Origin of the sequence: Kumtagia ephedrae, from assembly GCF_003012745.1 — a bacterium.
GTDB classification, from domain to species: domain Bacteria; phylum Pseudomonadota; class Alphaproteobacteria; order Rhizobiales; family Rhizobiaceae; genus Kumtagia; species Kumtagia ephedrae.
Map to the genome: position 1 here is coordinate 1 of NZ_PXYK01000039.1, position 45836 is coordinate 45836.

Consider the following 45836-nt stretch of genomic DNA (forward strand, 5'->3'; position numbering starts at 1 on the left):
AGAAACGATCGATCGAGGACACATGGCGACATATCGGCCACCTCGTCGCCACCATCGACCCCGGCGAATGCGACAACTACTTCGCAAACGCAGGCTACGCTTCCGTCAAATCATGAAAGAGTCTAGACAACCCGCACTGAGACACTACCCAGCGGCGCAAGCCCGACCCTGACCTCGCAGCGCTTTGGAAGGGCATGGCCGGGCAGATGCGCGCCGGTGAGCACCACCATGCCGGCCTCCAGCCGCCGCCCGTCGCGGGCGAGGCGGCCTGCGAGCCAGGCAATGGCATCGATCGGGTCCTGCGGCGCCGCACCCGTCGCTTCGCCGAGGCGGGTGCCGTCGACGTCGAGGCTCGCCGTGACGACTGAGGGGTCGGGGGAGCCGATCGGCGATTCCAGACCCAGGACCGCGCCCTGGCTGTAGATGCGCTGGGCGACCGCGGCGGCGGCACTTGGATCGTGGGCGAAGGCGCCGCGCACGTCCATCAGCTCGATGGCCGGCAGACAGGCGGCGATGGCTGCGGCCACGGCGGCGCGCTCCTCGTGTCCGTCGAGCGGGGCGGCGAGCCGCACCGCGATCTCCGGCTCGATGACCAGCTCGCGGAAGGCGGCGAGCGGCAGCTCGATGCCCGATGGATGGATCTGGTCGGAGAACAGCGGCGCGAAGCACGGCTCGGCCAGCGTGTAGTAGTCGAGCGAGTTCGGCCGGTTGAAGGCGATCTTGTAGCCGGCGATCTTTCGGCCCGGCCGGTCGCCGAGCAAGGCGTCGGTCACCTCGTCCTGGATGCGATAGGCGTTGGCGAGGTCGCCGATCTCGTCCTCGCGCGGCTCGAATGGTGCGAGCCGCCGGATATCGTCGAGGATCCTGCCGGCGACGGGGGGCTCAAGCGGCGAGGCCGAGGTTGCGCCGCAGCGTGCTGCCTTCATAGGCCGTGCGGAAGAGCCCCCGGCGCTGCAGCTCCGGGATGACCAGGTCGACGAAATTGTCGAGCTCGCCGGGGAAATAGGCCGGCATGACGTTGAAGCCGTCGGCCGCGCCGCCCCTGAACCATTCCTCCAGCTGATCGGCGACGTCGTCGGCGGTGCCGACCAGCCGCCAGTGCCCGCGCGCGCCGGCGAAATGCTGCGCCACCTGGCGGATGCTGAGGCCGTCGCGGCGCGACTGCTCCACCACCAGCGCCTGGCGGCTCTGCATGCCCTCGGTCGACTTCAGCTCGGGCAGCGGCCCGTCGAGCGGCAGCCCGTTCAGCGCATCGGTGGCGAGATAGCTGGCCAGCAGCGCCAGCCCGACATCGTCGGGGATCAGCGCCTGCAACTCGTCGAACTTCGCCTGCGCCTCGGCGCGGCTGTCGGCGACGACCGGCGAGACGCCGGGCATGATCTTGACGTGGTCGGGATCGCGGCCGGCGCGTGCCGCGCGCGCCTTCACGTCGTCGTAGAATTCCTTGGCGACGGACAAGGTCTGGGTGGCCACGAACACCACGTCGGCGGTGCGCGCGGCGAGGTCACGGCCGACATCGGAGGAGCCGGCCTGCACCATGACCGGCCGGCCCTGCGGCGAGGCCGGAATGCCCAACCCCTGGCGGACGGCGAAACTCTCGCCGTCGTGGCCGAGCGTGCCGGTGCGGGTGGCCGGATCCCACAGGCCGAGCACGATGTCGGCGAACTCGCCGGCTCGCGCATAGCGGTCGCGATGGGCGCGCAGGCCCTGCGCGCCGAAATTCGCCGCCTCGATCTCGCTGGCCGAGGTGACGAGGTTCCAGCCGGCGCGACCGCCGCTGACCAGGTCGAGCGTGGCGAAGGCGCGCGCCAGCGCGAAGGGCTCGTTGTAGGACGTCGAGGCGGTGGCCACGAGGCCGACATGCGACGTGTGGGCGGCGAGTGCGGCGAGCAGGCTGACCGGCTCGAAGCCGATGGAGCGCGACGTCTGCGCGGCGAGCTCGGCCCGCGCCTCGCGCACGCCGGCGGCGTCCTCGAAGAAGACGAGGTCGAACAGCCCGCGCTCGGCGGCTCGCGCCAGCCCGATCATATGCTGGACGTCGATGCCGGCATCGGCGGCGGCGGCCGGATGGCGCCAGCCGGCGATGTGGTGGCCGGTCGGCATCAGGAAGGCGCCGAGCTTCATCTGCCTCATGGCGCGCTCCCGTCGAGAATGGCGAATGCCGTCCGCGGCGTCTCGGCCGTGGCGACGGGCCCGAGGTCGGCTTCCCGCAGCAGGTCCGGCCGCCCGCGCGGCGAGCGCATCACGTTGAGCGGCCCGCGGACGGAGAAATGCGCGCCGTCATGGTCGAGCGGGTGCATGGCCTCCGGCCTCAAGAAGCGCCCGGCCTGCTTGTCCAGCAGAAGCGCGTCGGCGTCCCAGCTCTGCCACAGGCCTTCGACCACGGCGGCAAATTCCTTCTCGCGATCCGCCAGGTCCACGCCCTCAAGCCTGGCCTTGCCGCTGAAAGCGGCGAAGGCGGCGTCGAAATCCTCGTCGGCCATCAGCCAGCCGGCGCGTCCGCCGCTGATCAGGTCGAGCGAGGCGAGGCGCCGCGCCAGATTGTAGGGCTGGTGGCCGAGGCTCGACACACGCCCGAGAAACCTGATCCGACCGGTCGAGGCGGCAAGCCATCCGATCAGGATCAGCGCGTCGGGCCAGCCGGCGCCGCCCTCCGCCGGCGGGATCGTGTCCGGCAGGACCGCCGTTTCGACGCCGGCCGCCTCGGCGCGCTTGATGACAGCCGTCAACTGGTCGAGCGGCCAGTCAGCGAATTCGCCGGAAATGGCGAGCGTTTGCGGAATGCCGGCCATCGTCACACCGCCAGGATCGCGGCCTGGGTGATCGTCCCGATCATTTTTCCCTCCTCGTCCACCACGGCCGCCGCCGTGCTCCTCGCCGCCACGATCGCCGACAGCGCGTCGCGAAGGTCGCCGTCCTTGTCGACGCGCGGCAGCGACGCATCGCCGGTGCCGGGCGTCATGATGCTCCCGGTCGAAAACAGCGTCAGCCGCTTGAGCGCGCGGTCGGCGCCGACGAAATTCTCGACGAAGCCATCGGCCGGCCGCGACAGGATCGTCTCCGGCGTATCGTACTGGACGATGCGGCCGTCGCGCATGATGGCGATGCGGTCGCCGAGCCGCACCGCCTCGTCGATGTCGTGCGTCACCATCACGACCGTCTTCTTGACACGCTTCAGGATCTGCCGGAACTCGTTCTGCAGCCGAGTGCGTGCGATCGGGTCGATGGCGCCGAACGGCTCGTCCATGAGCAGCACCGGCGGGTCGGCGGCGAGCGCCCGCGCCACGCCGACGCGCTGCCGCTGTCCGCCGGAGAGCTGGCGCGGGTAGCGCTCGAGCATGCTCTGCTCGAGCCCTACGAGCTGCATCAGCTCGCTGCTCCGGGCGCGGATGCGCCCGGCGTCCCAGCCGAGCAGCCGCGGCACCGAGGCGATGTTCTGCGCGATGGTCATGTGCGGGAACAGGCCGACCTGCTGGATGACGTAGCCGATGTGGCGGCGCAATTCGACGGCGTCGGCGGCGCGCACGTCCCTGCCGCTGACCAGAATCGTCCCGCTGGTCGGCTCGATCAGCCGGTTGATCATGCGCATGGTCGTCGTCTTGCCGCAGCCGGACGGCCCGACCAGCGCCACCGTTATGCCGTCGGGGATGTCGAGGCTGAGATCGTCGACGGCCGCGGCGCCGGTGCCGTCGAAGCGCTTGGTGACGTTCTTCATGGTGATCATGCGGCGCGTCTTTCTCCGAACAGCAGCCGCTCGGTCTGGCCGAGCAGGAATTCGGTGCCGAGCGCCAGCAGGGCGATCGGCACGGCGCCGACCAGCAGCCGCGCCTGGTCCATGCCGGCTATGCCGACGGCGATGAAGTCGCCGAGCCCGCCGCCGCCGATGAAGGGCGCCAGCGTCGCGCCGGCCAGCACCTGCACCGAGGCGGTGCGCAGGCCGGCGAACATGGCGGGCGCGGCGAGCGGGATGCGGATCTTGCGCAGGATCTGCCGCTCGCTCATGCCCATGCCGGTCGCCGCCTCGATGACGTCGGCGTCGACGTCGCGCAGCCCGATATAGGCGTTGATGAGGATCGGCGGCAGAGCGAGGATGGTCAGCGCGACGATGGACGGCCACAGGCCGATGCCGAGGATGGGCATCATGATGGCGAGGATGGCGAGGCTGGGCAGCGTGCGCAGGCCGTTGACCGAGTTGATGGCGGCCGCCGCCATGCTGCCGTGGCGCAGGATCAGCACCGCCAGCGGCAGGCCGATGGCAAGCGCGAAGACGATCGCGGTGATAGACATCAGCAGATGCTGGCCCAGCGCCCGGTTGAATTCTTCCGGGTTCTGGATGATCCAGTCGATCGCCTGGCCGAGCAGGTTCATGCCTGCCTCCAGCGCATCAGGCGGCGCTCGATCCAGGTCATGGAGAGGTCGAAGAAGATGGCGATCGCCGCTGTCAGGGCGCCGCCGACGATGATCTTCTCCGGCCAGCTTTGGTCGATGCCTTGCAGGATGATGGTGCCGAGGCCGCCGGCATCGATGAAGGCGGCGACGGTGGCGATGCCGATGACGGTGACCAGCGCGATGCGGATGCCCGAGACGATCAGCGGCAGCGCCAGCGGCAGCTCGATCCGCACCAGCCGCTGCCAGCGGCTGAAGCCCATGCCGTCGGCGGCGTCGAGCACGTCGTCCGGCACGCTGCGCAGCCCGGTGACGACGTTGCGCAGCAGGATCAGCACGCAATAGGACGACAGGCCGGTCAGCGCCGGCTTCATGCCGAGTCCCATGACCGGGATCAGGAAGGCGAACAGCGCCAGGCTCGGGATGACGAAGATGATGCCGGCGATGGTCAGGAAGACGGCGTAGAGGCGCGGCCGCCGCGCCGAGACGATGCCAAGCACCAGCGCGACGGCGCAGCCGATCAGCACCGACAGGAACGACAGCAGCAGATGCTGGCCGGCGGCCTCGGCGATCAGGCCGATGTTCTTGTGTGCCCAGGTCATGCGGATGGTTTCACGCGCGGCCCGTCATGCGCATTCCCCTCGCCGGAGAACGCCGGCCCGCGCCGGGCGCGGGCCGGTCGCTCGGAGGTCAGATACCTTCGGCCGCCAGGAATTCGGCGGCGACCTCGGCCGGCTCCTTGCGGTCGCGCTCGACCGCGGCGTTCATGGCGCGCATCTTCTCGTTGGTGAGCAGCGGCGCGATCTTGTCCAGCACCTCGGCGATCCTGGGATTGGCCTTCAGCGCATCCTGGCGCACGATGGGCACGAGGTAGTAGGGCGGGAACAGCCCCTTGTCGTCGTCGAGCACGGCGAGCTTGCTTTCCTCGATCTGCCAGTCGGTGGAGAAGCCGAAGGACACGTCGATCTGCTTGCTGGTCAGCGCGCTGTAGCGGATGCCGAGCTTGGCGAACTTGACGAACTCCTTGAACTTGATGCCGTAGACGCTCTCCAGGCCGGGCAGGCCGTCCTTGCGCTCGCCGAACGTGCCTTCGGCGCCGAAGGTCAGGTCCTTCGATGCGGGGCCGAGGTCGGAAAGCGTCTTCAGCTTGTACTCCTCCGCCTTCTCCGGCAGCAGGACGATGGCATAGCCGTTGTTGATGGCGGTCGGCTTCAGCAGGGTGAGGCCGAGCTGGCCCTCGTAATAGGTCTTCACGTCGGCGTAGATCTTGTCGGCGTCGCTGGTGAGTTCGCCCTTCACGACCGCGGCCAGCGCCGTCCCGGTGTATTCCGGATAGAGGTCGATCTCGCCGCTGGTCAGCGCAGTGTGGGCGATCTGGGTGGCGCCGAGGTTGAGGCGCTTCTGCACCTCGATGCCGGCTTTCTCCAGCGCCTGGGCGTAGATTTCCGCGACGATGAACTGTTCGGTGAAATTCTTGCTGCCGATCTTGACCGGCTCGGCCTGGGCCGGAAGGACCGAGGCGATGGCGATCGCGAGGCCGATGCCGGCGGCCTTCAGGATTGTCGAAAACATGGGAGGCTCCAGTTGAGGCGGCAACAATCTGGCGCAGATTGGCATCCTTTGGCAGAGGTCGCTATCCCAAATCCGCGCGGCAGCACGCAAAAATGTCAGCGTCGGTGACGCATTTCGAAGATGGCCGTTGCGGTGCGAAGCCGCTTCTCGCGCGCCCGGCGCAGGTAAGATCGACGCCGCTGCGCATGAGGGGACGACACGATCTTCCTCGACGCAGCTCTGGGCTCGGAATGCACGGATAACCTGAGGGCAAGTTAACGGAGGACGAACGCCGGTCAACCGAATCCGCCTGTCCTGGAATGTTTAGGGCAAGGCCTGCCCGTTCGGCGACAACTGTGTAGTCGACACCGTCGCTGCTGGGCAGGCACTCCCACGCATTGATGAAGAGCACTCGATTCTTCTCTACCCATGGTTGGACTACCCGGTCGGAGCATCCCGCGCCCACAAGACGGCAGCCGTCATTGGTCGCATACGAAGCAAGGTGAGGGATTCGATGATAATCGATGTGGATACGGGGCCTTCGGTGGTTCCGATTGCCGTCCATCCTGATCCTTAGGAGGCGATACTTCTTGAGTAAGAGCTCCATTCCGGACTCTCCCCATGCCTCGGACGAATGAGGAGGTCGATCATTGCGATCTCGTCCCGGAGCGAAGTTAGCACGTAATTCAACTCCTGCTCGAGCTTAGAGCCAGGGGAAGCTTCGCCGGTTTGATTCACGTCAATGAACACTCCTCTTCCGGGCAATTGGGGAAAGCCGCTGAGGCCTTCGTCCTCCGCTGCAAGTGGATGGCCATTCAAATCTACTGGATCACCACTAGTTTCAGTTCCTCCAGCCTCTGTTCATATACAGAATTCAGGCAGCCCCTGTCAGTGCCGCAATCGTTGACCGCCAGCCAGTGGCGCTGGACTGCCAGTATGCCCTTCCGGACATCCGCCTGCACATTATCGCGAATCCAGAAGTAGATCGAGTTCATCGCCCGGTCCTTGGCCCACAGCTTCTGATCCGCGCACATGGTTCGCTCGGTTGGAGTTTCAGCCTTTGCGCAGTCGAAGCTTGGGCCATCTACGCCCGTTTCCAGTCCTTGGTCGCGGAGGAACTGCTCGGCCTCGACACAAACCACTACCAGCCCTCGGGACCGGATCTCGCCGACCCACTGGTCCAGCAGTCGCGTCCATATGTTGACCCACTGCTCGCCACCAAGTACCTCATTGCCCCGGGCGAATGCTTCCTCCAATCCGACTGCGATCACAGCCATGTCCGGCTGGAAGTACACTTGGCACTGCGACCGCAGAATGCTGTAGAGAACCCATCGTTCGGCATAGCGATCACCTGTGGGCGCATCGCCGGGCGTGACAACACCACCGCCATCGAGCAGGAAGACATCAATTCCGAGTTCCCGTGCCCGAGCCGGGGTTAGCAGCAGGAAGTCGTTGGGACCTGCGACAGTGAAGAAACGGATGGCTTCTATCCTCAACCCAAGATGCGTCAGGAATGACCCGATCTCGGCGTTGGCCATCCCACTTTCCCGAAACTCGCCCGCCTCTTCGCGATAAGCTGCGTGGAACCCGATCAGGGACTTGGGCGACATGTACCGACGGGCGCCAGATACCCAGATCAAACCGCAGGCCGAGAAGCACTCATCGCCGGCGTCGACCACGGTGCCGTAGTTCCTCAACCGGATTTCCGCCCCTATTTTCAGTGCCTCACGGAGCAGGCCGCCCGGACTTTCGAGATAGACCGCCACCTTCTCGCGGTTCCCGACCGCGTCGAGGAACCGCTCGCTGTCACCTTGAACGATCTCCCCCTTGATGATCACGAAGTCGACAGCATCCGGAATTTCGACAAATTTGACTTCCGCAGCTGCGGCTGCGGAGTTCCATGCAATGGCGCACAGGATCGCGATGACAAACCTGGAACAGTCCATTCCCCCAACCTTCATCGCCACTCCACCTAGCGACCATCTTAATATCCCGCAGCCTACAGGGCTACGTTCAGCTACTGCTCGTTGGCTTCGATTCCCGCTGATCTCCGTTTCGCCGCTTTTTGCCCGGTCCGCCTGCTTTCCTAGGCCCATTCGCATCAGATGCTTCCTAGCACCGGAGAGGACACGGGCTTGCCTTCCACGGCCAGCAGCTTCGAATAGGTCACCGGACCGGCCAAGGAGAGTCTCGAAAGAGCACGTATGAATGCCCGGAGACATCGAATTGCCACCGGGGCTTCTTGTTCGGAGCTGCCATAATAAACGTGCTGCTTATAGCCCATTGCAAGGCACCGATATCGTTGCTCGATGGCTCCCCCACGGGGGCCTAGCAGCAGTTCGAGTCCGAGTTTGACTGGCAATCAGTCCAGGCTACTCTGGCACGCTATTTTTTGGTAGCGGAAGACCGATACAGTCGAGAGGCACACATGCAGACCCTGAAAACTCGGGTGTGCATGTCGGTGGTAGCGGAGGAGGGATTCGAACCCCCGACACAAGGATTATGATTCCTCTGCTCTAACCGACTGAGCTACTCCGCCACGCCGCCATCCCGGCGCGCTGGCGCGCCGCTTGCAAGGGCAGCGGGGGTATAGGGGTGGTTGGCCGAACCTGTCAAGCGCGCAAACTGCGGCTTTGCGCAGCACGATGCGGAACCGCTTGCCGAGGGTTCCGGCGAGCCGCCGGTCAGACGAGCGCAGGCCGGTTGCGCGGCCGCCAGGCGTCCCGCCTCGCATCCGGACGGGACCGCGCAGGATGGCGCGCGGTCCGGAGGAAAGCCGCGGGTGGAAGGGTCCAGGCCGCGCGCGTGCCGAGCGGCGGCGGCTCTTGCGCGCCGCAAGCGGCCTTTCCTGTGTTGAAATGCGCTTTCGCGCTGAAACCAATCGTGCGCGGCGGCGCCCTTGAGTTCGCGCCGGGCGGTGGCTATGTCTGCGCCGACGAATCCACCCGCCGGGCCGGGCCCGCCCAGAGTTCATGACTTGATGAAGCCGCGTATCGCTGTCCTTGGTTGCGGATACTGGGGGGCGAACCATGTCCGCACGCTGAGGGATCTCGGCGTGCTGCGGGCCGTCTCCGATGCCAATCCGGCACGCGCCGAAGGTTTCGCCGTCGAGCACGACTGCCTGGCAATCGCCCCCGACGAGCTCTATCAGCGCGACGACGTTGACGCGGTGGTGATGGCGCTGCCGCCGCAGTTCCATGCCGAGCAGGCGATCCGCGCCGTCGAGGCGGGCAAGGACGTGCTGGTGGAGAAGCCGATCGCGCTGACCGTGCCGGATGCCGAGCGCGCCGTGGCGGCCGCCGCCCGCCACGGCCGCATCTTCATGACCGGCCATGTGCTGCGCTTCCATCCCGCCTTCGAAAAGCTCAAGGCGCTGATCGACGCCGGCGAGCTCGGCACGGTGAAATACATCCACTCGCACCGGCTTGGCCTGGGCAAATTCCACACCGAGAACGACGCGCTGTGGGATCTCGCCCCGCACGACCTGTCGATGATCCTGGCGATCACCGGGCAGGCGCCGACGGAGGTGCGCGGGGAGGGGGCCGCCCTGCTCGACCATCTCAGCGACTTCGCCCACCTGCACATGCTGTTTCCGGGCGGCCTGCGCGGGCACCTGTTCACCTCGCGGCTCAACCCCTATCGCGAGCGGCGGCTGACCGTCGTCGGCACCAGGGCGATGGCGGTGTTCGACGACGTCGAGCCGTGGGACAAGAAGCTCGCCATCTACAAGCACGAGGTCTGGCAGGACAGCGGGCAGTGGCTGGCCACCGCCAACGAGCCGACCTATGTCCCGGTCGAGGGCGGCATGCCGCTGACGCGCGAGCTGCAGCATTTCCTCCACTGCATCGAGACCCGCGAGCCGCCGCGCACCAGCGGCGAGGAAGGCGTCAACGTGCTGCGCATCCTCACCGCCGGAACGGTCGCGCACAACTGAGCGGGCGGGAAAGAATTGCCGGTGCGACCTCGAGGCTCGCCTTCGACGACTTCGCTTCAGCGTTGAAACCATGCCGGCAAGGTGCGGGCCGCTACGGCGGTCACCAGACGTTGGAGGGCGAGTCTCGAAGGACGAACTCCTCAATTCGCACCTGCCGGCCCGGCTATCAGCGCACGGACACGGTCGGCGAGGCTGAGCGGCCGGTCGGGGGAGGCATTGCCGGCCGGCGTGCCGACCACTGCGCGGATCGGCGAGTCCGGCCCGTCAAGCCGCGCCGTCAGCGCGATGACCTCGGCGGCGATCTCGTTCATCTGCTCGCGCAACCGGGCATCCTGGCCGCCTGGCGGGACGCCGGCTCCGTCGCGCGCCACGGCGTCGGCGCGCAGCTTCGCGTTCTCGTGCGTCAGGGCGACGATGCGTTGTTCGAGATCGCCGCGCTTTTCCGGTGACGCGTCTTTCCCGGCCGTTTTCGCCCTCCCATCCGCGAGGCGAGCGGTGAGGTCGGCCACCCTCGCCTCGAGCTGCAATTTCTCGTCGAGGGCCCTGGTGAGCCGCGCGTCGAGTTCGTCGCGCCGCGTCGTTTCCCCCTTCAGCCGCTCGCGCATCTGTGCAAGATCCTTCTCGCGCCGCTCGACCGCCTCCTCGCGATCGGCAACCGTCGCCAGCATCCGCTCGACCCGCTTTTCCAGATCGACCGCCTTCTTCTTCTCGGTGCGCGCTGCGTCTCGGGCGCCATGCAGCTCGGCCTCGAGCTCGCCGATGCGCTTTTCCATCCCGCCGCGTTCGGCCATCAGCATGCCGAGATCGGTGGAAAGCCTGTCGACCTCGCCGGCGCGCGCCAGCAGTTCGGCCTGACGATGCACCGAAGCCAGATTCGCCGTTTCGTAGAGGCCGTTCAGTCTGTCGAGCTCGCTGACGCGGGCGGCCAGCGCCTGGTCGGTTTCGGCCAACCTGTCGGCCAGCTGCTCCAGCTCTTCCTGGCGCCGGCCGAGCTCAGCCTTCAGCTCGTCGCTCCGGGCTTCGATCTCGCCAAGCGAACGGTCCTTCTCGTCGCGCTCCGCCGCGAGCTGCCGCAGTTCCTCGCGACCGCCCCCGATCTCCACCAGCTGCGCGGCGGCCTTGTCGCGCAATTCCTTGACGCTCATCTCCAGGCGGCGGGTCGACAGGGCGAACTCGGCCCGCAACTGGTCCCGGTCGGCCTGGATCTCGTCGAGCGTGAGCGGCACCGAGGCTTCCACGCGCTTGCGCGTCAGCCGCACGGCCCGCCGCCATACCGCCGGCGCGATCAGCAGCGCCAGCAGGCCGGCGCACAGGAAGCCGAGGGCGAAGAACAGGATGGACTGGATCACGGCTGGCCCCATGACGCACGGCGGAGGCTTTCCTCGCCCCCGCCCTTTCCCTAACGCCGGCTTGCCGCCGCGTGCAAGCCGGTCGATCGGGCAGACCGTGCGATCAGAACGGGTTCCAGGTCGGCTTCGGCGTCAGCTTGAGATAGCCGACGTTCACGCCAAGCCGCGCTCCGACGCCGGTGCGCACCGGCACCAGCAGCACGTCGCCGTATTTCAGAACGTTGAAGCCGACGCCGGCGACGATGTAGGCGGACCCGGCGACGCCGATGTAGCGCCGGTAGAGCGCGTCGATCTGGTCGAGATTGTAGACCAGCATCATGATGCGCGAGCCCTGGCCGCCGAAGTCGAAGCCGAGCGACGGCCCTTGCCAGAACACTTTGTGATCGCCGGCATTCTTGGTGTAGAGCGTCCCCTCGCCATAGGTCAGGCCTCCGACGAAGGCGCCCGACCCCTCCTCGCCCAGGACATAGCCGTTGGGCAGCCCGTAGGAGGAGAAGATGTTCTCGACCGCCGTCGCCAGCCCGCCCGAGGTCGCGCCGAAGAAGCGGTGTCCCGAATCGACGATCTCCTGGGCGGTGTATTCCTGCTGGGCGTGGGAGGACGAGGCGGCGAAGCCGAGAACGCCTGCCGCCACAAGGACCACGGCTGCGAACCGGAAGACGATCCGCTCGAAAAATCGGAAAAGCATGCTTCTGTAACTCCGTCCGCGAGCCCTTCGCCGACGTCCCTGCCTGTTGCCGCTCTTGCCGGCGGCGTCCGGATTTACCATGCCAGCCTAGGCCGTAATCCTTTTTCAACCATTAAGCTCTCACATGAACGTGGCGGTTCGAAGACCGGACGAGCGCTTTCGCGCCGGCTTTCGCGACCGCCCGCGCTCCGTTCTACCGACAGGCCGGTTTGGTCGAGACGCCTGGGTGCCTTATACCCGGCGACGGGGAGTGAGACTGATTCGGGCAGGCCGGCACGGTGATCGCGGCTTGCGCCAAAATGGGCGATCGCCGGGGACCGAGCATTCGATGGCCGACATCTTCACCCTCTCCGCAACCGACCTCGCCGCGCTTCTGTGCAGCCGGGTCTGCCATGACATCATCTCGCCGGTCGGCGCGATCAACAACGGCCTCGAATTGCTGGACGAGGGCGGCGCCGACGAGGACGCCATGAACCTGATCCGCGCCAGCGCCCGCAACGCCTCCGCCAGGCTGCAGTTCGCCCGCATCGCCTTCGGCGCCGCCGGGTCGGCGGGCATGGTCATCGACACCGGCGACGCCGAGACCGTCGCCACCGCCTTCCTCCGGAACGAGAAGCCCGACTTCGAATGGAGCGGGCCGCGCTGGCTGCTGCCCAAGAACACCGTCAAGCTGCTGCTCAACCTGATCCTGGTCGCCAACGCCGCCATCCCGCGCGGCGGCAGGATCGGCGTCATCCTGGAGGGCAGCGACAGCGATCCGCGGTTCAGCATCGCGGCGCGCGGGCCGATGCTGCGCGTGCCGCCGAAATTCCTCGAGCTGCACTCGGGAAGCCGGCCCGAGGAAGCGATCGACGCGCATGCGGTGCAGCCTTACTACACCCTGCTTCTCGCACGCGAGGCCGGCATGCCGATCTCCATCCATGCGACGGCCGACGAGATCGTCTTCTCCGCCGCCCGCGCGCAATAGCCAGGAAGCCTCACCCGGATCCCCGGCACCGGCATGGCGGTGCCGGGAGATGGTCGCAATTTAGCGGAAACTTTACCCAGCCCATTCTCCGTATCTTTACCCGCCTGCCGTAGCCTTCGACGCGCCGCATTCAAGCCAGCTTGCAAGCCCTTCGCGGACGAGAAGGACCCCGCATGAAACGATGCATGTTCGTCGACGACTCCAGCGTCATCCGCAAGGTCGCCAAGCGCATCCTGAACGGTCCCGACCTGATGCTGGTGGAGGCCGCCAGCGGCCTCGACGCGATCGAGATGTGCGAGGCCGACATGCCCGACATCGTGGTGGTGGATTCCGCCCTTCCCGATCTGCCGACCATCGAGGTGATCCGCCGCATCCGCGCCATCCCGAGCGCCATCGTCCCGCACATTGCGATCTGCCTGACCGAAATGGACGTCGCCGCCATCATGCGCGCCAAACGGGCCGGGGCGCAAAGCTACATCCTGAAGCCGTTCAACCGCGCCCAGCTCCTGGAGCGCTTCCGGGCGATGGGCGAGGCGAAGTCCGCGGCGTCGGCCGCATAATTCGACGAAACCTTCCCGAAAAAACGACAAAAGCCCGGTCGATACCGGGCTTTGTTGCGGGATATGGCAGCGTTTTCAGGCGATTTCGCGCATCTCTTCCGGCTCGCGCAGCACGTAGCCGCGGCCCCACACCGTCTCAATAAAATTCTGGCCACCGGACGCGGCGTCGAGCTTCTTGCGCAGCTTGCAGATGAAGACGTCGATGATCTTCAGCTCCGGCTCGTCCATGCCGCCATAGAGATGGTTGAGGAACATCTCCTTGGTGAGCGTCGTACCCTTGCGCAGCGAGAGCAGTTCCAGCATCTGGTATTCCTTGCCGGTCAGGTGCACGCGCTGGCCGCCGACCTCCACTGTCTTGGCGTCGAGGTTGACGATCAGGTCGCCGGTGGCGATGACCGACTGGGCGTGGCCCTTGGAGCGGCGGACGATGGCGTGGATGCGCGCCACCAGCTCGTCCTTGTGGAACGGCTTGGTCATGTAGTCGTCGGCGCCGAAGCCGAGGCCACGCACCTTGTCCTCGATGCCGGCCATGCCGGAGAGGATCAGGATCGGCGTCTTCACCTTGGAGAGCCGCAGTGTGCGGAGCACCTCGTAGCCCGACATGTCGGGAAGGTTCAGATCGAGCAGGATGATGTCGTAGTCGTAGAGCTTGCCGAGGTCGACGCCCTCCTCGCCGAGATCCGTCGTGTAGACGTTGAAGCTCTCGGACTTCAGCATCAATTCGATGCTCTGGGCCGTCGCACTGTCGTCTTCAATCAGCAGAACGCGCATCCATATCCCCTTTTCTGCTGCTGCACCGGCCACGGGCGCCACGCGGTGCCGGAGCAGTGATTGCCTGAACCCAAAGCTGCCAGCGAATGGTTAACAAAACATGATTCCAGTTGGCAAGCCACAACTTTGCCCGTCAGCTCTTGGGTGCACTCACTTGATTCCGCTCGTGAATCGTCGCTCATTAAGGCCGTTGTCGAACCTTAACACATCGACGCAAGTGACTCATTTGACTCACGAAGTCCGCCCGTGACTCTTGAAGTTCCGCCCGGCCAGAAAGGACCGGATTTTTTTACCGTGCCTTAAGCCCTGCCGCGTATGATTAACAATGCCCGTAAACGAATGGTTACCAACGGGTAGGATTCTTAGGATTTTGTTTTCCCTTCGCCGCCTAGTGGCTGGTGCGGGGGCAGTTTCTCGGACCAAACGATTTGTATCCGGTGTTGCGTTCTGGAGTGTTGGGACATGAAGTCACGTGAGAACCTCGTTCGGCTGAAGCAATTCCAGGTGAACGAGAAGCGCCGGCAACTCTCACAGCTCGACGTGATGATCGCCGAATTCGAACGCATGGCCGGCGACCTCGAGCTGCAGATCGCCGCCGAGGAGAAAAAGGCCGGGATCACCGACGTCAACCACTTCGCCTACCCGACCTTCGCCAAGGCGGCACGCCAGCGCCGCGACAATCTGAAGAACTCGCAGGCCGACCTCGCCGACCAGCGCACCACCGCGCTCGCCCTGCTGCGCGAGGCGGAGGCCGAACTCGACAAGGCGCAGATGCTTGAATCGCGCGACAGCAAGATGCGCGAGGCCGACGGCCACGGCCGCAGCGCCATGATCGGCTGAGGCGCCCGCCGCGCTCTGCAAACAGGGCGCGCCGCTCCGCTTCCGGGCCGTGAGCGGATCGGCTAAAGCAGGCACATGACGCGAGCCCTGCCTTTTCTGCTCCCCCTGATCCTGTTCTTCGCGACGGTCTTCTTCGCGCTCGGCGTCGTCATGCCGCTGATCCGGGTGGACCGCCTTTATTTCTTCACCGACGAACCGTCGCTGATCGGCATCTTCACCGGCCTGTGGAACCAGGGCGACGTGCTGCTCGCAGCGCTCGTCGCGCTGTTCTCGCTGGTGTTCCCGGCGCTGAAGCTGATGCTGCTGCACCTTGCGGCCTATGCGTCGCCGCATGCCCCGCGCATCCCCGCCTGGTTCGGTGCGCTGGCGAATTGGTCGATGCTCGATGTCGTGCTGGTGGCGCTCGTCGTCTTCGCCGCCAAGACCAGCGGGCTGGCGACCGCCTTCACCAAGCCCGGCCTCTGGTTCTTCGCCGCCTCGGTCGTGCTGACGGCGATCGCCTCGGCACAGATCAAGCGGGCGCCTGCGAACCGCTAGCAGGCGACACTGCAGGCCGTGCCACGCCGGCAACGGATCGTGGCCACAATTCCACGACCCCGCGAAGCGCTTCGGCAGCCCTGGCGCGTGCCGGGCCGCCTCATGCCGGCGTGCAGGATGGGTCAGTGCCTGTATTGCTGGATGCGCGTGGTGCGCAGTCCGGCCAGGCCATACTCGTCGATCGAGGCCTGCCAGGACAGGAACTCCTCGGTCGTCAGCTTGTAGCGCTGGCATGCCTCGTCGAGGCTGAGCAGGCCGCCGCGAACGGCGGCGACCACTTCAGCCTTGCGGCGAATGACCCAGCGGCGCGTGTTGCTCGGGGGCAGATCGGCGATCGTCAGCGGACTGCCGTCCGGCCCGATCACATACTTAACGCGCGGCCTTCCAAGATCGGTCATCGTACTCTCTACAAATAATTCGCAGACCTAATCGCGTTCAGGCTACCGCCACAGCTTTAAAAATTGCCTAAGCCGTCGAATGAGCCTAACGGCTTGTCCGTCAACGGAGTCTTTCCGACAGGCCGACAATTTTAACCATTCGCCGGAGCTGGCGGACAGCCGAGCCAATTCAAGGGGTTGCAAGGTCGGGGCCGGTCTGGCGGCAAGACGCCGCTTGACCTATATTGGCCGTGTCGGCACAAGACCGGCCGAAAACCTTGGAAGCCAGCCATGAACAGCCTCGACCTGCCGGGACGGCCAGAAGACACGCGCGTCGTCGTGGCGATGTCGGGCGGCGTCGATTCCTCGGTGGTCGCCGGCATCCTCAAGCGCGAAGGCTACGACGTGGTCGGCGTCACGCTGCAGCTCTACGACCACGGCGCGGCCACGCACCGCGCCGGCTCGTGCTGCGCCGGACGCGACATCGACGACGCGCGCCGCGTGTCCGAGACGCTTCGAATCCCGCATTACGTGCTCGACTACGAGGAGCGTTTCCGCCAGGCGGTGATCGATCCCTTCGCCGAGAGCTACGTCGCCGGTGAGACGCCGATCCCCTGCGTGTCCTGCAACCAGACGGTGAAGTTCGCCGACCTGCTGGAGACGGCGCGCGATCTGGGCGCGGCGGCGCTCGCCACCGGCCACTATATCCGCAGCCGCTCCAACGGAGCGCACCGCGCCCTCTACCGGCCGGTCGATGCCGACCGCGACCAGAGCTACTTCCTGTTCGCCACCACGCAGGAGCAGATCGACTACCTGCGCTTCCCGCTCGGCGGCATGCCGAAGCCGGAAGTGCGGGCGATCGCCGCCGAACTCGGCCTCGCCGTCGCCGACAAGCAGGACAGCCAGGACATCTGCTTCGTGCCCCAGGGAAAATACTCCGACATCATCGCCAGGCTGAAGCCGGCGGCGGCGACGCCGGGCGACATCGTCCATATCGACGGCCGCGTGCTCGGCCGCCACGAGGGCATCCTGCGCTACACCATCGGCCAGCGGCGCGGCATCGGCATCGCCTCCGGCGAGCCGCTCTACGTCGTCCATCTCGATGCTGAGCGGGCGCGCGTCGTCGTCGGCCCGCGCGAGGCGCTGGAAACGCGAAAAGTCTATCTGCGCGCCATGAACTGGCTGGGCGACGAGGACCTGGACGCAATCGGCCCGGACGGCATCGAGCTGTTCGCCAAGGTGCGCTCCACGAGGCCGCCGCGCCCGGCCGTGCTGCGCCGGCGGGGCGGCGCCACCTGGGTGGAACTGGCGGAAGGCGAATCCGGTATCGCGCCGGGCCAGGCCTGCGTGCTCTACGGCGACGACGGCAACGACGCCCGCGTGCTCGGCGGCGGCTTCATCGAGCGCTCGGAGCGCGGCGCGCGGGCCGAGGCGATGCTGGCCAGGCTGGCAGCGCTTCCGGTGGATGTCGCGGCCGAATAGGCACCGGAACCCCTCAGCGCCCGACATCCGCCAGCCGATGCAGGGCGATCGCCGACGTAGCGGCGACGTTCAGGCTGTCGAAGCCCGGCGCGATGGCGATGCGCAGCGTCCGCATGCGTGCCATCAGCGTCTCCGGCAGGCCTTCGCCCTCGGTGCCGAGGAAAAGCGCCAGGCGACCAGGCCGATCGAAGGCGCCTATCTCCGTTTCGCCGCGCGGCGACAGGGCGGCCGGCTCGATGCCTTTGGCGGCCAGCGCATCGACAAAGCCGCCCATGTCGTCGAAACGCGCGAATGACACGCGGAACACGCCGCCCACCGAGACGCGGATCGCCTTGCGGTAGAGCGGATCGCAGCACGAGGCGTCGGCGAACACGGCATCGACGCCGAAGGCGGCGGCATTGCGGAAGATCGAGCCGATATTGTCGTGGTTGGAGAGGCCGACCAGCACCAGCGCCAGCGTGCGCCGCGGCAGCGCCGCCAGCAGATCGGCCGCCGTCGGCACGCCGCGCCGCCGGCCCAGCGCCAGGATGCCGCGATGGATGTGGAAGCCGGCGATTGCGTTCATCACCTCCGCCGTGGCGACATGGACGGGAATTTCGGCCGGCAGGCGGGCGAGTGTCTCCGACAGGCCGGCTACGCGGCTTTCCAGCAGCAGCACGGACTGCAGCTCGTAGTCCGGCGCGCCCAGCAGGACGTTCAGAACGACCTTGCCCTCGGCGACGAAAAGGCCCTGCCGGCCGACCAGGTCGCGCTCGCGGATGTCGCGGAACGCGGCGACGCGCGGATCGTGGGGATCGATGACGCGGATGAGTTCCATGCCCGGCGATCAGGCCTGCGGCGCTCCAGCGCCCAGCGCCGCCCGGGCCGTCTTCGCCATCGCGACCAGCGCGGGGCGCAGGTCGGACGCCGCCTGCAGCGGCGCCGGGAAGAAGATGCGCAGCACCTCGTCGCCGCGGCCGAGGTCGATGCCATCGGCGTCGAAGCCGGTCATCGTCCAGCCGTCGCCGGATGCCCGCGCGAAATGCGCGGCATAGAGGCCGATGGCGTCGAGGTGGTCGGAATTCATGTGGTCGAGCGCGCCCTGCTCGGAGGCTGCGAGGGCGTCGAGGGCGGGGCTGACGGTCATGACATCCTCGCGCGTCAGCGCATAGGCCTTGCCGAAGCCGCCGTTCAGGCTGGCGCGCTCGGGCTCCAGCCGGAAAAGCCGGAAATCGGCGAGGCCGGCGTAGAGTTTAGCCTTCGGGTTCTTGTTGAGGTAGCGCCGCTCGGCGCGGGCCTGCTCCGGCGTGTCCTTTTCCAGCAGCACGGCGCGGCACACGAGCGTGAGCCGCGGATGGGCGAGCGCATCGCCCTTGCCCGGCTCGCCGACCAGCAGCGAGCAGCGCGGGTCGGCGTCGAGCGCCCGCGTGTGGGCGGAGAGGCCGGACACCAGGATGAGCGGCGCGCCGTCGGCGTCGGTGGCGACGCCGACGCGGCTGGCCAGCGGACTGCCGGTTTCCGGCTCCAGCACGGCGATGGCGCCGAAACGCGCCGAGCGCAGCAGCGTCCTTGCCAGCCGGATCGCCTCGTCGTCGGTGGGCCGCAGCACGTCGCGCTTGTCGGTCATCGCATCCCCCTCGAACATGATGTCGAGGCTCCACTTATCGAGCGGGCCCGGCAGGCGCAAGCCGCCGCCAGGGCGGCTATTTCGGCGGCAGGCGCACCGCCGCGTCGAGCCGGATGGTCTCGCCGTTCAGCATCTGGTTCTCGACGATATGGACGGCAAGTGCGCCATATTCGGACGGCTCGCCGAGCCGGGGCGGGAAGGGCACCACCTCTCCCAGCGATTCCTGCACGTCGGCGGGCATGCCGGCCACCATCGGCGTCTTGAAGATGCCGGGGGCTATGGTGACGACGCGGATGCCGGAGCGGGCGAGGTCGCGCGCGAGCGGCAGGGTCATGCCGACAACGCCGCCCTTGGAGGCGGAATAGGCCACCTGGCCGATCTGGCCGTCGAAGGCGGCGACCGAGGCGGTGTTGACGATGACGCCGCGCTCGCCGCCGGCGAGCGGCTCAAGTTTCGCGGCGCGATCGGCGAACAGCCGGATCATGTTGAAGCTGCCGACGAGGTTGACCTCGATCACCTTGCGGAAGAGGTCGAGCGGATGCGGACCCTCCTTGCCAACGGTCCGCTTGCCGGCGACGATGCCGGCGCAGTTGACGAGGATGCGGGCGCCGCCGAGCTCTTCCGCCGCCCGTGCCACCGCGGCCTCCGCGCCCTCGGCGCTGGTCACGTCGCAGCCGAGCGCGATGCCGCCGATGTCGCGGGCCACCGCCTGCGCGCGCTCCAGCCCGATATCCAGCACGGCGACGCGCGCGCCCTTGGCCGCCAGCGCCCTTGCGGTGGCCTCGCCGAGCCCCGAGCCGCCGCCAGTGACGAGCGCCGTCTGTCCGCTGATGTCCATGCCGAACCGTCTCCTTGAATGCTGGTCGTCATCGTATGGGCACGTCCCATGCCACGCAATGGCGGATGGGACGCAGCCTCAGGCGCCGATGTCCATGGCAGCCCGTTTTTGCGGGTTTCGGCGAAGCGGTGGCGGTTCACCCCGGCTGCGCCACCCGCACGGTGTCTTCGTGGCGGACCTCGCCCTTGAGCCGCTCGACCGTGCCGGGAACGAGCTCGTAGGCGAGGATGCGGTCGAGGTCTACGGGGCGGGGCATGATGACCTGCCCGCGCGGGATGCGCTTGAAGCCGAGCGGCCCGTAATAGGGCTCGTCGCCGACCAGCATGACGGCGCCGGCGCCGTCCCGCCGCGCCGCCTCGATGGCGACCGCCACCAGCTTGCGGCCGATGCCGAGATTCTTGTGGGCGGGGCGCACCGCCAGCGGCCCGAGCAGCAGCGCCCGCCCGCCGCCCGCGGCGATGCGCGTCAGGCGCACGGAGGCGACCACCTCGTTGCGCTTAAGCGCGACGAAGGAGAGATGCCGCTCGTGCGGGCCGCCCTCGCGAATCCTGTAGGCGGCGCGCGCGAAGCGTCCCGGCCCGAAGGCCTCTTCGTTGATGTGATCGATCTCGAGGTCGTGCGCCGGGGTTTCCGGCATGAAGATAATTTCGGCAGGGATCATGATGTGCGACATCCGGTCGGTACGAGGAAGGGTTTGCTGCGCGGCGCGCAGCCTCGCCAGTCAGCGCGTCAAGCGCTGGCGCCCATTCGTCGTCGGTCGAACCGGATTTTCATGCACGTTGCCATGACGAACGCCGCTAGCACCAAATTCGCCGGTCGTCCATCGGCCGCGGCGAATTTTTCGATGACGGTTCATCCCGGCAGGACGCTGTGTTCAGCCGGCGGCGGTTTTGCTTTCGGCCGCACTGACCTATCTGTCGGGCAAAGGAGAAACGCATGGGACAGCTGGTCGACGGCAAGTGGCGGGACGTCTGGTACTCTACCCGCGATACCGGCGGGCGCTTCGAGCGTCCGGACGCGCCGTGGCGCGACTGGGTGACGGCCGACGGCAGCCCGGCGCCGGGCCGCACGCGCGGCTTCAAGGCCGAGCCGGGGCGCTATCATCTCTATGTCTCCTATGCCTGCCCCTGGGCGCACCGGACGCTGATTTTTCGCGTGCTGAAGAAGCTCGAGGACATCGTGTCGGTTTCCGTCGTCCACCATTTCATGGGCAAGGACGGCTGGACGTTCCTCGCCGAGGACGGCGCCACCGGCGACGGCCTCTACGGCCTCGACTTCCTGCACCAGATCTACACCCGCGCCGACCCGCACTACACCGGGCGGGTGACCGTGCCGGTGCTGTGGGACCGCAGGCAGGAGACTATCGTCTCCAACGAGTCGCCGGAAATCATCCGCATGCTCAACTCGGCCTTCGACGAATGGGGCGACGCCTCGGTGGATTTCTATCCGCAGCCGCTGCGTGCCGAGATCGATGAGATCAATGCGCTCGTCTACCCGGCCATCAACAACGGCGTCTACCGCGCCGGCTTCGCCACCACGCAGGACGCCTATGAGGAGGCGTTCGGCGAGTTGTTTGCCGCGCTCGACACGCTGGAGGACAAGCTGTCGCGGCAGCGCTACCTCGTCGGCGGACGCATCACCGAGGCCGACTGGCGGCTGTTCACAACGCTCGCCCGCTTCGACCCGGTCTATGTCGGCCACTTCAAATGCAATCTGCGCCGCATCGCCGATTATCCCAACCTGTCGAACTATTTTCGCGATCTCTATCAGGTGCCGGGCGTGGCGGGCACGATGAACATGCAGCACATCAAGGCGCATTATTACGGCAGCCACACCACCATCAACCCGACGCGCATCGTGCCGGTCGGGCCGGAGCTGGACTATGCCGCCCCGCACGACCGCGGCCGGTTCGGGTGAGCCTTCGCGGCTCGCCGAAGGCCCTGATCACCGGTGTCGCGACGCACGACAGCATTGCACACTCGGACAGCGCTTATCAGGAGCCACGCGGCCCGTCTTATCAAGCGCACGGCGGATAGTGTCCGATGGGTGGTCGACAGACTCATGCCGATGCCGGAATAATCGCGCCTCAGCATCGAGCGCGATCGGACGGCCTCGCGGGTGTCGATCCGGATTGCCAGCCAGAGAAGGACTTGCCGTACGATGGACGCGCTTTCGGCCCCGAACCCGGTCCTGGAGATCGTTCTCGGCACCCTGACCCTGGTGGTGATCATTTTCGTCCACGGCGCGGGCATCCGCTCGATCAACCAGCGCTTCAGCAAGTCCTGGGTCCACGTCGACCACGCCACCCCGCACTGGCGCGTCAACCTGCTGCTCGCCCTGACCATCGGCGCCCTGGCTGCCCTGCATTTCGCCGAGACGCTGCTGTGGGCGCTTCCCGTCTCGCTGCTGGGGCTCATCCCGTCGATGCGCGACAGCTACTACTACGTTCTCCAGAGCTACACGACGCTCGGCGAGGGAACCGTCAGCCTACCCGAGCAGTGGCGCCTGATCGGCCCGATCATCGCGATGTCGGGATTGTTCACCTTCGGCTGGACCGCCAGCGTGCTGGTGAGCGTCATGACCGAGTTCGGCAAGCTCGACAGGTTGCGTGCCGAGGGGCTGAAGGACAAAGGTCAGGCCGGACCTGGTTCCGGGGCTTCGTGAAAAAGCTTGCGGACGTCCGCTCCTGCGCGCCCGCCACCCCGACTTTGATCTAGGCGAAGCGTTTGGCGCCGGCGACGCACAGCACGACCAGCCCGGTCACGGCTATCATCGTCCAGGCGACCGGCTCGCCGAGCAGCAGTCCGGCCAGGGCGAGCCCGAAGAAGGGCTGGAGAAGCTGCAACTGCCCGACCCCGGCGATGCCGCCGAGCGCCAGCCCGCGATACCAGAAGACGAAGCCGACCAGCATGCTGAACACCGAGACGTAGGCGAGCCCATACCAGGCCGGCGGCGCGACCCCGCTCCAGTCCGCCGGAAGCGTCGCCAGACCGATGACTGCCATGACGGGCAGTGACAGCACCAGCGCCCAGGAGATCACCTGCCAGCCGCCGAGACGCCGTGACAGCGTGGCGCCCTCGGCATAACCGAGCCCGCACAGCAGGATGGCCGCGATCATCAGGAGATCGCCCGTCAGCGAGGCCGGACCGCTTTGCGTCAACGCAAAGCCGGCGACCAGAAGGCTGCCGAGGATCGAGAACAGCCAGAAGGCCGGCTTGGGTCGCTCGCCGCCGCGCAGCACGCCGAAGATCGCGGTGCAGAGCGGCAGCAGGCCGACGAAGACGATCGAATGCGCCGCGGTGATATGCTGCAGCGCCAGCGCCGTCAGCAGCGGGAAGCCGACCACGACGCCAATGGCGACGACGGCGAGCGGGCCGACGTCACGCCGCGCCGGCCGCTCCTGCCGCAGCATCCACAGCAAGGCCATCCCGAGCAGCGCGGCGATGACCGCACGTGCCGAGGTAAGGAAGATCGGCGAGAAACCGTCGACCGCCACCCGCGTCGCCGGCAGCGATCCGCTGAAGATCACCACGCCGAGGAGCCCGCTGCCCCATCCTGCCGTCGCCGCTTTCATGATGCCCTCGATTCGGACTGTTCGTAGCCGCGCGGGGCTGGCGGCGACAGGGACAGTTCAGTACAATTTCGCCAAACTGTATGGCTCACTATTCCAATACGATGACGGGTGGCGGACGACCAATGGGAACACGCACGGCAGAGGTAATGGCCGCGATCCGCGCCAGGGTGGCGAGCCGCGCGCTGGCGAGCGGCGACCGGCTGCCCTCCATCCGCACCTTTGCCGCCGTCATGGACGTGTCGCCGTCGACCGTCGTCGAAGCCTATGACCGGCTCGCCGCCGAGGGGCTGATCCGGGCGAGACCCGGCTCCGGCTTCTACGTGTCGACCATCGCCCCGCCGCTCACGCTGGCCGAGACCGGCCCGAAGCTCGACCGGGCGCTCGATCCGTTCTGGGTATCCCGCCAGTCGCTGGATGCCGATCCGGCTGTGGCCAAGCCCGGCTGCGGCTGGCTGCCGGCCGATTGGATGCCGAACGACGCGCTCCGCCGCGCCGTCCGCCGCCTTGCCAGGGCCGACGACGCGGTGCTCGCCGACTACGGCGCCACGCGCGGGCCGCTGGCGCTGCGCCGCCTGCTGTCGCGCCGGTTCGCCGGCGAAGGCCTGGAGGCGGGCCCCGACCAGATCCTGCTGACCGGATCGGGCACGCAGGCGATCGATCTCATCTGCCGCTTCCTGGTCAGGCCCGGCGACGCCGTGCTGGTCGACGATCCCAGCTACTTCAACTTCCAGGCGCTCCTGCGGGCCCATCAGGCGACGATCGTCGGCGTGCCCTATACGCCGGCCGGACCGGACGTGGAGCGTTTCGTCGAGGCCGCCACGGTGCACCGGCCGCGCCTCTACATCACCAATTCCGCCCTGCACAATCCGACCGGGGCGACGCTCTCGCCGCAGACCGCCCACCGCCTGCTGAACGCCGCCGCGGCGCACGACATGACGATCGTCGAGGACGACATCTTCGCCGATTTCGAGCCCGAGCCGTCGCCGCGCCTCGCCGCGCTCGACGGCCTGTCGCGGGTCATCCGCATCGGCAGCTTCTCCAAGACGTTGTCGGCCTCCATCCGCTGCGGCTATATCGCGGCGCGTCCCGATTGGATCGAGGCGCTGATCGACCTGCAGGTGGCGACGAGCTTCGGCGGCGTCAGCCCCGTCGCCGCCGAACTGGTGCTGGCGGCGCTCAGCGACGGCAGCTACCGCAAGCATCTGGAGGCGCTGCGGCGGCGGCTCGCCCGGGCCCGGCGCGACACGGCGGCAAGCCTGCGGATGCTCGGCATCTCGCCCTGGCTGCTGCCGCGCGGCGGCTTCTATCTGTGGTGCGGGCTGCCCGACGGGCGCGATGCGGCTGCGGTCGCCCGCGCCGCCCTGCGCGAGAACGTCTTGCTGGCGCCCGGCGACGTCTTCAGCGTCTCGCAGACCGCCACCGGCTTCATGCGCTTCAACGTCGCCCAGATGAGCGACGCCCGGATATTCGCCGTGCTGGAGCGCGTGTTGCGAGCGTCGGAAAGGGAGGCATCGGCACAGGCCGGCGGCAGTTTGCGGGCGGCGCGATGAGGCGGATCGGCCAAGCCGCTCCGCGGACAGCGGTGCCTGGACGGGCCACCCTCATGCGAGCGGGGACGCTCGCGTCGAACTACCAGTAAGGCGACGGCGGCTTGCCCGAAAACACCTCCGCTATGCGCCGGTGCGTCGCCGGCGTGGTCGCTTCCGGCAGGCGGTCGAGCGGGAAGAAGCCGGCCTCGGCGATCTCGCGGTCGGGCCTTTTCAGACCGGTCTGCGCGAACTGCTCGATCACATAGAAGGCGACATGGTCGCGGCGCGAGGCGTTGCGGTTGAAGTGCATGGATTTCAGCACAGGCGAGCCGACGGCGATGTTGCCTTCCTCCAGGCATTCGCGCGTCAGCGCCTCCTCCAGCGTCTCGCCGAGCTCGACGCCGCCGCCCGGAAGCTGCCAGCCCGGAACATAGGTGTGGCGGATGAGGAAGACGGCGTTGTTCGCCCGGTCTATGACCATGCCGCGCACCCCCAGCGTCATCGCCCGGCGCAGCAGGAAATAGCGGTGGAACAGTTTTGCGCGCAGCCCCGGCCAGCCGGTCTGCCGGAACCGCGCCTCGCCGGATGACATCATCGTGACCGGGGGTGGAAAGCGTCGGAACCGTACCGTAAGAAAGGTCGATGCTCAGGCTCGCGCATATTTCCGATGTCCATCTGGGGCCGCTTCCCGATGTATCCTACCGCGAACTCGCTTCCAAGCGTGTCATCGGCTACGTCAACTGGCACCGCAGCCGCCGCCGGATCCTGACGCAGGGCACGGTCGGCGCCATCGTCGAGGCGATCCGGGCGGAGAAGCCCGACCATCTCGCCGTCACCGGCGACCTGGTCAACCTCGCCCTCGACAGCGAGCTGGAGCTGGCGCGGCTGTGGCTGGAGACGTTGGGCCGGCCGGAAGACGTTTCTGTGGTTCCCGGAAACCACGACGCCTATGTGCCGGGCGCCTTCGACAAGGCCTGCCGGCTGTGGGCGCCGTGGATGCGCGGCGACGGCTATGACGGGCCGGTCGGGCGCCTGACCTTTCCCTATCTCAGGGTGCGCGGCCAGGTGGCGCTGATCGGCGTGTCGACGGCGCGCGCCACCGCGCCGTTCATGGCCAACGGCTTTTTTCGCGAGGAACAGGCGACACGGCTGGCGCGCCTGCTCGACGAGGCGGGGCGGAAAAAACTCTTCCGCGTCATCATGATCCATCATCCGCCGGTGCGCGCCGCCGTGCAGCAGCACAAGCGGCTGTTCGGCATTGCCAACTTCCACAGGACCGTGCTGGCGCATGGTGCCGAGCTGGTGCTGCACGGCCATTCGCACGATCCCACGCTCTACTGGATCGGCGAGCGCAAAAAGCCGATCCCGGTGGTCGGCGTGGCCGCCACGGGGCAGGGGCCGGGCGGCCGGCACCCGGCGGCGCAGTACAATCTGGTCGAGATCTCCGGCGAGCCGGGCGCCTGGCACATCGGGCTGTCGCGGCACGGGCTGACGGACACGCTCGGCGCGGTGTCGGAGATCGAGACGCTCGACCTCGGCTCGCCGCGCCGCGCGCCGGCGCCCTTCGAGAACGCCGCCTCCTGACACGCCGGCTCGCAGCCGAAAGCGAGGCTACTGAACGCCGCTGGTGAGCCGCTCCCACAGCAGCGCGATGGCGACCGCGAGGCCGAAGCCGATGCCGGTGACGAAGATCCACGCACCGGAGAGCACGGTCGACCAGACCTTGCGCTCGTGCAGCTTCGCCGCCGCCTCTTCCGGCGAGCGGGCGACAAGAACACCCTCCACCGCCGCGCTCATGTCGCCTTCCAGCATCTGCTCACGCTCAACGATGCGCTCGGCGACGTAGCGGGTCACCCGGTCGGCTACAATCTGCATCTTCGGTGATTCGGCCAGCACCACGCGGCCGTTGCGGGTATCCTTGACGAAGCGGTAGGTGCGCCGGTCGCGCCCCATGGCGACGTGGCTGACCGCGTCGATCCACAGCCGCGGCTGCAGGCCCGACGAGATGGTGAAGTCGAAGCAGTCGACGTCGGCCGGCACTTCGGCGAAGACCGGCGCCAGCTCGGCGGCGAGGAGCTGCAACCGGACCCGCGTCGCCTCGCGCAGCTCGACGACGACGTCGTCGCGATCCGCCGCGGCGTTCTTCACCTCGCGGATCGCGTCGGACAGTTTTCGGATCTGGGCGGCCGGTTGCTGGCCGTCGGCCCTGTCGTTCGCCAAGGTCTGCTCCGGTTCGAGCGTGCGTCAGCAATATAGTTAACAGAATCCTGCGCCGAAACCAGCGCGTTCGATGTAGGCGCTTTCCTGCCGGGGAGATGCGAGCAAATCGGGCATAAGGCTTACCCCCACCCCTAACCCCTCCCCACAAGGGGGAGGGGACTGGCTCGCATCGCCGAGCGGCGCCAGCCGTCAATCGTTTCGCGCGGCATGGCAGCGGCAAAGTTCCCCTCCCCCTTGTGGGGAGGGGTTAGGGGTGGGGGTAATTGGGCTAGGCAACGCTTCCAGAATTTTCGTATGCGATTGCCCGGCGGTGAGGGAGCTGAAACCCGCGGACGGGACGCCGTTGGCCTACCTTGCTCCGACGATGCGGTTCACCGCCGACACCACCGCCTCGAGGGAGGCGCCGACGATGTTGGTGCTGATGCCGGCGCCGAACAGCGTGCCGCCGGGATGCTCCATCTCGACATAGGAGATCGCCGCGGCGTTGGAGCCGTGCTGGATGGAGTGCTCGGAATAGTCGCGCACCGAGATGGCCAGCCCGACATGCCGCGACAGCGCGTCGACGAAACCGTCGACCGGGCCGTTGCCGGAGCCGCGGATCGTCACCTCCCTGCCGCCGTCCAAAATGGTCGCCTCGACGATGCGCCGGCCCTTCACCTCGGTGTCGGGATAGGTCTGGTGGTCGACGAACTTAAGCCGCCCGTCGGGCTGGTCGATGTAGACCTCGCGGAAGCGCTCGTAGATGCGCTTGGCCGACAGTTCCTTGCCTTCGGCGTCGGTGATCGCCTGGATGTCCTTGGAGAACTCGACCTGCAGGCTGCGCGGCAGATTGAGCCCGTAATCGGCCTGCAGCACATAGGCGATGCCGCCCTTGCCGGACTGCGAGTTGATGCGGATGATCGCCTCGTAGCTGCGGCCGACATCCTGCGGGTCGATCGGCAGGTACGGCACTTCCCACAGCGCCTTGTTCGCCGTCCTGATCGCCTTCATGCCCTTGTTGATGGCGTCCTGGTGCGAGCCGGAGAAGGCGGTGTAGACCAGCTCGCCGACATAGGGATGCCGCTCGGGGATCTTGAGCTGGTTGGAATATTCGTAGACGTCCTTCATCCGGTTGATGTCGGAGCAGTCGAGCATGGGATCGACGCCCTGCGTGTACATGTTGAGCGCCAGCGTCACGACGTCGACATTGCCGGTGCGCTCGCCATTGCCGAACAGCGTGCCCTCGACGCGGTCGGCGCCTGCCATCAGGGCGAGCTCGGTGGCGGCGATGCCGGTGCCGCGGTCGTTGTGCGGATGCAGCGAGATGATCAGGTTGTCGCGGTTGTCGAGATGACGGATCATCCATTCGATCTGGTCGGCATAGATGTTGGGCGTCGCCATCTCGACGGTCGAGGGCAGGTTGACGATCAGCCTGTTCTCGGGCGTCGGCTTCACGATCTCGGCGACGGCGTTGCAGATCTCCAGCGCCACCTCCAGCTCGGTGCCGGTAAAGCTCTCCGGCGAATACTGGAAGCGGAAGCCGCCGCCGGACTTGGCCGCCATGTCGGTGATCATCTTGGCGGCGTCGGTGGCGATCTGCTTGATGCCGGCGACGTCCTTCTGGAAGACGACGCGGCGCTGCAGCTCGCTGGTCGAGTTGTAGAAATGCACGATCGGGTTTTTCGCGCCCTGCAAGGCCTCGAAGGTGCGGGTGATCAGCTCCGGCCGGCACTGCACCAGCACCTGGAGCGACACGTCGTCCGGCACGTTGCCTTCCTCGATGCACCAGCGGGCGAAGTCGAAATCGGTCTGCGAGGCCGACGGGAAGCCAATCTCGATCTCCTTGAAGCCCATGTCGAGCAGGAGCTGGAACATGCGCGCCTTGCGCTCGTGGCCCATCGGGTCGACCAGCGCCTGGTTGCCGTCGCGCAGGTCGACGGAGCACCAGATCGGCGCCTTGTCGATGCGTTTTGACGGCCAGGTGCGGTCGGGCAGGCCGACGAGCGGATAGGGTTCGTATTTGGCCGCGGCGTTCGGCATGCCGTGCGCGGCGCGGATGCGGGTGGTCTGGTTCATCTTGCTTCTCTCTGCGCTTCAGCCGCGGACATGGCGTCCGGCGAAGCTCTGAAGTGTTTTGCTGACTGGAGTGCGACTGGCAAGGAGCTGAGCCGCCCTCGGCGGCGCAACGACCGCCGGGCGCTCCTTCAGCGGGCCCGGCGGTCGCCGATAAGGCCGAGAAGCAGGATCGCGGAGGAGAGGGCGCGCAAGGTCGCCGACGCAAAGGCGCCGGTGCGGTGGGCTGCGCTGTCCGCGGACGGGTTCATGGGCGGCTTGATACAGGAGCGGGAGGGGAGAGGCAAGGGTCTGCGGAGTTCTGTCCTGCAAGGCGGCTGGCTTGATACCCGGCCGGTATCGGATTATCTGCGGCTCGCGCGGTAAGGCCGCCAAATCCATAACCCCCCCGAGACCGGAAGCCCGGCAGTTGCCATCCCTCCGAAAGACAGTCGACGCCGTGCTGGAGCGCCGCACCGGGGCCATTCCGGCGGTCGCCCTGTCGCTTGAGCAGCGGCTGACGCTGGTCGACCGGCATGGCGATTTCTCGCTGGCCTATTCGACCGCCGTCCAGGACGACCTGCGCTATTTCGGCGATGCCTCCGGCTACATCGCCTTCGGCAGCAAGATGGGCAGCGCGGTGGCGCTGGCCGATCCGGTGGCGGCGCCGGACGCGCGTGCAAAACTGATCCGCGACTTCGTGCGCGCGGCCGGCAATCCGTGCTTCGTGCAGATCGGCGAGGCGACGGCGCGGGAGCTTTCCGCGCTGGGCTACAAGGTCAACCGCATGGGCGTCGATACGCGGCTGATGCTGTCGCCGCAGAGCTTTGCCGGCCGCCGCAACGAGACGGTGCGCTATTCCGAACGCTGGCTGTTCAAGAACGGCTATGCGATCATCGAGGATGCCGGCGACCAGGCCTCGCTCGACCAGATCAAGCAGCTTTCGGAGCGCTGGCGGGCCGGGCGCATCGTCAGCCACCGCGAGATGCGCTTCCTCAACCGGCCGTTCCGGCCCCAGCTCGCCCCGGGGATGCGCCGCTTCCTGCTGATCGATCCGCAAGGCGTGGCGATTGCCGTGCTCGACTTCGACCCGGTCGCCGAGGAGGGCCGCACGGTCGGCTACACCACCTCGTTCAAGCGCAAGCTGCCGGGCACGACGCCGCATGCCGAGATCGGCCTCACAAAATTCGCCGCCGACCGGTTGCGCGACGAGGGGCTGGCGTTCGTGACGCTCGGCCTGTCGCCGCTCGCGGCGATAGAGGAAAGCGGCTTTGCCGAGAGCGCCGTGCTGCGCGGAGCGATGCGGCGGCTGTTCTCGTCCTCCTGGATCAACCGCCGCATCTTCAACCTGGAGGGTCAGGCGGCGTTCAAGCGGCGCTTTCACGGCACCGAGGAGCCGGTCTACGTCGCCTTCAGACGGCTGTCGCCGATGCAGATGCTGGCGATCCTGCGCCTCAGCAAGGCTTTCTGACGGCGCCCGGTCAGGGTTTCACGGCGCGGGCCACCAGTCTTGCCAGTGCCGGGCCGAACAGCAGCACGAAGATCAGCCTTGCCGACTGCAACGCCATGATCAGCGACAGGTTCACGTTGCTCGACGCGGCGGCGATGATGGCGACCGAATCCAGCCCGCCCGGACTGGTGGCGAGATAGGCGGTCAGCGGGTCGATGCCGAGTTCGTGGCTGAGCAGCCACGCGATGCCGCCGCAGAACGCCATCAGCAGCAGGATCGACAGCGTGACCTGCGGCAGGACGCGCACCGCGTGCACCACGACGGCGCGGGTGAAGTTCAGCCCGATCGCCCAGCCGACCACCGCATAGCTCGCCGCCTTCAGCCATTCCGGGATCTGGAACGGCACGCCGGCGCCGAGATGCAGCGCCATGGCGATCAGCACGGCGCCGAGGAAATAGGGCGAGGGCAGGCGGACGGCCTTGCCGATGAACCCGGCCACGGCGGCGACAGCCAGCGTGGCGGCCAGCGCCGGCCAGTCGAGCGGCGGGAACCAGGCATGGGCCGGAACGCCGGGCGCCGGGGCATCGACCCACAGCCGCGCCACGAAGGCGGCGGCGAGCGTCACCATGACGACGCGCAGATACTGCATGAAGGCGACCAGCCGGGCGTCGGCCCCGAAAGCCTCAGCCATCAGCACCATGGCCGTTGCCCCGCCGGGCGCCGAGCCCCAGACGGCGGTCGAGCCCGGCAGGATGCCAAGACGGCTGATCGACCAGCCGAGAAAGCTCGAGGCGACAAGCGTCGAGCCCACCGAGAACAGGATGATCGGCCAGGCGGTCAGGAAGGACTTGAAGATGGTGATGTCGATCGAGGTGGCGACCAGGCAGCCGACCACCGCCTGTCCGACGCCGAAGATCGGGCGCGGCATGCGGATCGTCGCGCCGGCGGCGCCGGCGCAGACGGCGATCAGCATAGGGCCGATCAGCGCGGCGGCGGGGAAGTCGATGCCGGTGAGCAGCAGCAACAGAACGGCCGAGCCGGCTGCCAGCAGGCACCATTGCAGCGGCTTGGGCAGATTGGTGAGGGGACCTGGAAGCGGCGCGGCGGGGGAAGGGGCCATGGCTCCTTCTAGACCGTTGCGGGGCCGGCTGTCAGCCCGTGCAGGCATTTCCTTCCGCCGGACAGGACGATCGCATAAGGAGTTTGCGGACACGTTGCTCGGCGAGGTACCCCCACCCCTAACCCCTCCCCGCAAGGGGGAGGGGAATCTTGCTGGCTCTCCGCGAGGCGCCAATCGTCAACGGTTTCGCGCGGCGTAGCGGCAGCAAGTCCCCCTCCCCCTTGTGGGGAGGGGTTAGGGGTGGGGGTAATTCCATATGCGATTGGCTCTGCCGCCGCGGCCGCCGGTGCCTACCCGCCGCTGATCGCCGTCAGCACGAATACCTCGGCCTCCGGCCGCAGCGGCGTGTCGAGCCGCGCGCGCTCGCCGCCGATGAAGATGTTGATGTGCCGGCGCACCGCCGGCGTGGTGTCGCACAGCCGGTCGCGCATGCCCGGCCAGCGGGCGTTCAGCGCATCGATCATCTCGCCGACCGTTCGCGCCTCGACCTCCAGCCGGCGCGGCGATCCGGGGAAAAGGTCCACCAGCGGTCCCGGCAGCCGCACGGTGACGCGGCAGGTGTTTCGGAGCGTGTCCATCGCGGGGCCTCCTGCCGCTATCGGTCGGTCACCAGCGTTTCCACCGACAGCACGGTCGGCAGGTGCTCGGCGATCGCCGTCCAGCTCTCGCCTTCGTCGGCGCTGGCAAAGACCGAGCCCGAGCTGGTGCCGAAATAGACGCCCGCCGGCTCCAGCCGGTCGGTTGCCATCGCCTGGCGCAGCACGCCGAAATAGGCGTTCTTCTGCGGCAGCCCCTCGCGCAGCGCCTGCCAGCTCCTTCCGGCATCGCGGGTGCGCCACACCGCGGCACTGGCGTCCGGCACGTAGCGGCCGGCCGAGTCGCCGTTGAGCGGCAGCAGGAACAGCGTGTCGGGATCGCTGGGATGCGCGGCCGCAGGGAAACCGAAGGTCGAGGGCAGGCCCGCCTCGATGCTCCGCCATTCCTTGCCGCCATCCTCGCTGACATACATGCCGCAGTGGTTCTGCTGGTAGAGCCGCTCCCCAGTGCCGGGCGCCATCACCAGGCAGTGCACGCACTGGCCGAATTCCGGATAGTTTTCGCCCTCGGGCAGGAAGTCGGCGCGGGTGCCGCGGTTGCGCGGCTCCCAGGTTTCTCCGCCATCGCCGGTGTAGAAGACACCGGCCGCCGAGATGCCGACCCAGATGCGGCCCTCGTCCTCGGGATGCGGCACCAGCGAATGCAGGATCAGCCCGGCGCCGCCCGGCTCCCAGCGCTCGCGCGTCGGATGGTTCTGCAGGCCCTCCATGTGCGTCCAGCTCCGGCCGCCGTCGTCGCTGCGGAACAGGCCGGCCGGCTGCACGCCGGCGTAGAGGCTGCCGTTGCGCGCCGCCAGGCTCCACACCGCCTTCACCGGCTCCTTGCCGGTCTCGTAGGCCAGCCCCTCGCTCGAATGCGTCCAGGTCTTCCCGAGATCGGTCGACTTCCACACCGCCGGGCCGAACCATTCGTTGCCGCCGCCGGCGTAGATCGTGCCGGTGCGGGAATCGGCCACGACATGGTTCATCGGCCATGTCTCGCAGAACGGGCCTTTCAGCTCCCAGCCTTTCCGCTGCCCGTCGCTCTCGGCGATGAAGGCGCCCTTCTTGGTTCCCAGAAGCACAAGGGTTTTCTGTGTCACGTCAACGTCCTCCGCGCGATCACTGGCGGCCGTCGTCTCCAGTCGGGCCGCGAAGGCGATGGCCTCGCTCTTCGGAGCGAGGACGAAAGGCGGCGCCCGGAACCGACATCGCCGCGCCGTTTTTAGCATTTTTTTCCAACTGCCGCAGCGCCGGCGACCGATGCCGGCGGGGATGACGGCGTCAGCCCTCAATCACGACCGATGCGGCGGAACGCGTCGCCGGGCCGTGATTCACTGCCTCGACATTGTTGCTGTCGGGATCGAGCACGTAAGCCGCATAATAGCCGGGATGATAGCGGCGCTCGCCCGGCGCGCCGTTGTCGCGGCCGCCGGCGGCGAGTGCGGCCGCATGAAAGCGGTGCACGGTTTCGCGATCTCCGGCCTGGAAGGCGAGATGGATGGGTGCCGGCCCGTGCCCCGGCTCCGCATCGATGAAGAACTCGTCGAAGGTGAAGAAGCCGGGCCCGTCCTGGATCGTGGCGCCGCTGCCCAGTGCGTCCAGAACGGCCTTGTAGAAGGCCTTGCTGGCTTCCAGGTCCCTGACATGCAGGTGCAGGTGGTCGATCAGTCTGCCGCGATGGTACTGCATGACGCTTGCCTCCGTTGATGCGGCGACAACGCGTAATCCAGATCAAGGTTCAGGCGAAGGGCACGGCGCTGGTTCCGGGCGGCAGCTTCGCCTCGTCGTCCGGCTCGACATGGATGAGCACGCGCACCGACGGGATTTCCGCCTTCAGCGCATCCTCGATGCGGTCGCAGATGACATGGCTCTCGCGCACCGGCATGTCGCCGTCGACGATCAGGTGGAACTCTATGAAGGTGGCGCGGCCGGCGGTGCGCGTCTTCAGGTCGTGCACCTCCATGGCGCCCCTGGAGTTCGCCGAGATGATGGCGCGGATGTGCATGTTGTCTTCGAGCGGCACCGCCTTGTCCATCAGGCCGCTCAGCGAGCCGCTGATCACCTGCCAGCCCTGGTAGAGGATGTTGAGGGCGACCAGGATCGCCAGCAGCGGGTCGAGGATGCCGTAGCCCGTCAGCACGGCGCCGACGAGGCCGGCAATGACGCCGAGCGAGGTGACGACGTCGGTCATGATGTGCTGGCCGTCGGCGACCAGCGCCGGGCTCCTGTCCTGCCGGCCGACACGGATTAACATCCATGCCCAGCCGGCGTTGATCAGGGCGGCAAAGCCGTTGACCGCAAGACCCTCCCACGGCTGTTGCAGCGGCTTCGGATCGAGCAGCGCGTCCCAGGCGGCAGCCACGATCATCAGCGCGGCCACGACGATCAGCACGCCCTCCAGCACCGCCGAAAAATACTCGGCCTTATGGTGGCCGTGCTGGTGGTCGCTGTCGGCGGGCTTCTGGCTGACCTTGATCGCCCAGAAGGCGGCGAACGAGGCGATGACGTTGACGATCGATTCCAGTGCGTCGGAATAGAGCGCCACCGAGCCTGTCATCCGCCAGGCGAGCGTCTTCAGGCCGAGCACGCCGAATGCGACGACGATCGACCAGAAGGCGAGGGAGGTGACGCGCTGCTTGGACGGCATGGCGCCTAGTCGAGGAAGAGATGGCCGGGAAATGGCCAGAGGGGATTGTCGCGGCAGGCCTCGCACCATCGGGCAGAATGCAGGGGGACGCCGGGCGCTGCCGTGGCGACCCCACCCGGCCGCTGCGCGGCCACCCTCCCCTCGAGGGGGAGGGAAGGCTGCCGCCCAGTCACGCCGCCTTGTCCTTGGCCTTGCGCGGCAAATGCGCCACGACGTTCTCGATCATGCGCATGCCGGCATTGCCGCCCAGCGTCATGATCGATTCCGGGTGGAACTGCACGGCGGCGATCGGCTCCTTGCGGTGCTCGAAGGCCATGATCACGCCGTCCTCGGTCTCGGCGGTCACGACGAAATCGTCCGGCAGCCGAACCGGGTCGGCGAAGATCGAATGATAGCGGCCGACCGTCACCTCCTTGGGCAGGCCGGAGAAGATGACGCCCGGCTTCGACACGCGGATGCGCGACGGCTTGCCGTGCATCGGCACATGCAGGTGCCGGAGCTCGCCGCCATAGGCCTCGGCCAGCGCCTGCAGGCCGAGGCAGACGCCGAAGATCGGCAGGTCGCGCTGGCGTGCCTTGCGGATCGTGGCAGCGCAGTCGAAATCCTTCGGAGAGCCGGGGCCGGGCGAAAGCACCACGAGATCCGGCTTCAGCCGGTCGAACAGCTCTTCCGCCACCGGCGTGCGTACCGTCGAGACGGTCGCGCCGGTCTGGCGGAAATAGTTGGCCAGCGTGTGGACGAAGGAGTCCTCGTGGTCGACGAGCAGGATGGTGACGCCGTCGCCGACGCGCGCGGTGCTGCGGTCGCCCGCCGCCGCGTTGCCGGCCCTGGCGTCCCTGATGGCGGAAAGCATGGCGGAGGCCTTCAGTTCGGTTTCTGCTTCTTCCTCTTCCGGAACGCTGTCGAACAGCAGCGTCGCGCCGGCGCGCACCTCGGCGACGCCGTCCTTGATGCGGATGGTCCTGAGCGTCAGGCCGGTGTTCATGTCGCCGTTGAAATGCACCATGCCGATCGCCCCGCCATACCAGGCGCGCGGGCTCTTCTCGTTCTTCTCGATGAAACGCATGGCCCACAGTTTGGGCGCGCCGGTGACGGTGACCGCCCAGGCGTGGCTCAAGAAGGCGTCGAAGGCGTCCATGCCCTCGCGCAGCCGCCCCTCGATATGGTCGACCGTGTGGATCAGCCGCGAATACATCTCGATCTGGCGCCGGCCGATGACCCGCACCGATCCCGGCTCGCACACCCGCGACTTGTCGTTGCGGTCGACGTCGGAGCACATGGTGAGCTCCGACTCGTCCTTCTTGGAGTTCAACAGCTTGAGGATCTGCTCCGAATCCGAGATGGCGTCGTCGCCGCGCTTGATCGTGCCGGAAATCGGGCAGGTCTCGACACGCCGGCCGTTGACGCGCACGAACATCTCCGGCGAGGCGCCGATCAGATATTCGTTCTCGCCGAGATTGATGAAGAAGGAATAGGGCGACGGGTTGATCGCCTTCAGCCGCCGCGAGATCTCCGACGGCAGCGACTCGCAGCGCTCGTAGAACATCTGGCCGGGAACCACCTCGAACAGGTCGCCGCGGCGAAAGCTTTCCATCGCCTTCTTGACCAGCTCGGCATATTCGCCGGGCTCGTGGTCGCCGCGCGGCGGGATGCGGTCGGCCGGGCGGAACGGCTCGGCCTCGCCCTCGCGCGGCAGGCCGGCGGTGTCGAAACCCTTGCTGGAATAGTCGTAGCGGTCGTGCCAGGCTTTCGCCGAATGATGGTCGACGACCAGGATCTCGTCCGGCAGGAACAGCACGAGGTCGCGCTGGCTCTCCGCCCGCTTCAGCGACTGCTCGACCGGGTCGAACTGGAAGGCGAGGTCGTAGCCGAAGGCGCCGTAGAGGCCGAGATTCGAATCCTGGTCGGTGTGGAAGAGTTTCGTCAGCGCGCGCAGCACCGTGAAGACCGAGGGAACGCGCGAGCGCTCCTCCTCGGTGAAGACGCGGCCGGGCTCGGCGATGGTCAGAGCCAGCCGGCGCGCCGTGGTCTGCGTCAGCGTCAAATCCTTCTCGGCGAGCAGCGTCTGCGCGATCACCGGCAGCAGCGCCTCGCCGCGGCGGTTCAGCGCCTCGATGCGCATGGAGCGGCCGCGTGCCGAGACCACCAGCGGCGGGTCGACGATCGCCGTGTCCCAGCGCGTGTAGCGGCCGGGATATTCGTAGTTGGAGGAGAAGACCGCGCCGCGCCGGCTATCCAGCGCGTCGACATAAGCCTCGATGGCCCCGGCATAGGGCGTGTCGTGGCGCTGGCGCACGATCGTTATGCCGCCCGCCGTCACGAATTTCTCGGCACCGTTGTCGAGGATCTCGACCGACATCCCTCATCTCCATCCGTTGTGCCGAGGGGTTCGGACCGGCATCAAAAACAAATGGCCGCCCGGACATCTCCTGCGGCCACCTCCTTTTGTCACGCATGCGCGCTTCGTCGGGCCGCTGTCAGCTGCCCCACCACCAGATGGTCTTGATCGAACGCATGTGCATGGCGATTCCAATAGCTGCGAACGGATGGCTGGGCAAGCGGATTCCGGCACCATTTGACCCCGCATATCCTTCTCTTTCGTCCCTTGAAGGAATCTTCGGCGCCGATGCTTAGAGATGTCACGAAGGGTCTAAAGCAAATTTAACGGTTGCCGCCTCGTGATGAAGGATGGTTTGGAGGATCGAAAACCATCGATGACCTTGCGGGGCGCTTCACGGGCCGCCGCCGCTCTCGCCGGCCGCGCCTTCGATTGGCTGTCGTCGGCACCCACGCGGGAGAGCGCCAGGGTGCGCGCCCGCCTGGTCGACACGCTCTACGAACGCAAGGCGTTCGTCTGGTTCGGCTCGGTCAGCGTGCTCATGCTCGCGGTATCGGCCGCCGTCCTCACCGACGAGGTGTGGCCCTGGTACTGGCTGGCGGCCGATCTCGCGCTGCTCGCCTTCCGGCTGCGGGTGATCGAGCTGTGCGAGAAGGCCAAGGTCGCGCACGCACCGCGTCCGGTGCGCCGTCTGATGGCAGCCGGGACGGCCTGGTGCCTGGTTCTCGGCCTGGGCTCGGGAACCTGCGTGATCGCCGGCCCGCCGGCCCTGGCCATGCTGGCCGGCGTCAACGTCGCGGCCGTCGTCGGGGCGATCTCGTCGCGCAACGCCGCCACCCCGCGTTATGCCATGCTGGCGATCGCCTGCGTCAGCCTGCCGTTTGCGGTATCGACGCTGTTCTCGCCGATCCCCGGCGCCTTCCTCGTCGGGCTGCAGTTTCCGCTCCACATCGCCGGCATCGTCGTCATCCTCGTCCGCAACTACGAGAGCCATGTCAGGCTGGTGCGGGCCGAGATGCGCAACCGGCACCTTGCCCGCACCGATGCGCTGACCGGTCTGTCGAACAGGGCAGCCCTCACCGAGGCTCTGGCGGCGCTTTGCGCCGGCCTTTCCGCCAAGGGTGCGCAGCGCCGCGAGAGCTTCGCCGTGCTCAGCATGGATCTCGACGGCTTCAAGGCCGTCAACGACCGCCACGGCCATGCCGTCGGGGATGCGCTGCTGGTCAGGGTGGCGGACCGGCTGCAGCGCGGTGTGCGCCCGCACGACCAGGTGTTCCGTCCGGGCGGCGACGAGTTCGTGGTGGTGATGCCCAACGCCACGCCGGAAGAGGCGGATTATGTCGCGCGGCGGCTGATCGAGAAGCTGTCGTCTCCCTTCCAGATCGGCACCGAAGTCAAGGCGTCGGTCGGCGTGAGCGTCGGCAGCGCCTTGGCCCCAGTGGACGGCCTCACGCCCGACGCGCTGCTCGCCCATTCCGACCATGCGCTCTATGTGGCGAAGCGGTCGGGAAAAGGGCGCTATTTGCCTTATGCGGCGGCGCTGTAGATGGCCTGGATGGAGCGAGGCGCAGGAACCGCAGGGGACAGTTTATTTTGTTTCCGCCCGCGTCAGCCTTGAAGCGGATGTGCCCCTCTGCGGAAAAAAGTAAACTGTCCCCGGCACTTACCCGGAACTTGCCCGGCTCGCGCCAAGCTGAAGAAAACAACGGGCGTCGCTCACGCGCGAAATTTTATCCCCTCCCTTTCCGCCTCACCTATATTTCGCCGTGAAAGCCGCTTCCTGCGGGAACTTGGTGCGCACCGGGTATCAGGAGGGAGCGTCGGCGCCGGGTCGGTCGTGCAATCGGTAGCGCGGCTGGCGTGAGCTGGAGACCCGGGCCCCAGCCGCGAAGGTCGCGCGAATGCGGGTTAGCGGACGGGCAAGAACGCCGGCGGGGCGCGGGTCACCGCGCCACGTACTTTACTTAGAGAGGCTCGGCCCCGCGCCCCGCTTCCCGCACTTCTCCCGCAAGGGAGATTCAATGGCCAGGGCCGAAGGGCAGCGTGGCGAGGATGAAGGCTGGGATGATGTTTGCCGTTCCCGGGGCAGAGGGCAATCGCATATGCCGATGATGATCGTCAGTCCGGGGCCGCGCAGCGGAACCCGGAATCCAGAGCGTTTGGTGTCGAAGGAAAAGCGAGACCTCGCAAATATCCAGGAACTTCGAGCAGCGTCGGCACTCTGGATTCCGGGTTCCGCTGCGCGGCTCCGGAATGACGACGCAGAGCTGTCTGCCGCTCCTATACAACTCATATGCGATAGCCCTGCCCACAAGGGGCAGGGACAGGTGGCCCGATGGCGGTGTCTTGTCGGTCGCGGCTCGTGACCGGTCAGTCCTCCAGCGCGCCTTGCCGCGCGGTCGCGCTCGGGCCGTCGCCCACCAGCTTCAACAAATCCTCGCCGGCATGGGTCGTGCGCCGGCACACGCGCGTGAGGATGGTGCCCGACTGCGGCGCGAACACGTCGGTGCAGCCGCCGTCCTCGCCGGCCGCCTGGACGATGGTGGCCAGCCTGTCGCCGCGCCGGACCCGGTCACCGGGGATGACGTCGAACAGGATGGCGCCGGCGCATGGAGCGGTCACCACGTCGATGTGGTCGATCGGCGCGACCCGACCAGCAAACGGCCCGGGCGAGGCGAGGGTCGGGTCCTCGATCACGCCGCGCGCCACGAGCAGCCGGTACAGCCCTTCGGCATCCGCCGACGCCAGCTTGCGGTCGACATCGAGCAGGCCGCGATATTCGACCGTGGTCACGACCCGGCGGTCGAGACGGGCCTCGCCCGCAGGCATCAGCAGGTAAGGATGCAGGGAGGCTTCGTCGAAGGAGGCACCGGAAGAACCTTCCCACAGGATCACCGCCGCCACGCCCATCGCCGCGGCGCAGTCGGCCATGGCTGGCCAGAGCGTGCTAGGCACGTAGAGATAGTCGACGCCCTCGTCGTCGCAGTGCAGGTCGAGCACGATGTCGTGCCCCATCGACAGGGCGACCAGCCGCTGCTTCAGCCGCTGGTCCACCGTGCCGCCCGCGCTCTCTGCCAGGGCGGCCTCGGGCCGGTCGAGCAGCGGGAAATGCCGGTTGAAGTTGTCGCGGGTGCCGAGATGGAAGCGCCCCTGGATCTGGCCGAAGTGGTACTGGGCGCGGCCGACCGGGTTGGCATGCGGTACCACCGTGAGGCGGCCGCGCAGCCGGCCCTCCGCCTCGGCCTTGCGCAGCAGCGGCATCAGCGCGTCGACGGCGACGGTGCCGGGCAGCTCGCCGGCATGCAGCGCCGCCTGGATGTAGGCGGCGGGCGCGGCTTCGTCCGTTCCCTCGAAGCGGAACACGGGGAAGAAGTAGGCGACGCCCTCGGTGTCGCCCAAAATGGTCTCGATGCTCTTCTGCATTGGTGTCACCCGACGAAAGCCGGGCGACAATGGCCGGTCCGGAAGCGGCCCGCAACGGCCGTGCCATGCCATCGGGTGGGCCAGCCGGGGCACAAGGGGAGGGCGGCGGCCGGAGCCGCCGCGCTCCGATGGCGATCAATTCACCGCGGCAATGGTGCCGAGCCGCAGGAACAGCGTCTCGCCGGAAGAATCGTCCACGCCGTCATTGTCGGTGACGACGAAGGCGTTGCCGGCCGCGTCGATGGTGAAACTCTCGATCTTGTCGACCACATAGCCGTTGGTCGCCGACTTGAGGTCGGGCAGCAGGTCGCGCACCAGCGTCTTGTCGACCACCGGCAATTCGCCGTCGAGCGGCGCCGGCTTGAAGGCGTCGAGCGACACCGCATAGAGCCTCTTCACCTTCGCCGCGTCGCCGATCAGGTTGTCGCGCTCGATGACGTAGAGCTTGCCGTCATGGGCGGTGATCTCCGACAGGCCGATCCAGCCGGCCTCGGTGGCGTCGAGCGGATAACGCACAGCCGACCATTCCTTGGTCGCCGGCTTGTAGGCGAGCAGTTTGGTCTGGCCCTTGGGATCATCCTTCCACCCGCGCTGGACAGCCATCACCAGCGTCAGCTCGTCGCCCGAGCCGATGGTGGTGATGCCTTCGAGGCCGAAGCGGGTCTCGCCGGCGAGCAGCGCGGCCGGAAACGGGATCTCCTTGTCGATCGCGCCGTTGCCGTCGACATGGAAGATGCCGTGCGGCGTCATCTTGGCGCTATCCCCTTCATTGGCCAGCCAGAAGCCGCCCTCGCCGTCGGCGACGATGCCTTCGAGGTCGAGCTTTTGCGCCGGATGGCCGCCGCGGGTAACGACGGTCTTGCCGGTGATGAGGGCCGGCGTCTGGCTGGCGTCGATGGTGAAGATCGACGGGGCCGCCGAATAGACCGAATCCGACACCGCGTAGAGTTTGCCGACAGCCGCCGGATCGGCGGCGAGGCCGGAGAGCGCGCCCCAGCCGAGCGGCGTACCATCCTCGTTCGGCTGGGCGACGATCATCGGATAGGTGGCGGGGCCTTCGGCGCGCTCGTAGACCATGACGTGCGAACGAGCGAGGTTGTCCTCGCCGAGGTCGGTCTCGTTGGCGGTGATCAAAAGGTTGCGCGACGGAATGGCGACCAGCCCTTCCGGCCCGATGCCGGACGGCAGCACCTGCGCGAATTCCGGCACCGCGCCGGTGTCCTTGTATACGCCGATCAGCGAGCCGCGCTCGGAAGCGACGAAGAACAGGTTGTCGTCGCCGAAGGCGGCGGCCTCGAGACCTTCCGGCTCGTTGCCCTTCTTGTTGCGGTGCTCGGGATAGTGGCCGACTTTTGCGACCTCGTATTCGAAAGCCGGACCGGATTCGTAGACGACCTCGCCCTTCCTGCTGAAGATGGTGAAGCCGCGCGTGCCGCCCTTGTAGTCGCCTTCGTTGGCGACGACGAGCCGGTCGTTGTCGAGCCACTTCACCGCGTCGGGCTCGCGCGGCGTGGCCTTGACCTGGCCGTCGAAGGACAAGGCGCCGTCCTTCCTGGTGTCGACCTTATCGAGCTCGACCGATCCCGCCGAGAAATGCCCGACGATCCTGGCCGAAGGGGCGTCGACGATGGCGATGTGGTTGTTCTCCTGCAGCGTCACGGCGATCTCGCCGGCGTCGTTGAAGGAGACGAATTCCGGCTCGGGATCCTCCGGCGCCACCTCGGCGATCCCGGTGAGCTCGACGGTCTTCATGCCGGCGCAGTCCGGCACGCCGTCCTTCAGCGGAAGAATTTTCAGGTTGCCGGCGGGCATCTGCGGGATCTCGCCGTCGTTCAAGTCCTCGTCGCGCTCGTTCTCGATGGCAATGGCGAGCCATGCCTTGTCCCTGCTGACGGCGACCGAGTCCGGCTGGCCGCCGAGATCGCAGGCGGCTTCGACCGTCTTGCCGGCGAGATCGATCACCGACAGATTGCCGGAGGGCTCGGCCTTCGATTTGGACGTGTTGACGCCGGCCAGCACCTTGCCGCCGACCACGACAACCGATGTCGGCTCGCCGTCGATCTTCACATAGCCGCCGGCCTTCGGCGCCTTGGGATCGGTGATGTCGATGATGCCGATTCCGCCATGCGGGCTGTCGGAATAGACCAGCGTGTTGCCGTCCTCGCTGGCGGCAATGATCTCGGAGGAGGTGGGCGACTTGCGGTCGGCTTCCGGCAGGTTTTCGGCCACGGCGAACGTGGCGACGCGGTTGAACATCATATCGGCATGGGCGGGCAAGGCGGCGGAGGCGAGCAGCGTCGCCGTCAGCGCGAGCAGGCGCGGTTTCGTGGACATGGAGTCTCCCCTGAAATCTGGATGCCCGACCGCTTTGGGCGTGCGCTGTTGCAGCGCGATGACGGTCCGGTGACGGTTCGATGACAGTCCCCGCCGGTGCGATGTGGCCACCGTCCTGGCCCAGCGACCCGTGCCGTCAGCGCGTTGACACGCTGTCGGGAAAGTCGGTTCATCGGGCATGTTTCGGCCCAGCCGAGTGCACGCAACAGGGACGATGATGATGAGTAAGCAGATCGAACAGGCGAAGACGTTCCGGGCGCTTCACGTGAAGGGCGATCCGGTCGTCCTCTACAACATCTGGGACCCGGGCAGCGCCAAGGCCGTCGCCGCGGCGGGCGCTAAGGCGATCGCGACGGGGAGCTGGCCGGTTGCGGCGGCCTTCGGCTTCGCCGATGGGGAAAAGATCCCGCTCGATCTTGCGCTGGACAACATCCGGCGCATCGTCGCGGCAGTCGACTTGCCGGTGACGATCGACCTGGAGGGCGGTTACGGTGTAGAGCCGGCGGCCGTCGCGGCGACGGCGATGCGGGCGCTCGAGGCCGGCGCGGTCGGCTTCAATTTCGAGGACCAGGTCGTCGGCGGAAGCGGCCTCCACGACATCGCGGTGCAGGTGAAGCGGATCGCCGCCATCAAGGAGGCGGTCGACGCTTCGGGCATCCCGGCCTACATCAACGCGCGGACCGACATTTTTCTGAAGGCCAAACCGGACGAGCACAGCCCGGAATTGCTGGACCACGCGATCGAGCGGGCCGGCGCCTACGAACAGGCTGGCGCCACCGGCTTCTTTGCGCCCGGCCTCGGCGACGAGCGCCTGATCGAAAAACTGTGCGCGGCGACGGCGCTGCCGGTCAACATCATCGCCCTGGCGCATGTGCCGCCGCGCCGGCGGCTGGCCGAGCTCGGCGTCTCCCGCATCAGCTACGGGCCGGTGCCCTACCGCAAGATGGCGGCGTGGCTGGAAGACCAGGCGCGGCAGGCGATCTCGGGTTAGGTCCGTATTGCAGGGGCACCCGTCGCTCCATCAACGGCGCGTTTGGCCGGCTATGGCTCACCGGCGGGGCGAAGCACGTCCTCGACAAGTTTTCCCGGGCTGGCCGGGCGCTCGAGTTGCTCGAACGTGCATTGCCGCGGCGCCTTGTCGGGCCGCCAACGCAGCAGTTTTGTGCCGTGGCGGAAACGGTCGCCGGTCACGTGGTCGTAACGCACCTCGACCACCAGCTCGTGCCGCAGCGGCTCCCACTCGCCCGAGCGCTCGGTCGACCAGCGGCTCGGCCCGCCGGGGGCGTTGCCGGTGAAGCCCGGCGGGCCCTTCAGCGTTTCCAGCCTTGCGGTCAGGGATGCGCGCTCCTCGGCAGCAATCGAGGAAGTGAAGCCGACATGATGGAGCAACCCGGCGCGATCGAACAGGCCGAGCAGCAGCGAGCCGACATGGCGGGCGTTGGCGGCGTAGCGGAAGCCGCCCACCACGCAGTCGGCGGTGCGCAGGCGCTTGACCTTCAGCATGGCCCGTTCGCCACTTTCATAGGGCCCACCGAGCCGCTTGGCGACGACCCCGTCGAGCGCGCCGCCGGCGCGGTCCAACCACCCGGAAGCGACGCGCCTGTCCCGCGTCATCGGCGACAGCCGGAAGCCGGGTGCGCCGGCGATTGCGGCGAAGAACCGTTCGAGCTCGGCGCGGCGGCGCGTCAGGGGAGAAGTCAGCAGCGAAAACCCGCGTTCCGTGCCGAGCATGTCGAACAGGATGAAGGTGGCCGGCGTCTCGCGCGACAATTTCCGGATGCGGCTCTCCGCCGGATGCAGCCGCATCTGCAAGGCGTCGAAGGACAGGTGACCGCGCTCGGTCACGACAAGTTCGCCGTCAACGATGAATTGTCCGGCCGTCAACGAGCGGATGGCGTCCACCACTTCCGGAAAAAAGCGGCCGAGCGGCTTGCCGGATTTTGCCCTGAGATCGACATTGTCGCCCGAGCGGTAGGCGATGCAGCGGAAACCGTCCCATTTCGGCTCGAACTGCCATCCCGGCTCGTCGGGCAGCGCCTCGACGAGCTTCGCCTCCATCGGTTGGATCAGCCGAAACGGGCTTTCGCCGCCGGCTCGTTCCGTCGCGGCATGGATTTGGGGCATGGCGCCTCCTTCGTCCACAACCGCCCAGGCGCAGCCACGGTTCCGACCACGGCCTCATCGGTGACGACGCATGGCGGCGGCAGAACGCGCCGCCATGCACGGCCCCTCAGAACAGCCCCTCGATCTGCCCCTCTTCGTTGAGGAAGATCTTCTCGGAGGATGGTGCCTTGGGCAGGCCGGGCATGGTCATGATCTCGCCGCAGATCGCCACCACGAAGCCGGCGCCGGCGGCCAGTCGCACCTCGCGCACCGGCACCACATGGCCGGTCGGCGCGCCCCTGAGGTTGGGGTCGGTCGAGAACGAATACTGGGTTTTCGCCATGCACACCGGCAATTTGCCGTAGCCGGCGTCCTCCCATGCCTTCAGCTGGTCGCGCACGCTCTTGTCGGCGATCGCCTCCGAGCCGCGGTAGATGCGCTTGACGATGGTGTCGATCTTGTCGAACAGCCGGACATCGTCGGCATAGAGCGGCGCGAACTGCGAGGCGCCGCTCTCGGCGAGCTGCACCACCTTGTTGGCGAGCGCCTCGATGCCGGCCGAACCCTCGGCCCAGTGGCGGCACAGAACCGCCTCCTCGCCCA

General features: G+C 67.4%; 43 protein-coding genes, 1 tRNA gene and 1 pseudogene. 14 read left to right on the plus strand and 31 right to left on the minus strand.

Annotated features, from left to right (window positions below; translation table 11 throughout):
- Positions 1–116 (plus strand): annotated as a pseudogene (locus tag C7I84_RS30450) (IS630 family transposase); the annotation flags it as partial.
- 6 nt (positions 117–122) lie between these two features.
- Here the strand turns inward: C7I84_RS30450 and C7I84_RS26790 are convergent.
- The 9 genes from C7I84_RS26790 to C7I84_RS26830 form a co-directional block, all read right to left on the minus strand.
- The gene (locus C7I84_RS26790) at positions 123–926 is read right to left on the minus strand and encodes a 2-keto-4-pentenoate hydratase (protein WP_106775281.1); all 804 of its coding nucleotides are present in this window, start codon (positions 924–926) and stop codon (positions 123–125) included.
- The gene (locus tag C7I84_RS26795) at positions 883–2133 is read right to left on the minus strand and encodes an LLM class flavin-dependent oxidoreductase (protein WP_106775282.1); all 1251 of its coding nucleotides are present in this window, start codon (positions 2131–2133) and stop codon (positions 883–885) included. The genes C7I84_RS26790 and C7I84_RS26795 overlap by 44 nt, the downstream gene beginning before the upstream one ends.
- Positions 2130–2792: an LLM class flavin-dependent oxidoreductase gene (locus C7I84_RS26800; protein WP_106775283.1), complete on the minus strand. Its 663-nt coding sequence runs from the start codon at positions 2790–2792 to the stop codon at positions 2130–2132. Before C7I84_RS26800 ends, C7I84_RS26795 begins: the two co-directional genes overlap by 4 nt.
- Positions 2793–2794: 2 nt before the next feature.
- Positions 2795–3724: an ABC transporter ATP-binding protein gene (locus C7I84_RS26805; protein WP_106775284.1), complete on the minus strand. Its 930-nt coding sequence runs from the start codon at positions 3722–3724 to the stop codon at positions 2795–2797.
- A complete protein-coding gene (locus tag C7I84_RS26810; RefSeq protein ID WP_106775285.1) occupies positions 3721–4368 on the minus strand; it encodes an ABC transporter permease in 648 nt (215 codons plus the stop codon). The genes C7I84_RS26805 and C7I84_RS26810 overlap by 4 nt, the downstream gene beginning before the upstream one ends.
- Positions 4365–4988, minus strand: coding sequence for an ABC transporter permease (locus C7I84_RS26815; protein ID WP_106775286.1), 624 nt, complete (start codon positions 4986–4988; stop codon positions 4365–4367). The genes C7I84_RS26810 and C7I84_RS26815 overlap by 4 nt, the downstream gene beginning before the upstream one ends.
- 88 nt (positions 4989–5076) lie before the next feature.
- Complete coding sequence (locus tag C7I84_RS26820) at positions 5077–5958, minus strand: glycine betaine ABC transporter substrate-binding protein (protein ID WP_106775287.1); 882 nt, start codon at positions 5956–5958, stop codon at positions 5077–5079.
- An 800-nt stretch (positions 5959–6758) separates the two neighbouring features.
- Positions 6759–7898 (minus strand): hypothetical protein, encoded by a 1140-nt coding sequence (locus C7I84_RS26825; protein ID WP_133170166.1) that lies wholly within the window; start codon positions 7896–7898, stop codon positions 6759–6761.
- A 501-nt stretch (positions 7899–8399) separates the two neighbouring features.
- Positions 8400–8476, minus strand: a tRNA-Met gene (locus tag C7I84_RS26830).
- Positions 8477–8917: 441 nt separating this feature from the next.
- Here C7I84_RS26830 and C7I84_RS26835 point away from each other — a divergent pair.
- A complete protein-coding gene (locus C7I84_RS26835) occupies positions 8918–9871 on the plus strand; it encodes a Gfo/Idh/MocA family protein (RefSeq protein WP_106775289.1) in 954 nt (317 codons plus the stop codon).
- Positions 9872–10011: 140 nt separating this feature from the next.
- On the opposite strand, the gene C7I84_RS26840 is transcribed toward C7I84_RS26835, so the two are convergent.
- Together C7I84_RS26840 and C7I84_RS26845 are read right to left on the minus strand one after the other, a co-directional pair.
- On the minus strand, positions 10012–11220 hold the full coding sequence (locus C7I84_RS26840; RefSeq protein WP_106775315.1) for a coiled-coil domain-containing protein: 1209 nt from the start codon (positions 11218–11220) through the stop codon (positions 10012–10014).
- A gap of 103 nt (positions 11221–11323) precedes the next feature.
- A complete protein-coding gene (locus C7I84_RS26845; RefSeq protein WP_106775290.1) occupies positions 11324–11908 on the minus strand; it encodes a DUF1134 domain-containing protein in 585 nt (194 codons plus the stop codon).
- A 328-nt stretch (positions 11909–12236) separates the two neighbouring features.
- On the opposite strand from C7I84_RS26845, the gene chpT reads away from it, so the two are divergent.
- Both chpT and C7I84_RS26855 read left to right on the plus strand, forming a co-directional pair.
- Positions 12237–12875 (plus strand): histidine phosphotransferase ChpT, encoded by a 639-nt coding sequence (chpT, locus tag C7I84_RS26850; RefSeq protein WP_106775291.1) that lies wholly within the window; start codon positions 12237–12239, stop codon positions 12873–12875.
- Between the two features lie 173 nt (positions 12876–13048).
- Entirely contained in the window at positions 13049–13435 is a 387-nt protein-coding gene (locus C7I84_RS26855; RefSeq protein ID WP_106775292.1) for a response regulator, read from the plus strand.
- Between the two features lie 75 nt (positions 13436–13510).
- Here C7I84_RS26855 and ctrA read toward each other — a convergent pair whose 3' ends face one another.
- Positions 13511–14206, minus strand: a complete 696-nt coding sequence (gene ctrA, locus C7I84_RS26860; protein WP_106775293.1) for a response regulator transcription factor CtrA — start codon at positions 14204–14206, stop codon at positions 13511–13513.
- Positions 14207–14668: 462 nt separating this feature from the next.
- Between ctrA and C7I84_RS26865 the strand changes: the two genes are divergently transcribed.
- Complete coding sequence (locus C7I84_RS26865; protein ID WP_106775294.1) at positions 14669–15046, plus strand: flagellar export protein FliJ; 378 nt, start codon at positions 14669–14671, stop codon at positions 15044–15046.
- A 75-nt stretch (positions 15047–15121) separates the two neighbouring features.
- On the plus strand, positions 15122–15583 hold the full coding sequence (locus C7I84_RS26870; protein ID WP_245428626.1) for a paraquat-inducible protein A: 462 nt from the start codon (positions 15122–15124) through the stop codon (positions 15581–15583).
- A 122-nt stretch (positions 15584–15705) separates the two neighbouring features.
- Here the strand turns inward: C7I84_RS26870 and sciP are convergent, their stop codons facing one another.
- A complete protein-coding gene (gene sciP / locus C7I84_RS26875) occupies positions 15706–15981 on the minus strand; it encodes a CtrA inhibitor SciP (protein ID WP_106775295.1) in 276 nt (91 codons plus the stop codon).
- A gap of 270 nt (positions 15982–16251) precedes the next feature.
- On the opposite strand from sciP, the gene mnmA reads away from it, so the two are divergent.
- Positions 16252–17442: a tRNA 2-thiouridine(34) synthase MnmA gene (gene mnmA / locus C7I84_RS26880; RefSeq protein WP_106775296.1), complete on the plus strand. Its 1191-nt coding sequence runs from the start codon at positions 16252–16254 to the stop codon at positions 17440–17442.
- A gap of 13 nt (positions 17443–17455) precedes the next feature.
- On the opposite strand, the gene C7I84_RS26885 is transcribed toward mnmA, so the two are convergent.
- From C7I84_RS26885 to C7I84_RS26900, 4 genes are all read right to left on the minus strand, one after another.
- On the minus strand, positions 17456–18259 hold the full coding sequence (locus C7I84_RS26885) for a TrmH family RNA methyltransferase (RefSeq protein WP_106775297.1): 804 nt from the start codon (positions 18257–18259) through the stop codon (positions 17456–17458).
- 9 nt (positions 18260–18268) lie between these two features.
- Positions 18269–19048 carry a HugZ family pyridoxamine 5'-phosphate oxidase gene (locus C7I84_RS26890; protein WP_106775317.1) on the minus strand — a complete coding sequence of 260 codons (780 nt, stop codon included), beginning with the start codon at positions 19046–19048 and terminating at the stop codon, positions 18269–18271.
- A gap of 76 nt (positions 19049–19124) precedes the next feature.
- Positions 19125–19886 (minus strand): SDR family NAD(P)-dependent oxidoreductase, encoded by a 762-nt coding sequence (locus tag C7I84_RS26895; RefSeq protein ID WP_106775298.1) that lies wholly within the window; start codon positions 19884–19886, stop codon positions 19125–19127.
- A 136-nt stretch (positions 19887–20022) separates the two neighbouring features.
- Positions 20023–20547, minus strand: coding sequence for a GNAT family N-acetyltransferase (locus C7I84_RS26900; protein WP_106775318.1), 525 nt, complete (start codon positions 20545–20547; stop codon positions 20023–20025).
- Between the two features lie 275 nt (positions 20548–20822).
- Here C7I84_RS26900 and C7I84_RS26905 point away from each other — a divergent pair, with 275 nt between their 5' ends.
- Positions 20823–21803 (plus strand): glutathione S-transferase family protein, encoded by a 981-nt coding sequence (locus C7I84_RS26905; protein ID WP_106775299.1) that lies wholly within the window; start codon positions 20823–20825, stop codon positions 21801–21803.
- Positions 21804–22046: 243 nt separating this feature from the next.
- The gene (locus tag C7I84_RS26910) at positions 22047–22550 is read left to right on the plus strand and encodes an ion channel (protein ID WP_106775300.1); all 504 of its coding nucleotides are present in this window, start codon (positions 22047–22049) and stop codon (positions 22548–22550) included.
- Positions 22551–22599: 49 nt separating this feature from the next.
- Here C7I84_RS26910 and C7I84_RS26915 read toward each other — a convergent pair whose 3' ends face one another.
- A complete protein-coding gene (locus C7I84_RS26915) occupies positions 22600–23460 on the minus strand; it encodes a DMT family transporter (protein ID WP_106775301.1) in 861 nt (286 codons plus the stop codon).
- Between the two features lie 146 nt (positions 23461–23606).
- Here C7I84_RS26915 and C7I84_RS26920 point away from each other — a divergent pair, with 146 nt between their 5' ends.
- A complete protein-coding gene (locus tag C7I84_RS26920) occupies positions 23607–25010 on the plus strand; it encodes an aminotransferase-like domain-containing protein (protein WP_207771079.1) in 1404 nt (467 codons plus the stop codon).
- A gap of 79 nt (positions 25011–25089) precedes the next feature.
- Here C7I84_RS26920 and C7I84_RS26925 read toward each other — a convergent pair whose 3' ends face one another.
- Positions 25090–25581, minus strand: a complete 492-nt coding sequence (locus C7I84_RS26925; RefSeq protein ID WP_106775319.1) for an NUDIX domain-containing protein — start codon at positions 25579–25581, stop codon at positions 25090–25092.
- A 50-nt stretch (positions 25582–25631) separates the two neighbouring features.
- Here C7I84_RS26925 and C7I84_RS26930 point away from each other — a divergent pair, with 50 nt between their 5' ends.
- On the plus strand, positions 25632–26573 hold the full coding sequence (locus C7I84_RS26930) for a metallophosphoesterase family protein (RefSeq protein ID WP_106775303.1): 942 nt from the start codon (positions 25632–25634) through the stop codon (positions 26571–26573).
- A gap of 27 nt (positions 26574–26600) precedes the next feature.
- On the opposite strand, the gene C7I84_RS26935 is transcribed toward C7I84_RS26930, so the two are convergent.
- Positions 26601–27209: a hypothetical protein gene (locus C7I84_RS26935; RefSeq protein ID WP_245428627.1), complete on the minus strand. Its 609-nt coding sequence runs from the start codon at positions 27207–27209 to the stop codon at positions 26601–26603.
- 348 nt (positions 27210–27557) lie between these two features.
- Positions 27558–29228, minus strand: a complete 1671-nt coding sequence (leuA, locus tag C7I84_RS26940) for a 2-isopropylmalate synthase (RefSeq protein ID WP_165816243.1) — start codon at positions 29226–29228, stop codon at positions 27558–27560.
- A 442-nt stretch (positions 29229–29670) separates the two neighbouring features.
- Here leuA and C7I84_RS26945 point away from each other — a divergent pair, with 442 nt between their 5' ends.
- Positions 29671–30711, plus strand: a complete 1041-nt coding sequence (locus C7I84_RS26945) for a phosphatidylglycerol lysyltransferase domain-containing protein (protein ID WP_106775305.1) — start codon at positions 29671–29673, stop codon at positions 30709–30711.
- A gap of 10 nt (positions 30712–30721) precedes the next feature.
- On the opposite strand, the gene C7I84_RS26950 is transcribed toward C7I84_RS26945, so the two are convergent.
- From C7I84_RS26950 to C7I84_RS26975, 6 genes are all read right to left on the minus strand, one after another.
- On the minus strand, positions 30722–31810 hold the full coding sequence (locus tag C7I84_RS26950) for an AbrB family transcriptional regulator (protein WP_106775306.1): 1089 nt from the start codon (positions 31808–31810) through the stop codon (positions 30722–30724).
- Positions 31811–32100: 290 nt separating this feature from the next.
- Positions 32101–32388 (minus strand): MoaD/ThiS family protein, encoded by a 288-nt coding sequence (locus C7I84_RS26955; RefSeq protein ID WP_106775307.1) that lies wholly within the window; start codon positions 32386–32388, stop codon positions 32101–32103.
- Positions 32389–32405: 17 nt separating this feature from the next.
- Positions 32406–33488 carry a WD40/YVTN/BNR-like repeat-containing protein gene (locus tag C7I84_RS26960; RefSeq protein ID WP_106775321.1) on the minus strand — a complete coding sequence of 361 codons (1083 nt, stop codon included), beginning with the start codon at positions 33486–33488 and terminating at the stop codon, positions 32406–32408.
- A 181-nt stretch (positions 33489–33669) separates the two neighbouring features.
- Entirely contained in the window at positions 33670–34077 is a 408-nt protein-coding gene (locus C7I84_RS26965; RefSeq protein WP_106775308.1) for a VOC family protein, read from the minus strand.
- Between the two features lie 49 nt (positions 34078–34126).
- Positions 34127–35035: a cation diffusion facilitator family transporter gene (locus C7I84_RS26970; protein ID WP_106775309.1), complete on the minus strand. Its 909-nt coding sequence runs from the start codon at positions 35033–35035 to the stop codon at positions 34127–34129.
- Positions 35036–35204: 169 nt separating this feature from the next.
- The gene (locus tag C7I84_RS26975) at positions 35205–37394 is read right to left on the minus strand and encodes an anthranilate synthase (protein ID WP_106775310.1); all 2190 of its coding nucleotides are present in this window, start codon (positions 37392–37394) and stop codon (positions 35205–35207) included.
- A 355-nt stretch (positions 37395–37749) separates the two neighbouring features.
- Between C7I84_RS26975 and C7I84_RS26980 the strand changes: the two genes are divergently transcribed.
- Positions 37750–38919, plus strand: coding sequence for a GGDEF domain-containing protein (locus C7I84_RS26980; RefSeq protein ID WP_165816241.1), 1170 nt, complete (start codon positions 37750–37752; stop codon positions 38917–38919).
- Between the two features lie 824 nt (positions 38920–39743).
- Here the strand turns inward: C7I84_RS26980 and C7I84_RS26985 are convergent.
- Together C7I84_RS26985 and C7I84_RS26990 are read right to left on the minus strand one after the other, a co-directional pair.
- Positions 39744–40796, minus strand: coding sequence for a M14 family metallopeptidase (locus tag C7I84_RS26985; protein ID WP_106775312.1), 1053 nt, complete (start codon positions 40794–40796; stop codon positions 39744–39746).
- Between the two features lie 135 nt (positions 40797–40931).
- A complete protein-coding gene (locus C7I84_RS26990) occupies positions 40932–43130 on the minus strand; it encodes an esterase-like activity of phytase family protein (protein WP_106775313.1) in 2199 nt (732 codons plus the stop codon).
- 220 nt (positions 43131–43350) lie between these two features.
- On the opposite strand from C7I84_RS26990, the gene C7I84_RS26995 reads away from it, so the two are divergent.
- On the plus strand, positions 43351–44121 hold the full coding sequence (locus tag C7I84_RS26995; protein ID WP_106775322.1) for an isocitrate lyase/PEP mutase family protein: 771 nt from the start codon (positions 43351–43353) through the stop codon (positions 44119–44121).
- Positions 44122–44171: 50 nt separating this feature from the next.
- On the opposite strand, the gene C7I84_RS27000 is transcribed toward C7I84_RS26995, so the two are convergent.
- Positions 44172–45254, minus strand: coding sequence for an ATP-dependent DNA ligase (locus C7I84_RS27000; protein WP_106775314.1), 1083 nt, complete (start codon positions 45252–45254; stop codon positions 44172–44174).
- 106 nt (positions 45255–45360) lie between these two features.
- Positions 45361–45836, minus strand: a 476-nt coding sequence (locus C7I84_RS27005) for a formate--tetrahydrofolate ligase (protein WP_120785133.1), incomplete at its 5' end; no start/stop codon positions are given.

Coding starts and splice junctions, on each gene's coding strand:
- C7I84_RS26790 (WP_106775281.1), bottom strand. CDS start 926: ATGAAGGCAGCACGCTGCGGCGCAACCTCGGCCTCGCCGCTTGAGCCC.
- C7I84_RS26795 (WP_106775282.1), bottom strand. CDS start 2,133: ATGAGGCAGATGAAGCTCGGCGCCTTCCTGATGCCGACCGGCCACCAC.
- C7I84_RS26800 (WP_106775283.1), bottom strand. CDS start 2,792: ATGGCCGGCATTCCGCAAACGCTCGCCATTTCCGGCGAATTCGCTGAC.
- C7I84_RS26805 (WP_106775284.1), bottom strand. CDS start 3,724: ATGATCACCATGAAGAACGTCACCAAGCGCTTCGACGGCACCGGCGCC.
- C7I84_RS26810 (WP_106775285.1), bottom strand. CDS start 4,368: ATGAACCTGCTCGGCCAGGCGATCGACTGGATCATCCAGAACCCGGAA.
- C7I84_RS26815 (WP_106775286.1), bottom strand. CDS start 4,988: ATGACCTGGGCACACAAGAACATCGGCCTGATCGCCGAGGCCGCCGGC.
- C7I84_RS26820 (WP_106775287.1), bottom strand. CDS start 5,958: ATGTTTTCGACAATCCTGAAGGCCGCCGGCATCGGCCTCGCGATCGCC.
- C7I84_RS26825 (WP_133170166.1), bottom strand. CDS start 7,898: ATGAAGGTTGGGGGAATGGACTGTTCCAGGTTTGTCATCGCGATCCTG.
- C7I84_RS26835 (WP_106775289.1), top strand. CDS start 8,918: ATGAAGCCGCGTATCGCTGTCCTTGGTTGCGGATACTGGGGGGCGAAC.
- C7I84_RS26845 (WP_106775290.1), bottom strand. CDS start 11,908: ATGCTTTTCCGATTTTTCGAGCGGATCGTCTTCCGGTTCGCAGCCGTG.
- chpT (WP_106775291.1), top strand. CDS start 12,237: ATGGCCGACATCTTCACCCTCTCCGCAACCGACCTCGCCGCGCTTCTG.
- C7I84_RS26855 (WP_106775292.1), top strand. CDS start 13,049: ATGAAACGATGCATGTTCGTCGACGACTCCAGCGTCATCCGCAAGGTC.
- ctrA (WP_106775293.1), bottom strand. CDS start 14,206: ATGCGCGTTCTGCTGATTGAAGACGACAGTGCGACGGCCCAGAGCATC.
- C7I84_RS26865 (WP_106775294.1), top strand. CDS start 14,669: ATGAAGTCACGTGAGAACCTCGTTCGGCTGAAGCAATTCCAGGTGAAC.
- C7I84_RS26870 (WP_245428626.1), top strand. CDS start 15,122: ATGACGCGAGCCCTGCCTTTTCTGCTCCCCCTGATCCTGTTCTTCGCG.
- sciP (WP_106775295.1), bottom strand. CDS start 15,981: ATGACCGATCTTGGAAGGCCGCGCGTTAAGTATGTGATCGGGCCGGAC.
- mnmA (WP_106775296.1), top strand. CDS start 16,252: ATGAACAGCCTCGACCTGCCGGGACGGCCAGAAGACACGCGCGTCGTC.
- C7I84_RS26885 (WP_106775297.1), bottom strand. CDS start 18,259: ATGGAACTCATCCGCGTCATCGATCCCCACGATCCGCGCGTCGCCGCG.
- C7I84_RS26890 (WP_106775317.1), bottom strand. CDS start 19,048: ATGACCGACAAGCGCGACGTGCTGCGGCCCACCGACGACGAGGCGATC.
- C7I84_RS26895 (WP_106775298.1), bottom strand. CDS start 19,886: ATGGACATCAGCGGACAGACGGCGCTCGTCACTGGCGGCGGCTCGGGG.
- C7I84_RS26900 (WP_106775318.1), bottom strand. CDS start 20,547: ATGATCCCTGCCGAAATTATCTTCATGCCGGAAACCCCGGCGCACGAC.
- C7I84_RS26905 (WP_106775299.1), top strand. CDS start 20,823: ATGGGACAGCTGGTCGACGGCAAGTGGCGGGACGTCTGGTACTCTACC.
- C7I84_RS26910 (WP_106775300.1), top strand. CDS start 22,047: ATGGACGCGCTTTCGGCCCCGAACCCGGTCCTGGAGATCGTTCTCGGC.
- C7I84_RS26915 (WP_106775301.1), bottom strand. CDS start 23,460: ATGAAAGCGGCGACGGCAGGATGGGGCAGCGGGCTCCTCGGCGTGGTG.
- C7I84_RS26920 (WP_207771079.1), top strand. CDS start 23,607: ATGGCCGCGATCCGCGCCAGGGTGGCGAGCCGCGCGCTGGCGAGCGGC.
- C7I84_RS26925 (WP_106775319.1), bottom strand. CDS start 25,581: ATGTCATCCGGCGAGGCGCGGTTCCGGCAGACCGGCTGGCCGGGGCTG.
- C7I84_RS26930 (WP_106775303.1), top strand. CDS start 25,632: ATGCTCAGGCTCGCGCATATTTCCGATGTCCATCTGGGGCCGCTTCCC.
- leuA (WP_165816243.1), bottom strand. CDS start 29,228: ATGCCGAACGCCGCGGCCAAATACGAACCCTATCCGCTCGTCGGCCTG.
- C7I84_RS26950 (WP_106775306.1), bottom strand. CDS start 31,810: ATGGCCCCTTCCCCCGCCGCGCCGCTTCCAGGTCCCCTCACCAATCTG.
- C7I84_RS26955 (WP_106775307.1), bottom strand. CDS start 32,388: ATGGACACGCTCCGAAACACCTGCCGCGTCACCGTGCGGCTGCCGGGA.
- C7I84_RS26965 (WP_106775308.1), bottom strand. CDS start 34,077: ATGCAGTACCATCGCGGCAGACTGATCGACCACCTGCACCTGCATGTC.
- C7I84_RS26970 (WP_106775309.1), bottom strand. CDS start 35,035: ATGCCGTCCAAGCAGCGCGTCACCTCCCTCGCCTTCTGGTCGATCGTC.
- C7I84_RS26975 (WP_106775310.1), bottom strand. CDS start 37,394: ATGTCGGTCGAGATCCTCGACAACGGTGCCGAGAAATTCGTGACGGCG.
- C7I84_RS26980 (WP_165816241.1), top strand. CDS start 37,750: ATGACCTTGCGGGGCGCTTCACGGGCCGCCGCCGCTCTCGCCGGCCGC.
- C7I84_RS26985 (WP_106775312.1), bottom strand. CDS start 40,796: ATGCAGAAGAGCATCGAGACCATTTTGGGCGACACCGAGGGCGTCGCC.
- C7I84_RS26990 (WP_106775313.1), bottom strand. CDS start 43,130: ATGTCCACGAAACCGCGCCTGCTCGCGCTGACGGCGACGCTGCTCGCC.
- C7I84_RS26995 (WP_106775322.1), top strand. CDS start 43,351: ATGAGTAAGCAGATCGAACAGGCGAAGACGTTCCGGGCGCTTCACGTG.
- C7I84_RS27000 (WP_106775314.1), bottom strand. CDS start 45,254: ATGCCCCAAATCCATGCCGCGACGGAACGAGCCGGCGGCGAAAGCCCG.